Here is a 56,490-nt window from a genome sequence, read left to right as displayed (position 1 = left end):
TGGCAGCCGCTGCGCTGAACTCTGCAGGGGGCGGACCGGTCTGAGGGGAGTTAGTTTTCCTACGGCCTGCTAAACTGCGCGGGTTTATCCTTCCTCCGGAGTCATTTCCATGTCACGCGTAACCCTCAGCCGCTACCTCATCGAGCAGACTCGCAGTAACAACACGCCTGCGGATCTGCGCTTTCTCATCGAGGTCGTGGCACGAGCGTGCAAGGAAATCAGCCACGCGGTCTCCAAGGGCGCCCTTGGCGGCGTGCTGGGCAGCAACGACAGCGAAAACATTCAGGGCGAAGTGCAGAAGAAGCTCGACGTACTGTCCAACGAAATTCTGCTGGAGGCCAACGAGTGGGGTGGTCACCTGGCCGGCATGGCCTCCGAGGAAATGGACAACGCCTACCAGATTCCCGGCAAATACCCCAAGGGTGCGTACCTGCTGGTATTCGATCCGCTGGACGGCTCCAGCAATATCGACGTGAACGTTTCGGTTGGCACCATCTTCTCGGTATTGCGCTGCCCGGACGCGAGCTTCAGCCAGAACGATGCGCTCGGCGAGGAAGCCTTCCTGCAGCCGGGCTCCAAGCAGGTTGCTGCCGGTTACGCCATCTACGGCCCGCAGACCATGCTGATTCTGACCCTCGGCCACGGCGTGATGGGCTTCACCCTGGACCGCGAGTTGGGCAGCTTCGTGCTCACCCATGAAAACCTCAGCGTTCCGCAAAGCACCACCGAATTCGCCATCAACATGTCCAACCAGCGTCACTGGGAAGAGCCGGTGCAGCGCTATGTCGGCGAACTGCTGGCCGGCAAGGATGGCCCGCTGGGCAAGAACTACAACATGCGCTGGATCGCGTCGATGGTCGCCGACGTGCATCGCATCCTCACCCGTGGCGGTATGTTCATGTACCCGCGTGACAACCGCGATCCGGCAATGGCCGGCAAGCTGCGCCTGATGTACGAGGCCAATCCGATGGCCATGATCGTCGAGCAAGCCGGCGGCGCTGCCACCACCGGTACCCAGCGCATTCTGGAAATCCAGCCCGACTCCCTGCACCAGCGCGTGCCGGTATTCCTGGGCTCGAAGGAAGAAGTCGAGCGCGTCACCGGCTACCACCAGGGCTGACCCGGTGCAGGCGCCCTGGCAGCAATTGCTCCTCTGGTGGTTCGGCCAGGGCACCCGTGCAACCGATATCGCGGCTGAGAAGCAGCGGCTCTGGTTTGGCTATCGCCCAGAGCAGGACACCGAGGCTCGTGAACGCTTCGGCGCGCTGGTCGAGCAGGCGCTGGACGGTGGTTTGCAGGACTGGGCAGAGCTACCTGAAGGCTGGCTCGCGCTGGTCCTGCTGCTCGATCAGCTGCCGCGCATGATCCATCGCAACACACCAAAGGCTTTCTCCGGTGACGAGCGCGCGCAGCAGCTGGTTCGCGATGGCCTGGCCCATGGCGGCGACATGCTGCTGGCGCCGATCCAGCGCGTATTCATCTATCTGGTGCTCGAGCACGCGGAAAATCTGGCGGTGCAGGATCTTGCCGTTGCGCACTTTACTGGGCTGCGCGATATCGCCGACGAGCAGGAGCAGCCGCTGTTCGCCGACTTCCTCGATTATGCCGAACGCCACCGTGAGGTGATTTCCCGTTTCGGGCGCTTTCCCCATCGCAACGCCATTCTCGGTCGCGAAAACAGCGACACCGAGCAATCATTTCTGGAGCAGCCGGGCTCGTCGTTCTGAGCGCGGCTGCCATTCAGGTAGCGCCTGCGCAGCGCCGTTGCGCCGGGGCATTGAACCTTAGAACAGGCAAGGAGCTCGATATGTCATTGCGTACCCCACTGTTGATTGCATTCGCCGTTTTGCTGGCTGCATGCAGTCCGGTCACTCAGGAGAACTTCGCCAAACTCAAGCCCGGCATGGAGCGCGCGGAGGTCGAGAAACTGCTCGGCAAACCTGGCGAATGCGCCGGCGCGCTGGGCATGTCCAGCTGCACATGGGGCGAGAAGAATCGCTTCATCAGCGTCCAGTTTGCCGGCGACAAAGTGATGATGTTTTCAGGCAATGGCCTGAAGTAACTGCTGATCTACCTGGAGAATCCCATGCGTGCGAGCGTTGCCCTGTTTTGCCTGATGCTGCTGAGCGGATGCGTGGGTGGCGGTCGCGAGCAGCCCCCTGAAACGGTGGGCGAGGTCGATCTTCAGCGCTACCAGGGGACCTGGTACGAAGTGGCGCGCTTGCCGATGTTCTTTCAGCGTGACTGCGTGCGCTCCGAGGCGCACTACAAGCTGCAGGCCGATGGCAGCGTGGCGGTGACCAACCGCTGCGAGACCGAGGAAGGCGAATGGCAGGAGGCGAAAGGTGAGGCGGTACCGCAGGAAGCCGGCAGCACCGATCGACTGTGGGTCCGCTTCGACAACTGGTTCAGCCGACTCTTTCCTGATTTGACCAAGGGCCATTACTGGGTGCTGTACCTGGACGATGCGTACAGTACGGCGCTGGTGGGTAGCCCCGACCGCAAGTACCTGTGGCTGCTGGCGCGCGACACCGATATCGACCAGGCGACTCGCGAACGTCTGCTCGCCGAGGCCGAGCGCCGCGGGTACGACACCGACGATCTGCTCTGGCGGCAGTGAAGGTCTGGCCAGCTCAGTCCCACTCCAGACGCGCCAACTGCCATTCACCGCCTTCCTGCCACCACTCCAGTCTTACCTGGTAATGGCCAGCCTGCTGCGGCAATAGCGACTCTGCGCCGGTAAGCGCAACCTGGGCTTCGGTATGGCCGCGATCCGGATAGGTCGGGTCGACCCAGCTTCGCTCGCTCAGAGCAATTACCCGGACGTTGCGGTGACGCAGGAACATCAGCGTTGCGGTGCGTCTGGCCCATTCGTTGTCGTACTGCCGCTGGGCCTGGAAATCGGCGTGTAGCAGCTCCATCAGCTTGCCTGTCTGCTTGTTTTCCAGGCTCGTTTGCAGCGCTTCGGTTGCCTGTCGCAATGCGGCTTCCGGGTCATCCCGGCCGCAACCAACGAGGGCCAGTAGTACGGCCAGTGCAGCTATTTTCCATGGTGACATGCTCAACTCCGCGAACCTCGTTATGATGCCGCTAACGTCATGCGGGCTAGCCTGCCCGCCGCAGATCAGGAGTGTGCCATGCAGACCTTGTATCCGGAGATCAAACCTTACGCCCGGCATGAGCTGGCGGTGGAAGATCCGCATGTGCTTTATGTCGACGAGAGTGGATCGCCGGATGGTCTGCCCGTGCTGTTCGTCCATGGTGGGCCCGGCGGCGGTTGCGACGCGCTAAGTCGGCGCTTTTTCGATCCGAGCCTGTACCGCATCATCACCTTCGATCAGCGTGGTTGCGGCCGGTCGACTCCCCATGCCAGCTTGGAAAACAACACTACAGCGCACCTGATCGCCGACATGCAGCGCATCCGCGAGCATCTGGGCATCGACAAATGGGTGCTGTTCGGTGGCTCCTGGGGTTCGACGCTCTCCCTGGCCTATGCCCAGGCCTATCCCGAGCATGTGCACGCGCTGATCCTGCGCGGCATCTTCCTCTGCCGACCACAGGACCTCGCCTGGTTCTATCAAGAAGGCGCCAGCCGCCTGTTCCCGGACTACTGGCAGGACTTTCTCGCGCCGATCCCACCGGAAGAGCGTGACGATCTGATGCAGGCGTTCTACCAGCGGCTCACCGGTTCCGATCAGATCGCCCAGATGCACGCCGCCAAGGCCTGGTCGTGCTGGGAAGGGCGAACCGCTACGCTGCGGCCCAACAATCAGGTCGTCGAACGCTTCGCCGATACCCATCGGGCGCTGTCGATGGCGCGCATCGAATGCCACTACTTCGTTAATCAGGCTTTTCTCGAGCCTGATCAGCTGTTGCGCGACATGCCGAAGATCGCCCACCTGCCGGGCATCATCGTGCACGGCCGCTACGACGCCATCTGCCCGCTGGACAACGCCTGGGCGTTGCACCAGGCATGGCCAAACAGCGAGCTGCAGATTATTCGCGATGCCGGCCATTCCGCGGCAGAGCTGGGGATCGCCGATGCCTTGGTACGCGCGACCGTAGACATTGCCCATCGCCTGCTAGACCTGCCGCCTGCGGACGCTGAATGAAGGGGCTGATTCAGCGGGTTAGCCAGGCGCGAGTCGAGGTTGCGGGTGAGGTGGTCGGCGCGATTGATCAGGGCCTGCTGGTTCTGGTCGGTGTAGAGCGTGAAGATGATCAGGCTCGGGCCGACAAGTTGCTGCACAAGCTGCTCAATTACCGCATCTTCGGTGACGATGCGGGCAAGATGAATCGGTCGCTCAAAGACATTGGTGGCGGCTTGTTACTGGTCTCACAGTTCACCCTGGTGGCCGATACCCGCAGCGGGTTGCGCCCGAGTTTCTCCAGCGCGGCGCCACCGGCTCTCGGCGAGTCGCTCTACGACTATCTGCTGACGCAGGCGCGTCAGCAGTATCCGCATGTCGCCTGTGGCCGCTTCGGCGCTGAGATGCAGGTGCATATGGTCAACGATGGTCCCGTGACGTTCCTTATTGAAACCTGACTTATGCGACTTAGTGCCGAACTGGCTCCAGGTCGTTGTCGCGCAGCCAGGTAATTGCGTACTCGCGTAGCTGTATCGTCTGATAGTCCAGCCACGCCTCCCTGACCTCTGGGAAGTCCTCCAGCTTGAAATCGAAGGTGCGCAGCGGTTTGCGGCCCTGTAGTGCATTGCTTAGCACAGCGTGGGCGATGGGATCATGCTGAGGGAACAGGAAGGCTTCACGCATCGCAATGGATTGCGCCAGCTCCAGCGGTTCGATGTGCAGATAGCGGTCCTGCTGAACGTCATACTTCTCCATGACGCCGGGCGCAGGCTCGCTGGGGAATACCGCGCGGATCTCACCGTTTTCCAGATCCAGGTAATACTCGGCGCTGTCGCGTCCGTCCAGGGCGTACTCCAGACGGTACATGTCGATGGTCAATGGTCGCATGGCAAGAACGGCTCTTTATTGGTTTAAGACGTATAGGAATTCCCGCGCTGCCGCGCGGAAACATGAGCAGTCTTAATCTCTGACTCCCGCGAGCCAGGTGGGTGCGTTACGTTCATCGGTACGCGGCGCTCTGGCCGGCGAACGGATGTCGGGCGGAGCGCCGGAGCCCGCTAAGGGGGTTGCTCGGAAGGGTAGTGGGAAACGTTGAGGGTTCCTGGGAGCGAGCGGCGGCGGTTGTTCAGAACAGGCGTGCCAGCAGGGCGCTGACTGCGGTTTCCACACGAAGGATGCGCTCGCCCAGTTGTACTGGCTGCAGGCCGGCAGCGGCCAGTTTGTCCACCTCGTAGGGAATCCAGCCGCCTTCCGGGCCGATCGCCAGAGTCACTGGCGCCGTCACCGCGCGCGGGCAATGCGGGTAAGCCCCAGGATGGCCGATCAGGCCCAGCGTGCCCGCAACGAGTTGCGGCAATCGATCTTCGACGAAGGGCTTGAAGCGCTTTTCGATGATGACTTCCGGCAGCACGGTGTCGCGGGCCTGTTCCAGTCCGAGAATCAGCTGCTCATGGATGGCGGCAGGTTCGAGAAAGGGGGTTTGCCAGAAGCTCTTCTCTACCCGGTAGCTGTTGAGCAGTACCAGCCGCGGTACGCCCATGGCGGCGACCGTCTGCAGCACGCGCCGCAGCATCTTTGGTCGCGGCAGCGCCAGGAGCAGGGTCACGGGTAGCTTGACTGGCGGGGGCTGGTCGAAGGAGACCTGCAGTTCAGCTTCGCCAGTGTCCATACGCAGCAGGCGACCACTGCCCATGTGGCCGCCGAGAATGCCGACTTTCAGAGTCTCGCCGACTTCGGCGCGATGTACCTGCTGCAGGTGCGTCAGGCGCCGGTCGCGCAGCAGTACTCGGTCAGCGCCGATGAAGTCGGGCGTATCGAGCAGCAGCAAGTTCACGGGCGCGAAGCTGGAGGCTGGTCGCTGGCGTCCGGCGCGTCGTCGTCTGCATCACCACGGAAGTGCTCGTCGCGCTTCTTGATCATGCTCCCGCAAATCACGCCGGCTTCGAACAGCAGCCACATGGGTACGGCGAGTAGCGCTTGCGAGAAGACGTCCGGTGGCGTCAGTACCATGCCGACGGCGAAGCAGCCCACGATCACGTAGGGGCGGCTCTTGCGCAGCGTGGCCACATCAACGATGCCAACCCAGATCAGCAGAAAGGTTGCTACTGGAATCTCGAACGCCACGCCGAAGGCGAAGAACAGCGTGAGCACGAAATCCAGGTACTGCCCGATATCCGTCATCATCGCCACGCCCTCTGGCGTCACGCTGGCGAAGAAGCCGAACATGATCGGGAACACCACGAAATAAGCGAATGCCATGCCGGCGTAGAACAGGAAGATGCTCGACACCAGCAGCGGCACGGCGATGCGCTTTTCGTGCTTGTACAGGCCGGGCGCGATGAAGCCCCAGATCTGATGCAGGATGACCGGCATCGAGAGAAACAGCGCGACCATCAGCGTGAGCTTGAACGGCGTCAGGAAGGGTGAGGCGACGCCAGTGGCAATCATCGTCGCGCCTTCCGGCAAATAGGCGCGCAGCGGAGCAGCGACCAGCGCGTAGATCTGCTGGGAGAAGTAGAACAACCCGGCGAACAAGAGGCCGATGGCGACCACGCAGTGCAACAGGCGCTTGCGCAGCTCGGTCAGATGAGCGACCAGCGGCATTTCCTGATCGTTGATAGAAGACTTGCTCATGGTTCTGGCGATCTGTCGGGGCGGGGAGTTGGTGCGGGCTCAGCCGCTGGGGCTGGCACAGCAGGCGATGCGTCCGTGCTGGTGCTGGTCGTAGCACCAGTGCTACCGGTATCCGAGACTTCTCCAGTGTTGTCGGTTGTCGGCGGGGTGGCGGCGGTCGAAGTCGATGCGGGCGGCATGATGCTCTGCTTCATCTCCCGCTCAAGGTCGAGGATGCGCTCGTTATGCAGCTGCCGCCGAATTTCGTCGGCCCCGATTTCGCGCTCCACCTCGGCCTTGATGTTGGCGAAACTGCGTTTCAGCCGGCCGACCCACAGGCCGGTGGTGCGCACCGCGCCAGGCAAGCGTTCCGGGCCGAGCACCATCAACGCCACCAGGCCGACCAGTAGCAGTTCGGTGAAACCGATATCGAACATCAGGGCGTGCTCACATCAATAGGGAGAACGGCCGCGCAGCAGCTGTCGCCGGCACGACCGCATTGAACGTATGACTAATCTTTCTTGGTCGGTTCTTCGACCTTGCGTGCCTGTGCGTCGATGGTGTGGTTCTGCTTCTCCTCGACACTGGGCTTCTCCTCGTCGGTGCCCATGGATTTGCGGAAGCCTTTGATCGCATCACCGAGGTCGGAGCCCACGCCTTTCAGGCGTTTTGTTCCGAACAGCATGATAACGATCAGCAGGATGATCAGGAGTTGCCAGATGCTGATGCCGCCAAAACCCATGGTGATATCTCCGATGTGAATCAGGTTTGCGGACGCGCGGCTTTTTCCGCGTGTCCGGAGAGGCCGAAGCGTCGGTCCAGTTCATCCAGTACGGCCTGGGGGTGCTGACCGAGGGCGGCAAGCATGACCAGGCTGTGGAACCAGAGATCGGCCGTTTCGTAGATCAGGTCGCTGGCGTCGCCACTTGCGGCGGCGTCCTTGGCGGCGAGAATGGTTTCCACCGACTCCTCGCCAACCTTCTCGAGAATTTTGTTCAGACCCTTGTGATACAGGCTGGCTACGTAGGAGCTGTCCGGCGCCGCGCCTTTGCGCGACTCCAGTACTTCGGCCAGACGGGTGAGGGTGTCACTCATGCTTGTGCTCCGAGTAGATGGCGTGCGGGTCCTTGAGAACCGGCTCGACGACCTTCCAGCTGCCATTTTCGAAGACACGGTAGAAGCAGCTTTCCCGGCCAGTATGGCAGGCGATGCCGCCGATCTGCTCGACCATCAGGATGATCACGTCGGCGTCGCAGTCCAGGCGCAATTCGTGCAGCTGCTGCACATGCCCGGACTCCTCGCCCTTGCGCCACAGCTTGCCACGCGAACGTGACCAATAGATGGCGCGATTTTCCTGTGCGGTCAGCGCGAGTGCCTCGCGGTTCATCCAGGCCATCATCAGCACGCGACCGGTTTGGTAGTCCTGGGCTATCGCCGGGACCAAGCCGTCGGCGTTCCAGTTGATTTCGTCCAGCCAGTTCATCGGGTTCTCCGCTCAATGGGCCAAGTGTGCCAGCCTGCATCGGCGATGGCTATCGGCGCACCACGATGAGGATACCGGCCACCAGCATCACCCACGCCGGCCAGGCGGCTATCGCAGTCAGGCTGTCGGCACCGGCTGCCAGTGTGGCGCCGCTGCCCAGGAGTACCGCGCCGATCAGGCGCAGCGGCCAGCCGTGGTGACGCTCGCGCCATGGTGGCGGCGGATTGTTCGCATGGGGATGCGACATGCGCTCAAGCAGCTCGCGGGTCATATGGGCGAGGTGCGGCAGCTGCTCGATCTGCGCATGTACGTTCTTGATCAGCTGCTTGGGGCTCATGCGCTCGCGCATCCAGCGCTCGAGATAGGGCTGACCGGTGCTCCAGAGGTCGAGATCCGGGTACAGCTCGCGGCCGAGGCCTTCGATATTGAGCAGGGTTTTCTGCAGCAGAACCAGCTGCGGCTGTACTTCCATATTGAAGCGTCGTGCCACCTGGAACAGGCGAACCAGCAGCTGACCGAAGGAGATGTCCTTCAGCGGTTTTTCGAAGATTGGCTCGCAGACGGTGCGGATTGCCGCCTCGAACTCGTTGACCTTGGTTTCCGCCGGCACCCAGCCCGAATCGATGTGCAGCTGCGCGACCTTGCGGTAGTCGCGCTTGAAGAAGGCCATCAAGTTGCGCGCCAGGTAATCCTGGTCCTCGGGCGTCAGACTGCCGACGATGCCGAAGTCCACCGCGATGTACTGCGGGCTCCAGGGTTGATGGGTGCTGACGAAGATGTTGCCGGGGTGCATGTCGGCGTGGAAGAAGCTGTCGCGGAACACCTGGGTGAAGAAGATCTCCACGCCGCGTTCGGCGAGCTGGCGCATATCGGTGTTCTGTCGCTTCAGGCCGGCCATGTCGGTCACTGGCACGCCGTAGATGCGCTCCATCACCAGCACCTGCGGCCGGCAGTAGTCCCAGTACACCTGCGGCACGTAGAGCAGCGGCGAGCCTTCGAAGTTGCGCTTGAGCTGGCTGGCGTTGGCCGCTTCGCGCAGCAGGTCCAGCTCGTCGTAAATGGTCTTGGCGTAGTCGTCGACCACTTCAACCAGGTGCAGGCGACGCGCATCGACTGAAATGCGCTCGGCACTGTTGGCCAGCATGAACAGCCAGGCGAGATCCTGGCTGATGATCGGCCGGAGATTCGGACGCACCACCTTGACCACCACTTCCTCGCCGGAACGCAGCTTTGCCGCGTGCACCTGTGCCACCGAGGCGGAAGCCAGTGGCTTGCTGTCGAAGCGAGCAAATATCTCTCCTACCGGAGCGCCCAGCTGGCGCTCGATCAGCGCTGTGGCGACGGCTGAGTCGAAAGGCGGCACACGGTCCTGCAGCATCGCCAGCTCTTCGGCGATATCCGGAGGCAGCAGATCTCGGCGGGTGGAGAGAATCTGCCCGAACTTGATGAAGATCGGCCCCAGCCCCTCCAGTGCCAGACGCAGCCGTGCACCGCGCGACAACTCGCTGTTGCGCCGTGGAATCCAGCGCCAGGGCAGCAGATAGCTGGTGGCGCGCAGCCACCAGGGCATCGGCAAGTCGAGGATGATGTCATCGAGGCGGTAGCGGATCACCACCAGCAGGATGCGAAACAGGCGGCGTGCGGCGGCGAACGGCTTCATTCGGGGCGGTCTGGATTCAGGTTGAGGGCGAGACGCTCGATGCGGGCTTCGAGACGGTCGAGGGCAAGTTTCATGTCATCCAGCTCGTCGAAGCGTGCCTGGGCTTCGGCCTGGCCGACCAACATCCGCGATTCCTCGCTGAGGTAATCGGCCAGATCCTGACGCAGCGAGTCGGCGCTGTCGCGTACCCAGTCCACTGGGCTGCGCAGGCTGGAGCCGAGCAGTTGTGCGCCGACCGGTCCGAGCCAGCGGGAAATTTCGTATTCCCAGTCCAGCTCCAGATCCTGCAGCACCTCAGCGAGGTTCATCAGCAGCCCACTGTCGCCGTCGATCTCGACCTCGGGGCCATGCAGCACGGCGGTCTTGTTGCGGCTGACGGCCAGGCGCAAGAGGCTGCGCGCAGGCGCGCGCAGGCGGCAATCGGCATCCGCGCCCCAGTTGCTGGCCAGGCGCAGGCCTTCGTCGTCGGCAAGGATGAACAGCCGCCAGGCCGGCGCCGTGCAGTCGATCTCGATGATCCGGCCGCTCAGGCGTGCCAGTCGTGGCAATGCCGTGGGGTCCAGGCGCAGGACGCGATTGATGCCACGCTCGGCACCGGCCAGCAGGGCAGCGCGCAACATCAGGGTTTGATGCCGCGGTGCAGGGCGACGATGCCGCCGGTCATGTTGTGATAGCTGACGCGCTCGAAACCGGCGGTCTCCATCATGCCTTTGAGCGTTTCCTGATCCGGGTGCATGCGGATCGACTCGGCCAGGTAGCGATAGCTCTCGGAGTCGTTGGTGATCAGCTTGCCCATCATCGGCAGCAGGCTGAACGAGTAGGCGTCGTAGGCCTTGGAAAACAGCTGGTTGGTCGGCTTGGAGAATTCCAGTACCAGTAGGCGGCCGCCCGGCTTGAGCACGCGCAGCATCGACGCGATTGCGTCTTCCTTGTGGGTAACGTTGCGCAGGCCGAAGGCGATGGTGACCACGTCGAAGTGATTGTCCGGGAAGGGCAGCTTCTCGGCATCGGCCTGAACGAACCTGACGTTGCCGGCCACGCCCTTGTCCAGCAGCTTGTCGCGGCCGACCTTGAGCATCGAAGCATTGATGTCGGCCAGCACCACCTCGCCGGTGGGGCCGACGATGCGCGAAAACTGGCGGGTCAGGTCACCGGTGCCGCCGGCGATGTCCAGGATGCGATTGCCGTGGCGGGCGCCGGACAGCTCGATGGTGAAGCGCTTCCACAGGCGATGCACGCCACCGGACATCAGGTCGTTCATCAGGTCGTACTTGGCGGCCACGGAGTGGAACACCTCGGCCACCTTCTGCGCCTTCTGGCTTTCCGGCACGTTCTTGTAGCCGAAATGGGTGGTCGGTTCTGCGTCATGCGCTTTGCGAGGGTCGGTCATGTCACTTTCGCCGGAAAGAATGTGCCCGGCATTCTAAACCTAAATAGGCGGCTGATAAGCGTCGAGCTGGCGGTCGCGGGCAAAAGGGCTAGCGGCGACATGTCGCAGGATGGCGCTGGCGGCGACAGGCCTGTGGGACAGAGGGTTCACTGGCATGATCAGGCGGGGCGGCCAGGCGATCGACGGCGCCGCTTTGCTATAGTGCGCGCCTTTTCGGGCGCAGCCAGGAGTCCTCATGGCCCAGATCATCGTCGAACGTACCCACAATCTTGGCCGCGAGGCCGCACGCGAGAAGGCCGACGAGCTGGCTGCACGCCTAGCTCGCGAGTTCGGCGTGAGCTGTCAGTGGCAGGGCGATGTGCTGGCCGTCAAGCGCAGCGGCGCGGACGGACGCATCGAAGTCTACGAGGACAGCGTCAAGGTCCTGCTCAACCTCGGCCTGCTGCTCTCGGCGATGGGCAGCAGCATTCAGGGGCAGATCGAGCGGGCGCTGGACAAGGCGCTGGTCTGAACCAGCGTTGCCGTTTCGCATACATGAAGGCGACGTAGGGTGGATGTCGCTTTTTACATCCACCGCCGCTGAGCTGTGGCTCTGATCGGTGGATCGTGATCCACCCTGCGGTTTTTCTTTCAGAGCATCAGCTTGACCACGGACTCATTCGGGTCGCGTGACTTGCCGGCTGCCGCAAGTGCCGCGAGATAGTCGTCCCACAGCACCTGCTGATTCAGCGCGAGGCGCTCCAGGTAATCCCAGGTGAACAGGCCGCTGTCGTGGCCATCACTGAAGGTCAGCTTTAGCGCGTACTGGCCGGCCGGCTCGATCTTCTCAAGCCCAACGTTCAGCTTTCCCGTCTGCAGCACGGGATTGCCGTGGCCCTGCACCTCGGCGGACGGCGAATGCACGCGCAGGAACTCGGCGCTGAACACATAGCGCTGGTCGTCGCCGTATTCCAACTCCAGCGTTTTCGACGCCCGGTGTAGCTTGATTGCGGTGGGAATGCGCATGGACAGCTCCAGGCGGCAAGCCACAAGAACAAGTGGAGCGGGGCTCGCTCGCAGCTTGTACCTTGCAGCTTGCCGCCGCTTTAAAGGATATAGCGCGACAGGTCTTCGTCCTGCGCCAGCTCGCCGAGGTGCTCGTTGACGTAGGTGGCGTCGATGCGGATAGCCTCACCATCCTGCCTGGTAGCAATGTCCGCTGCGCTGAAGGAAACCTCTTCCAGCAGCCGTTCGAGCAGCGTGTGCAGACGCCGCGCGCCGATGTTCTCGGTCTTCTCGTTGACCTGCCAGGCGATCTCGGCGATGCGCTTGATGCCATCTTCGAGAAATTCGATGTGCAGGCCTTCGGTCTTCAGCAGTTCGCGGTACTGCTCGGTGAGCGCGGCGTGGGGCTCGGTCAGGATGCGTTCGAAGTCGTTCGGCGACAACGCCTTGAGCTCGACCCGGATCGGCAGACGACCCTGTAGCTCCGGCACCAGGTCACTGGGTTTGGACAGGTGGAAAGCGCCCGATGCGATGAACAGGATGTGGTCGGTCTTGACCATGCCCAACTTGGTATTGACGGTGCTGCCTTCGATCAGCGGCAGCAGGTCGCGCTGCACGCCTTCGCGGGAGACGTCAGCGCCGCTGGTGTTGCCGCGTTTGGCCACCTTGTCGATTTCGTCGATGAAGACGATACCGTTCTGCTCCACCGCTTCCAGGGCGCGTGCCTTGAGGTCTTCTTCGTTGACCAGGCGCGCGGCTTCCTCGTCGCGGATGAGCTTGAAGGCTTCCTTGATCTTCAGCTTGCGACTCTTCTTCTTGCCCTTGCCCATGTTGGCGAAGAGGCTCTGCAGCTGGTTGGTCATCTCCTCCATGCCGGGCGGGGCCATGATCTCCACGCCGGCGGGGCTTTCGGCCACTTCGATGTCGATTTCCTTGTCGTCGAGCTGGCCTTCGCGCAGGCGCTTGCGGAACAGCTGGCGGGTGTTGGAATCGCTCGCCTGCATCGGCTCCTCGGAGAAGCCCACCGGGCGTGCCGGCGGCAGCAGGGCGTCGAGGATGCGTTCTTCTGCAGCGTCCTCGGCGCGGTCGCGCATCTTGTGCACTTCCTGCTCGCGCAGCATCTTCAACGCCGCGTCGGCGAGGTCGCGGATGATCGACTCGACGTCGCGGCCGACATAGCCGACCTCGGTGAATTTGGTCGCTTCGACCTTGATGAACGGTGCGTTGGCCAGCTTTGCCAGACGACGGGCGATTTCGGTCTTGCCGACACCGGTCGGGCCGATCATCAGAATGTTCTTCGGGGTGACTTCCTGGCGCAGCTCGGCCGGCAGCTGCATGCGCCGCCAGCGGTTGCGCAGGGCGATGGCGACGGCTCGCTTGGCGTCCTCCTGGCCGATGATGTGGCGGTTGAGTTCGTGGACGATTTCGCGGGGCGTCATGGACATTGTTTCGTTACTCCGGAAGGCTGGACACAGGCGTCAGACGGCGCTGTCCAGCTCCTCTATGGTCAGATTCTGATTGGTAAAGACGCAGATGCTGCCGGCGATGTTCAGCGCCGTCTCCGCGATCTCCTGGGCTGACATGTCGTCGCCGGCCTTGAGCAGCAGCGCCTTGGCCGCGGCCTGGGCGAAACCGCCGCCGGAGCCCATGGCGATCAGGTCGTCCTCGGGCTGCACCACGTCGCCGTTGCCGGTGATGATCAGCGAGGCGTCCTTATTGGCCACCGCCAGCATTGCCTCCAGGCGACTCAGCGAACGGTCGGTGCGCCAGTCCTTGGCCAGCTCGACGGCGGCGCGGACCAGATGACCCTGATGTTTCTCCAGCTGCCCTTCGAAGCGTTCGAAGAGGGTGAAGGCGTCGGCGGTGGCACCGGCGAAGCCGGCCAGAACCTGACCGTGATAGAGGCGACGGACCTTCTTGGCGTTGCCTTTCATGACGGTGTTGCCCAGGGAAACCTGGCCGTCGCCGCCCATGACGACTTTGCCGTTGCGGCGTACTGAAACGATGGTGGTCAAAGGAAGATCTCCACACTGCGGGGCGATGAATGCCCGAATGCGGTTGATATGGGGGACTGCAGCCGGCTTTTCAACGGCTGTCGGTGAGGTTCCTCGACAGCCGTGTTACAGCGCTTTGCTTTGCAGCGCTCAGTCGCTCAGGCCGGTCCGGGCTCTTCGCTACGCTGCGGCCGACTGGGTTGGCGCGGCACGTCGCCGGCAACCGCTGCAGCGATCAGCTTGCGCAGGCGCACCGGAATCGACTTGGCCGCTGGCACCTTGCTGCGTTCGGCGTAATGCCAGACCGGCAGCAGCGCGTTGCATTCAGGGTAGTAGCCGGCGCAGCAGCCCTCGGGAATATCGTAAGGCGTGACCCGTAGCGGGCTCACTGCGCGGTGCACGCCGTCGTCGACCACGGTAATCGCCTCGATGCGATCGCCTTCGGCCAGGCCGAGGCGGACGATGTCGTTGCGGTTCATCAGGATCACCGCACGGGTGCCATGGATGCCGCGGAAACGGTCGTCGTAGCCATAGACGGTGGTATTGAACTGGTCATTGCTGCGCAGCGTCATCATCTGCAGCACGTCGTGCTGCTCGTGGCCGTCTTCTTCTGTGTCGGGGTCGGCGACCAGTGATGGCGGGTTGATAAAGTTGGCCTTGCCGGACTCGGTATCCCAGCGCCGCTCGCTGGCACCGAGCGGGCGGTGGAAACCGCCGGGCTCCATCATGCGCACGTTGAAGTCGTGGAAGATGTCCGGGTAGCTCTCGGCGATGGCGTCGCGTATCAGGCTGTAGTCCGCGACCCAGGTGTCCCAGTCCAGCATCGGGTTGGGTGTCAGCGTGGCCTTGGCCAGTCGCGCGATGATTGCCGGCTCCGACAACAGCAGTTCGCCAGCGGGCTCTGCGGCGCCCCGCCAGGCGCGGATGCAGCCGGTGCTGTCCTCGGTGGTGTGACGTTGCTCGCCGGTGGCCTGACGATCGATCTCGGTGCGCCCCAGGCAGGGCAGGATGTAGGACACCTCGCCGGTGGTCAGGTGATTGCGGTTGAGCTTGGTCGATACCTGGACCGATAGCCGCAGTTTGCGCCAGGCCGGCTCCATCTGCAGCGTGTCGGGAATGGCGCGGACGAAGTTGCCACCCAGGCCGATAAAGCCACGGATGCTGCCATCGAGAATGCCTTCACAGGCCTCCACGGTGTTCACGCCGTCATCGCTCGGCGGCTCGAAGCCGAACTGCCGGCGCAGATTGTCTGCCGGGACTTTCGCAGCTTTCTCGGTGATGCCGACGGTACGTTGGCCTTGCACGTTGGAGTGGCCGCGGACCGGCAGGATGCCGGCGCCTTCCTTGCCGATGTTGCCGCGTAGCAGCAGCAGGTTGACCAGCATCTGAATAGTCTGCACACCGTAGCGGTGCTGGGTCAGGCCCATACCGTAAGGGGTGATCACCCGCTCGCAGCGTGCGTAGACGGTCGCCGCCGCTTCCAGCGCCGAGCGGCTGAGCCCTGAGCGGCGCTCTAGCTGTGCCCAGCTATAGCTGCGGATGCGCTGCTCGAAAGCGTCGAAACCATGGGTATGCTGCTCGATGAAGTCCACGTCGAGCACGCGCTTGCGGCCCTCGGCAATGGCCTGATCGTCCATGGCGAACAGCGCCTTGCACATACCGGCGATGGCGGCCATGTCACCGCCGATGGCGAGCTGGTGATACTGGGTGCTGATCACCGTGCTGTCCGGGGTGAGCATTTCGCGCGGCGATTGCGGGTTGACGAAGCGCTCCAGCCCGCGCTCGCGCAACGGGTTGAAGGTGACGATCTGCGCGCCGCGCTCGCGGGCTTCCTGTAGCTGATGCAGCATCCGCGGGCTGGAGGTGCCAGTGTTGTGGCCGAAGAAGAACAACCCGTCGGTGTGTTCGAAATCGTTCAGGGTGACGGTGGCCACCGGCACGCCGATGCTCTCCGGCAGCGCCACCGAGGTGCTCTCGTGGCACATGTTGGAACTGTCTGGCAGGTTGTTGGTGCCGTACATCCGCGCCAGCACGCCATACATGTAGGCCGTCTCCAGCGCGGCTCGACCGGACATGTAGAACACCACCTGATCTGGATCGGCCATGGCCTTGAGTTCGGCACCGATCTCGGCGAAGGCCTCATCCCAGCTGACCGGCTGGTAATGGTCGCTGGCGCCGTCGTAGCGCAGTGGATGAGTCAGGCGACCCTGTTGCTCCAGATCGTAATCGCTCCAATTGAGCAGCTCGCTGACGCTGTGTTTGGCAAAGAACTCGGGCCCACAACGTAGCGACGTGGTCTCCCACGCAGTCGCCTTGGCGCCGTTTTCGCAGAAGGACAGCGGCCGTGACGGGTGTGGCTTGGCCCAGGCGCAGCTGACACAGGCGAAGCCGTCGATCGGTTTGTTCTGCTTGAGCAACAGGCCGATGCCCGCTGGCGAGACGCGTTCGCGCAGCAGGATGTTAGCGACGGAGTAGGCTGATCCCCAGCCGCCGGCCGGCGCGTGGTAGGGCCTGAACTTGGTCTGGGACACGTCGTTTCTCCTGCTGCCAAGGGAGCTTGTCTTTTTACGACGGGGACCGCGGCGGATCGTTCAGGACCCTTTGTCACAAGGTTGTGCCGCTTACTCCATGGCGAAGCCGTGTTGGCGCCATGCCTCGTAAACCGCGACGGCCACGGTATTGGACAGGTTCAGGCTACGGCTGTCGGGCCGCATCGGCAGGCGCAGGCGCTGCTCGTTCGGTAGGGCATCGCGAATCTCGGCTGGCAGACCGCGACTCTCGGGGCCGAACAGCAGCGCGTCGCCGCAGCGATAGGACACTTCATGGAATGGCTGCGAGCCTTTGGTGGTGAAAGCGAACAGGCGCGGACCGTTGGGATTTGCCGAATCGATGCCGATCCGTTGCAGGCAGCTTGGCAAGTCGGCGTGACGCTCCAGCGAGGCATATTCGTGATAGTCCAGGCCGGCACGGCGCAGGCGCTTGTCGTCCAGTTCATAACCCAGCGGTTCGATCAGATGCAGGTGGCTGCCGGTATTGGCGCAGAGCCTGATAATGTTGCCGGTATTGGGCGGAATCTCCGGTTGGAACAGGATCACGTGAAACATGCGCAGCACCGAGGTTGAAGACCGGCGGCATTCTACCGGGGAGAAGGATCCGATGCCTCGCATACGCAGACGGTTTTTCGGCTCGCTGGTGCTGATCGGCCTGCTGGTCGGACTGATGATCGGTCGCCTCACCGCGCCCGGGCCGGTGCAGCTCGAAGCGGTTGAAGTGTCGCCGCAGGGCTTGGCTTTGCGCTTCGACCGCGAGCCTGAAGTGTATGACGAGCATCTTGAGGGGGCGTTTGCGCTCTTGTTTCAGGCGCAGGGCGAGCCACAGTCCGGACAATTACAGCTCCAGGGAATGCCCGTTGCCTGGCGTGTGCAGCAGACCGAGAAGGGTCTGCTATTGCATCTGGTTGCTGCGCGTCAGTTGCAGGGACAATGGTTAGGCGAACGCCGCGATGGCCGTTGGCACATTGCGGTGCAGGTGGCGGCGGACAAGCAGCCTTGAGCTGCCAATAACGACAAACCCCGCCGGCTGCGGGGTTTGTCGTCAATCGGTTACCGTGTCGAGCGCGGTCAGCTGTCGTCGCCGTCGTCCTCGTCGCTGCCATCGACGCGCATGCCCAGCTCCTTGATCTTGCGTGTCAGCGTATTGCGACCCCAGCCGAGCAACAGCGCGGCATCGCGGCGGCGGCCGGCGGTGTGCTTGAGCGCAGTCTCGATCATGATGCGTTCGAAGGCCGGCACTGCTTCGTCGAGCAGGTTGCTCTGGCCTCGCGCCAATGCCTGATCCGACCAGTTGCGCAGCGCCTGCTCCCAGTTGTGCGCCGGTTGCGCCTCGGCCTGCTGGTTGAGAAGCTCCGGCGGCAGGTCGTCGACATGCACTTCGCGCCCGGAGGCCATCACCGTGATCCAGCGGCAGGTGTTTTCCAGCTGACGCACGTTGCCCGGCCACGGCAGGTTCTGCAGGTACTCCTTGGTAGCAGGCTTGAGCACCTTGGTTTCCACCGACAGCTCCTGTGCAGCGCTGGCGAGGAAGTGCTCGGCCAGCGCCGGGATGTCCTCGCGGCGGTCGGACAGGCGGGGGATGTGAATACGGATGACGTTCAGGCGGTGGAACAGGTCTTCGCGGAACTTGCCGGCCTGCACCAGGGTTTCCAGGTCCTGATGCGTTGCGGCGATGATGCGCACGTCGACCCGTACCGGCGTATGCCCGCCCACCCGATAGAACTCACCATCGGCCAGTACGCGCAGCAGACGTGTCTGGGTATCGGCCGGCATGTCGCCGATCTCGTCGAGGAACAAGGTGCCGCCGTCGGCCTGCTCGAAACGGCCGCGGCGCAGGTTGGCCGCGCCGGTGAAGGCGCCTTTCTCGTGGCCGAACAGCTCCGACTCCATCAGGTCCTTGGGAATCGCCGCCATGTTCAATGCAATGAACGGTGAAGCCGAGCGAGGGCTGTGGCGATGCAGGGCGTGGGCAACCAGCTCTTTGCCGGTGCCCGACTCGCCATTGATCAGCACGGTGATGTTCGAGTGGCTGAGGCGACCGATGGCGCGGAAGACTTCCTGCATCGCCGGCGCCTCGCCGATGATCTCTGGCGTGTGGTGTTGGCTTGCCGGCTCCTGCTGGCTCTGCTGCTCCTGAGCGTGCTGATTGGCGCGCTTGACCAGCGACACAGCGTCGTCAACGTCGAACGGCTTGGGCAGGTATTCGAAGGCGCCGCCCTGATAGGACGCCACCGCGCTGTCCAGATCCGAATGCGCAGTCATGATGATCACCGGCAGGCGCGGGTACTGCTCGCGGATCTGCGAGAGCATGTCCAGGCCGCTGATACCGGGCATGCGGATATCGGAAATGATCACATCAGGCTGCTGGCGCGAGAGCCGGGCGAGTACGCCGTCGGCACTGTCGAAGCTCTGCGTGGCCATGCCTTCCTGTTGCAGGGCCTTTTCCAGGACCCAGCGGATGGAGCGGTCGTCGTCGACGATCCAGACGTTTTCGCTTCGGCTCATGCTTATGTGGCTCCTTGTTCCAGCGGTAGGAAGATCGAGAACACGGTGTGGCCGGGGTGGCTCTCGCACTCGATCAGGCCCTGGTGCTGACTGATGATGTTCTGGGTGATGGCAAGGCCCAGCCCGGTTCCGTCCGGGCGACCACTGACCATCGGGTAGAAGAGGGTGTTCTGCAGCTCGGCGGGGATGCCCGGGCCGTTGTCGATGATCTCGATGCGTGTCACCAGGCGATGGCGGATATGGCCAATGGTGAACTGGCGTAGCGTGCGGGTGCGCAGCGTGAGGCGGCCAAGGCCCAGCTCGTTCTGGCCGGCGAGCGCCTGCATGGCGTTGCGCATGATATTGAGCACGGCCTGGATCATCTGTTCGCGGTCCATCAGGACCTCGGGAATGCTCGGGTCGTAGTCACGCACCAAAATGATGCTTCCCTGGCATTCCGCCTCGATCAGGCTGGCCACATGTTCGAGCACTTCGTGAATGTTGGTCATCGACAGCGAAGGCAGCTTGTTCGAGCCAAGCATGCGGTCGACCAGATTACGCAGGCGGTCAGCCTCTTCGATGATGACCTCGGTGTAGTCCTTCAGGTGCTCCTCCGGTAGCTCGCGAGCCAGCAGTTGTGCTGCACCGCGAATGCCGCCCAGCGGATTCTTGATCTCGTGGGCCAGGCCGCGCACCAGCATCTTGGTGGTTTCCTGCTTGGAGAGCTGTGCCTCTTCCTTAGTGATGCGCAGCAGCCGGTCGCGCGGCAACACTTCCAGCAGCAGCATGGTTTCCTGCCGGGTCAGTACCGGCGTCACGGCGTAGTCGACAGTCAGTGTCTGGCCGGTGGCGGACGTCAGCGTGGCCTCGCGCTTGGTGAAAGGATGTGCTTCTTCCACAGCCTGACGCAGAGCCGCCAGGGCTTCCGGTGATTCGGTGAACAGCTCGCTGATGAATTGACCATGACTGCGCTGGCCGCTCACGGCCAGCAGCATTTCGGCCGCCGGATTCATGTATTCCAGGCGCAAGCGCGAATTGAGCAACAACGTCGCGGTGGTGAGGTTCTCGATCAGCAGGCGTTGCAGGGCTTCGTTGATCATGGCAGGTCTGCGTCCGGAAGTTCAGGCAGGAAATGCAAGAACCAAACCAAGGTGCGCCATTGCGGCGCGGGACGGCTTGATGCTGCAGCCCTACAGGCTGTCCGATGACCCATATTGGTGACGAGGAATTCGTTCGCCCACTGGGTGCACCAAACAGGTGCGCCCTATGATCATAGAAAGGGCACGAAGGGAATGTTGCGTTTTTCTACTGGCTTGTCCTTGAGTGGGCATTCCGGGCGCACGCCGTAGTCGGCTTTCTTGCATGGGTTGACCATACGTCGTTGAGCCAGCGAGGTGCGTATCAGATGAAAGGGCTGAGCTTCGGTGCGCTGCAGCTCGCGGTCCTGATTGTCCACCACTGCAACCGCCAGCTGATGGGTGCCGCGGTCGACATTGCTCAGTTCGAAGGATGCCTGCTCTCCCGGCGCGCCGAAAGGCTGCCCGTCCAGCAATAGTTGGTAGGCGTGGCCGGGTAGCAACTCGGGCTCCGCCTGCACGGTTACGCTGACGTTGCCGGCATTGTTGCGGATCGCTTCATCGGCAACCGGGGTGAGAATGCGCAGCTGATAGCTGATAACCGCAGCCTTGGGCGTCTCGGCCTGCGTGGCGCGCAAGGCGGGTGCCGGCGGGGCAGGCATGCTGTTTGAGGGTTTCAGGCGTATCTCGTCTACTGTTTGGCCAGCCGGGCGATCGGTGAACACCCGATTGCCGTCGGCATCGGTGTAGCTGTAGACGCCGGCGAAGGCGGGCAAGGCTGCCGCCAGCAGGAAAGCGGCGGCCAACGTCTGTCGGAGCATGCTCAAGAGGCCGGCTTGGGTTTTGGTGGCGGCGGACGCAGCGCGGGGCTGGACGTATTGACCCGCTGCACGGTGAAGAGCTCCGCCTCGCTGCGCTGGATCACGCGGTCGCCGCTGAGCACCTCGACCTGCAGGCGATGGTCGCCGCGCTCGATGTTGTTCAGTTGCAAGGAGGTGGCTGGGCTGGGAGCGGCCTGTGGAATTCCGTCGAGCAGAAAGCGCAGGGTATGGCCCCGCTGCAGTTGCGGCTCCAGCAGGGCGCTGACGACGAAGGTGCCGTTGTTGGCGCGCAAGGCCTCGTCATCCGGAATGCCCGTCACCCGGAGTGTCTGATAGGGGGCCTGCTGGGTCTGCTGGCGGTCCGGCAGCGGAGGTGGCGGCTCGGCTGTACGAATGTTCACGGTGTTGGCGGGTGGAAGATCGACAGTGTCGGCCTGCACGCCTTCGGGCGGTTGATTGGTGAACACCGTATTGCCGCTGGCATCGGTGTATTTGTAGATCTCGGCGAAGGCCGGGATGCTGAGGATGAACAGCAGGCTGAACAGTGCGCTACGCATGGGACGCTCCGCGGGATTTGACATCGGAAGCCTTGCATTGCTCGGGCCTCCAGGCAAGCCTGATCGGTGGGAATTGCGAGCCGCAACAAGCTGCATGAAGTTGGGGTCGGTCGCTTAAACGAAGAAGGCCACCCGAGGGTGGCCTTCCTGTCACGCAGTCTGGATCAGACGCTGTAGTACAGGTCGTATTCCAGCGGGTGCACGAAGGTGCGCACCTTGATTTCTTCTTCCGCTTTCAACTCGATGTATGCATCGATGAAGTCGTCGGAGAACACGCCGCCCTTGGTCAGGAACGCGCGGCCCTTGTCCAGCTCTTCCAGGGCTTCCTTCAGGCTGCCGCAAACCTGCGGGATCAGCTTGCCTTCTTCCGGCGGCAGATCGTACAGGTTCTTGTCGGCCGCATCGCCAGGGTGAATCTTGTTCTGGATGCCGTCCAGGCCAGCCATCAGCAGTGCAGCGAAGCACAGGTACGGGTTGGCAGCCGGGTCCGGGAAGCGCGCTTCGATGCGGCGGGCTTTCGGGCTGGAAACGTACGGAATACGGATCGAGGCGGAACGGTTGCGGGCCGAGTAAGCCAGCATGACCGGTGCTTCGAAGCCCGGGACCAGACGTTTGTAGGAGTTGGTCGACGGGTTGGTGAAGCCGTTCAGCGCCTTGCCGTGCTTGATGATGCCGCCGATGAAGTACAGGGCAGTCTCGGACAGGCCGGCATAGCCTTCGCCAGCGAAGGTGTTCTTGCCATCCTTGGAGATGGACATGTGTACGTGCATACCCGAACCGTTGTCGCCATACAGCGGCTTCGGCATGAAGGTCGCGGTCTTGCCATAGGCGTCGGCGACGTTGTGTACGCAGTACTTGAGGGTCTGAACTTCGTCAGCCTTGTTTACCAGCGTGTTGAACTTGACGCCGATCTCGTTCTGGCCGGCAGTCGCCACTTCGTGGTGATGAACTTCGACAACCAGACCCATTTCTTCCATGGCGTTGCACATGGCAGTACGGATTTCGTGGTCGTGGTCGCACGGCGGAACCGGGAAGTAGCCACCTTTGACGGCTGGGCGATGGCCCTTGTTGCCGCCTTCGACGTCCTGGTCGGTCATCCAGGAGCCTTGCTCGGAGTAGATCTTGAACATCGAGCCGGAGATGTCCGACTTGAACTTCACTTCGTCGAAGATGAAGAACTCCGGCTCAGGGCCTACGAATACGGTGTCGCCGATGCCGGTGCCTTTGAGGAACTCTTCAGCGCGCTTGGCGATGGAGCGCGGGTCACGGTCGTAGCCCTGCATGGTGCTCGGCTCGACGATGTCGCAGACCAGGATCAGGGTCGGCTCTTCGGTAAACGGATCGAGTACGGCAGTTTCATCGACCGGCATCAGGATCATGTCGGAGGCTTCGATGCCTTTCCAGCCATGGATGGACGAGCCGTCGAACATCTTGCCGTGCTCGAAGAAGTCTTCATCCTGCGCATCACGAGCCGGAACGGTGACGTGGTGCTGCTTGCCTTTGGTATCGGTGAAGCGCAGATCAATCCACTTCACATCGTAATCTTTGATCAGTTGAAGCGACTTCGACATGGTGCTCTCCAAGTGGTGGAAGCGTTGACAGGTTGCTTCCGAAATCTAGGGGTGAAGCCGAGCGGGGATACTCCGTCACGGCGACCTGCCTCACAAGAGAGCAAATTGCATGCCAGTGCTCCTTCTTGGGACTGCAGGCCCGCGACCACGGCGCTGCGGCATTCGTGCGCGCTATAGAGTAGCCATTAGTCCCAAGTCGTGCGCCGTGTTGGTGCGAAGCAAATGAAGGTCGCATCATATTGGTGCGTTTGGGTGCGTTTAAAGAAAGCGATTAAATGTTGAGCAGTTTCCGCTATACTCCGCGCCCCTCTTTTCCTGCCACGTCGGCGCCCGCGCTGTTTCCATGAAGCTGATCGTCAAGGTTTTTCCCGAAATCACCATCAAGAGCCCGCCGGTGCGCAAGGGCTTCATTCGTCAATTGGCGAAGAACATCCGCACCGTGCTGCGCGAGCTCGATCCCGGCCTGCGGGTCGAGGGCGTGTGGGACAACATCGAGGTGGAAACCGCGCTCAGCGAGCCAAAGCTGCTGCGCGAGATGATCGAGCGCCTGCGCTGCACGCCCGGCATTGCCCATTGCCTGGAAGTGCACGAGTATCCGCTAGGCGATCTCGATGACATCGTCGCCAGGTGCAAGGCCCACTATGCCAAGCGCCTGCCGGGCAAGATCTTCGCCGTGCGCTGCAAGCGTGCCGGCAAGCATCCGTTCAGCTCCATGGACGTCGAACGCCATGTCGGCAGCCAGCTTCGCCAGCAGTGCGGCGCCGCCGGTATTTCGCTAAAGGCCCCGGAAGTCGAAGTGCGCATGGAGATCCGCGACCAGCGCCTGTTCGTCGTGCACGAGCAGCATGACGGCATCGGCGGCTACCCGTTGGGCGCGCTGGAGCAGACCCTGGTATTGATGTCCGGTGGTTTCGACTCCACCGTTGCCGCCTATCAGATGATGCGCCGCGGGCTGATGACGCATTTCTGCTTCTTCAATCTAGGCGGCCGTGCCCACGAACTGGGCGTGATGGAAGTCGCCCATTATCTGTGGAAAAAATACGGCAGCTCGCACCGCGTGCTGTTCATCAGCGTGCCGTTCGAGGAAGTGGTCGGCGAGATCCTGCAGAAAGTCGACAACAGCCAGATGGGCGTCGTCCTCAAGCGCATGATGCTGCGCGTCTCGACGCAGATCGCCGAGCGCCTGCACATCGATGCGCTGGTCACCGGCGAGGCGATCTCCCAGGTCTCCAGCCAGACGCTACCGAACCTCTCGGTAATCGATTCGGCCACCGACATGCTGGTGCTGCGCCCGCTGATCGCCAGCCACAAGCAGGACATCATCGACACAGCCTTCGAGATCGGCACCGCCGAGTTCGCCAAGAACATGCCCGAATACTGCGGCGTGATCTCGGTGAACCCGACCACCAAGGCCAAGCGCTATCGTATCGAGCACGAAGAAAAGCAGTTCGACATGGCGATCCTCGAACGCGCCCTGGCCAACGCCCGACAGGTCGCCATCGATCGCGTGATCGACGAGCTGGGCCAGGATTTGCAGGTAGAAGAGGTCGTCGAGCCGAGCACCGGTCAGGTCATCCTCGACATTCGTCACCCCGATAGCGCCGAGGACGAACCGCTCGAGCTGCCTGGGATCGAAGTACAGACGCTACCCTTCTATGCGCTGAACAACCGATTCAAGGACCTGGATGAAAATCGCCAGTACCTGCTTTATTGCGATAAAGGTGTCATGAGCCGCCTGCATGCTCACCATCTGCTGAGCGAGGGGCATGTCAATGTACGCGTCTATCGTCCGGCCTGACTCATCGGTGAAACAGCCGGGGCTGCTTGGCGGCAGCATCCGCCACCGCCCTCCCGACCGGCACTGATCGCAAGGCCAGGCCGTACAACCCTCGGACAGACTGTCTTCGTCCGGACTACTTCCAGCTTCCAGCCTCAGCTTGAAGCTATCTACAGAGAAAAGAATCAGTGATCGAGAATCTACGCAACATCGCCATCATCGCCCACGTCGACCATGGCAAGACCACCCTCGTCGACAAACTCCTGCGCCTGTCCGGCACCCTGGACCGCAAGGAGCTGGAAAACGAGCGCGTGATGGACTCCAACGATCAGGAAAAGGAACGCGGCATCACCATCCTGGCCAAGAACACTGCGCTGAAGTGGAAGGACTACAGCATCAACATCGTCGACACCCCCGGCCACGCCGACTTCGGCGGTGAAGTCGAGCGCGTGATGTCGATGGTCGACTCCGTGCTGCTGGTGGTCGACGCTCAGGACGGCCCCATGCCGCAGACCCGCTTCGTGACCCAGAAGGCGTTCAAGGCCGGCCTGCGTCCGATCGTCGTGGTCAACAAGATCGACCGTCCGGGCGCGCGTCCGGACTGGGTAATCGACCAGATCTTCGACCTGTTCGACAACCTCGGTGCCACCGACGAGCAGCTGGACTTCCCAATCGTCTACGCCAGTGCCCTGAATGGCATTGCCGGTATGGACCACGAGAAGATGGACGACGACATGGATGCCCTGTTCCAGGCCATCGTCGACCACGTGCCGGCGCCAGTCGTCGACGCCAGCGGCCCGTTCCAAATGCAGATTTCCCAGCTGGACTACAACAGCTTCCTCGGCGTGATCGGCATCGGCCGCATTGCCCGCGGCACCATTAAGGCCAACACGCCGGTCACCGCCATCGGCGCCGACGGCAAGAAGCGCAACGGTCGTATCCTCAAGATCATGGGGCACTCCGGTCTGCAGCGCGTTGAAGTGCAGGAAGCCGAAGCGGGCGACATCGTCTGCGTATCCGGTATGGACGAGCTCTACATCTCCGACACCCTGTGCGACCAGAACAATGTCGAAGCGCTGCCGCCGCTGACCGTCGACCAGCCGACCGTGAGCATGACCTTCCAGGTCAACGACTCGCCGTTCGCCGGCAAGGAAGGCAAGTTCGTCACCAGCCGCAACATCAAGGATCGCCTGGAGAAGGAGCTGCTGCACAACGTTGCCCTGCGCGTCGAGCCAGGCGACAGCCCTGAGAAGTTCAAGGTTTCCGGTCGTGGCGAGCTGCACCTTTCGGTACTGATCGAAACCATGCGTCGTGAAGGCTTCGAGCTGGCCGTAGGCCGTCCGGAAGTGGTGATCATCGAGAACGAGGCCGGCGACAAGCAGGAGCCGTACGAGAACGTCACCATCGATATCGAAGAGCAGCACCAGGGTCCGGTGATGGAGCAGATGGGCCTGCGTAAGGGCGACCTGAGCAACATGGTCCCGGATGGCAAGGGTCGTGTGCGTCTGGAGTACACCATCCCGGCGCGTGGTCTGATCGGCTTCCGTAACAACTTCCTGACCATGACCTCGGGTAGCGGCATCCTGACCTCGACCTTCAGCCACTACGGCCCGATCAAGGCCGGCGAAGTGACCAACCGCCAGAACGGCGTGCTGGTCTCGATGGCCACCGGTACCGCGCTGACCTACTCGCTGGAAACCCTGCAGGCACGCGGCAAGCTGTTCCTGGCGCCGGGCGACGAGATCTACGAAGGCCAGCTGTGCGGCATCAACAGCCGTGACAACGACCTGGTGCTTAACCCCACCAAAGGCAAGAAGCTCGACAACATGCGCGCTTCCGGCAAGGACGAAGTCATCGCCCTGGTTCCGCCGATCAAGTTCACCCTCGAGCAGGCGCTGGAATTCATCGCCGACGACGAACTGGTCGAAGTGACGCCGAAGTCCATTCGTCTGCGCAAGAAGTACCTCAACGAGAACGACCGCAAGCGCTTTGAGCGCAGCAAGGTCTAAATCCCGTTGCGAGACAAACAGAAAGGCGCCTTCGGGCGCCTTTTTGCTTTCTGCACATTGTCATCGTTGTTGATCCAGCGGCTTGGCCTTCGCTTTCATTTACGCCGAGCCTGGTCCTGATCTCATGAGCCCCTCGCGCAGCCGCTTTTTTGCATGGTGAAAACTTATACAAGACCTCTGCGCGATGCGCCGTTGAGCCTTCTCATCAGAAGTCTGGCGTCCGGTGTCCTGATTTCACGCGGCCTTAACCCCACAGCACAGCAAGAAAAACTTGTACAAATAATGTCACTATGACATTGCGTTGTACAAGTTTTGGCCCGGCTTCGCTAAGCGTCGGGTAACTCACGGCTGACCGCAATGGCTAGCCTCGCAGCCTGGCTAGGGGAGATGCTCCATGAACAAGCAGATGTCGGTATCCATGCGCCTAGGGCTGGGATTCTTCGTGATTCTGGCGCTGATGGTGGCCGTTGCGGTGGTCAGTGCGTTGAATGTCAGCGTGATCGATCGGACCATGAGTCAGATCAGCGCTCAAGCCGGACTGAAGCAACGTTACGCGATCAACTTCAGAGGCAGCGTGCATGACCGTGCGATAGCCGTCCGCGATGCCGTCAGCGCTGCCGATCCGGCGTTCGCCCGTGACCAGGTGGCGGAAATCGAGCGACTGGCGCAGCTCTACGCCGACTCGGCGGTGCCGATGAAGGCGATGCTCATGCAGCCCTCCGCCGATGCTGTCGAAAAGCAGCTGATGATGCAGATCGAAGCGATTGAGACGAAAACCAACGCCCTGACCCGTCAAGTCGTCGAACTGCGCTTCAATGAAGGGTCGGACCGGGGCTATGAATTCCTGCTGGAGAACGTCGCCGGGGCATATAGCGAGTGGCTGCGCCTGATCAACGCGTTCATTGACCACCAGGAGTTGAGCATCACCGAAGACGTGGCAATCGTGCGTGACACCGCCAGCGGTTTTCTCATGCTGATCGTCGCGGTAACGGGGGTGGCTGTACTGCTCGGTGCGGCAATCGCTGTTCTGATCATCCGCAAGCTGCGCTCGACGCTAGGGGCCGAGCCTGACGAGGTGGTGCGGGTGATTGGCAACTTGGCTGATGGCGACCTGAAACAGGTGATCGTCACGCCTTATCCGGATAGCGTCATGGGTGCCACGGCGAAGATGGCCAGCCGCTTGACCGCAATCATCGCCGAGGTGCGCGCCGCCGCCGATGGGGTTGGTGTGGCATCGGGCGAGCTACGCGTCTCTTCGGCGAACAGCAACCAGCAGATCCAGCGTCAATCGGCAGAGGCCGAGCAGGTGGCCACGGCAATCAACCAGATGGCAGCGACCGTAAGCGAGGTGGCCAACTTCGCCGCCCGCGCCGCCACTGCAGCGAAGAGCGCCGACGAGCAGGTCGAGACCGGAACTCGCATCGTGGGTGAAACAGCCGCTTCCATTCAGAACCTGGCCAAGGTTCTGGAGAGCGCTACCGAGACGGTCAATCAGGTATCGGCCGAGAGCGGCGATATCGAAAAGATCCTGCAGGTGATCACCGCCATCGCCGAGCAGACCAACCTGCTGGCCCTGAACGCAGCTATCGAGGCGGCTCGGGCCGGCGAGCACGGTCGCGGCTTCGCGGTAGTGGCCGACGAGGTGCGCTCCCTGGCTAATCGTACGCAGCAGTCTTCCAGCGAAATCAGCGTGATGATCGCCTCCTTGCAGGCCGGTGCGGGCAAAGCGGTGGACGTCATGCAGTCGAGCAAGCGATTGGCCCAGCAGACCGTCGAGCAGACGCTGCAGGCGGAAGGTGCGCTGGCCAACATTCGCCAGGAAGTGGGCTCGATCAACGAGATGAACGCACAGATCGCGACGGCCTCCGAGGAACAAAGTGCGGTGGCCGAGGAGGTCAACCAGAGCGTGACGCGCATTCACGACTCGACAGTCGCCAGCTCGGCTGCGTCGAATCAGGTCGCCTCTTCCAGCCAGGACCTGACGACGCTAGCGCAGGAGCTGAATCGCAAGGTTGGCTACTTTCGCGGCTGATGGCTTCGGCGTTTGAACGAAAAAGCCCCGACCGCAAGGCCGGGGCTTTTGTCGTTCCTGATTCCGATCAGGTAAAGAACAGCGGTACCACCACGCTGGAGATCAGCAGAATCAGCGCACCGCCCAGGCGCGAGGAGATCTGCGCGAAGGGCATCAGTGACATGCGGCGCGCGGCTGACAGCACCGCGACGTCACCGGTGCCGCCCATGTTGGCCATGCACAGTCCCGCGGTGATCGCCGACTCGATGGGGTAGAAACCCACCAGCTTGCCCACCAGGCCCGCGCCAAAGGCTGCGCCAGCGACCACGGCGAATACGATCAGCACATAGGTCAGCGAGATGGCGTCGATCACCTGGCCAAGGTCGGTGAAGGCCACGCCAATGCCGAACAGCAGGGCGAAAGTCCAGTTGCGGGCAACGAAGCGGAACCACTGCGAGGCGGCGTCGTTGATCGACTCGGGCACCAGGTTGCATACCTTGAGCAGCGCCACCAGCACGATCATCAGCGCATACGGGTGCAGCGGGACGAATTTGCCGAGAATCTGGCCGGCGACGAAGAAACTCAGTGCTGCAATCAGGCCGATGCCAAGGGCCGGCAGGGTGATGGGGCTCTCCTTCTCGGTGACATCCACGCCCGGCATCATCTGGCCGTTACCGGTCAGGGACGGATAGCGATTGCCCAGGCCGTTGAGCAGGCCGGCGATGATGATCGCGAAGACGTTACCGAGCGCCAGTGCCGGAACCAGGATCGAAATGTAATAGCTTGCCGGCTGGCCCAGCAGCTGCTCGTAGATCTGGCTCATCGGTACCGCGCCAGCCCCCATGCCGCCACCCATGATCGGCATGGCGATGACCACGACTGCGTCCTGAGGCGAGAAGCCGAGCAGGGCGCCGACGGCCATCGCGAACAGAGCGGCGAACAGCACCGAGCAGAGCAGCGGCAACGCGTAGCGCGAACCGACTTTGACCAGCACCTTGGCGTCCATACCCAGGATGCTGCCGGTGATCAATGCTGCGATGTAGAAGTCGAGAAAGCCGCCGCCCTTCATGAAGCTGGCGACGTCATTGGCGACTGCGGCGGGCAGCCAGCCGAAATAGACCATGGATGCTGCACCGAACAGCGCCATGATGGCGCCGCCGCCGAGATAGGTCTTGATGATCGGCAACCGGTCGCCGGCGAAACCGAGCAACTCGCCGAGGAGCATCATCACCAGCAACGCACCGATCATGCCGGTGGGCAGCGTGTCCGTGGCGATGGCCGCGGCCATGACGAGCAAGGCGATGGCAAACAGCGGCAGCGGCAGATTGAAGATGCGTTGGGAGAGCAGGGATGAGGTCTGGCTACCGTCAGGCACGGCAGCGCTCAGCGTGGTCCGATTCATTGTTGTACTCCTTCGAACGTGGCGGCCAGGTGGCGCACGTACGGGTGATTGGTTGCGAAAGCGCGGTCGGACAACCGTGCGCGGCTACCTTAAGCAGAGATGCTTCGCGGCCAATGTTTGGCGAAGTTAAAAAACCATTACGAAACTAAAAAAAGCAGAGCCGGGCTTGACCCAAGATGGCCGGGCTGGCTCGATCCGGCCCTTTACCGCGGCGTTTCCAGCGCCGATCACGATTGGAGAATGACTTTGCGCTTGCGCCTGAACACGTTGATTTCGCTTCTGGTCGCCGTCATGGTGGTGCTGGCGTTGGCGCTCGCCCTTTGGCTGTTCAACGTGCAGCTGCAAGACACCCTGGAAGAGGGGCAGGCGTCACGGGTGACCAATCTGGCCCAAAGCATTGCAGCGCGTGCCGATGTGCAGGGTGCGCTGGGCAATCCAAGTCCGGATTTATCCGTCGATAACCCGCTGCAGCGCGAGATTGACGGTTTGCGTCAGCGGCTGGGCGTCGACTTCGTGGTGGTAATGGATCACCGCGCGCTGCGCCTGACGCACCCGGAGCCGACCGGCATCGGGCAGGCCTTTCGCGGCGATGACGAGGGTCGCGCATTGGCCGGTGAGACCTACGCTTCGCGCGCGGATGGCAGCCTGGGTAGCAGCATTCGAGGGTTTGCTCCGGTGCTGGACGACGAAGGCGGGGTGATCGGTGCCGTCTCGGTTGGCGTCACCCTGGCTTCGCTCGGCGAGCTGCTGAGAGCCCATCAACGTGGCGTGGTACTCGGTGTGCTGGCGCTGATGCTGGTGACCGCCCTGGGCGCGCACCTGCTGGCGCGCTACATCAAGCGTGTGCTGCTGGGGTTGGAGCCCTACGAGATCACCTGGCTGGTGGAAGAGCGCCAGGCCATGCTGGCTTCGGTGCGAGAGGGTGTACTGGCGGTGGACGAGCAGGCGCGCATCACGCTGGTCAATCCCGCTGCAGAGCGCTTGCTGGCCAGCACCGGGCTGGGCAAGCCGCCACTGGGTCGGCCGATTTCCGAGTATTTGCCCACCAGCGGCTTGCCCGAGGTGCTGGCCAGCGCGACCGAGCAGCTGGATCGCGAGTTCAGCCTCAACGGTCTGGCCATCCTCGCCAACCGTGCGCCGATCCGCCATCAGGGTCGGGTGATCGGCGCCATTGCAACCTTCCGCGACAAGAGCGAGGTCAATGCACTGGCCGAGCAACTGACCGGCGTCAGCCGCTACGCCGAGGCGCTGCGGGCGGCGACCCACGAATTCAAGAACAAGCTGCACGTGCTGCTCGGCCTCGCGCAGATGGGTGATCTGGATGCCCTGCGCGCCTACCTGCGCGATCTGGCCGATCATCAGCTGGCACCGGCGACGGTGCTGGTCGAGGGTATTGGCGAACCGGTGCTGGCCGGCTTTCTGCTCGGCAAGCAGAGCGAGGCCCGTGAGCGTGGCATCCTGTTTCAGGTGGATGTCGAGCATCCAGTGCCTGCCGCGGCGCCGGAGCAGATTCATGGGCTGGTGACCATCCTCGGCAACCTGCTGGAGAATGCTTTCGAAGCCGTGGCTGAAAGGGACGAGCGACGGGTCAACCTGACGCTGGATTACGATGAAGCGCTGCTCTCGCTGCACGTGCAGGACAGCGGCGCGGGCATCGAAGCCGCCGTGCGCGAGCGTCTGTTCGAGCGGGGCGTATCGACCAAGGGTGAGCGGCGCGGCATCGGTCTGGCCGCCGTGCAGGAACAGGTCGAAGCCTGGGGCGGCACCTTGGCGGTCTATTCCGAGGCGGGCCGCGGTAGCCTGTTCGAGGTTGAACTGCCTTATCGGACCGCCTTGGGAGACGTGGAATCATGAAAGCAGCCATGCGCGTGTTGATCGTCGAAGACGATCCGATGGTCATGCGTCTGAACGTCGATTATCTGGCCCGCCTCGATGGCGTGCAGCTGGTCGGTCAATGCGAAAGCGTGCCGGCCGCACTGCAAGTGCTTGAGCGCGAGGCGGTGGACCTGCTTCTGCTCGACGTCTACCTGCGCAATCGCTCCGGGCTGGAGGTGCTGCGCCATCTGCGCGCGCAGGACCGCAACACCGATGCCGTGCTGATCACCGCCGCCTCGGAGATCGAAACCGTGCGTGCGGCCCAGCGCCTCGGCGCACGGGATTACCTGGTCAAACCGTTCAGCTTCGAGCGTTTTCGCGATGCGGTCGATGCCTGCCGCCGCGCGCGTGAAGCCTTGTCCCATCTGCCGGATCAGCTTGGCCAGGGCGATATCGACCGGCTGTTCAGCCAGCCGCCTGTGGCAGATGCGCGACGCTCCGGCGACCTGCCCAAGGGGCTGACACCGGCGTCCCTGGCGCAGGTTGCGCAGGCCATCCTGGCGCTGGATGAGGACGGTTTCACCAGCGAAACGCTGCTGTCTGCCACCGGCATGTCACGGGTATCGGTACGCAAGTACCTCAAGCACCTGAGCGACGCGCAGTTACTGGAAGAGTCCTTTCACTACGGCCAGATCGGCCGTCCCTCGTTTCGCTACCGCTGCCTTGACCGCGCTGAGCTGCAACGGCTGGCCCAGGGCTGATAAGAGCAGCTGCACGTTTATCAGGTACGGAAGCGTCCGACCAGACCGCGCAACTCGCCGGACAAGTCGGACAGGCGTTGCGAATCGGTCTGTGCTGCCCCGGCCAGCTGCTCGACCAGCAGGGCATCTTCATGGATCTGCGTGATATGCCGATTGATGTCTTCAGCGACGTGGTGCTGTTCTTCCGCTGCGGTTGCAATCTGCGCGTTCTGGTCGCGGATGTGGTCCACCGAGCCACGGATGTGTTCGAAGCTATCGCGCGCTTTCTGGATGCGCTCCACGCTCGCCTTCGACATTTCCAGGCTGCTTTGCATTTGCTTGGTGACATCCTGAGTGCGCCTGGCAAGACCACCGAGCAGGCCATCGATTTCGCCGGTTGAGTCCGCTGTGCGCTTGGCCAGCGCGCGGACTTCGTCAGCCACCACGGCGAACCCTCGTCCTTGCTCGCCAGCACGCGCGGCTTCGATGGCCGCGTTCAGCGCGAGCAAGTTGGTCTGTTCGGCAATGGAGCGAATGGTGTCCAGGATAGTGTTGATGTTGCGGCTGTTCTGCTCGAGTTCCTGCATCGAATGAGTCGAGCGCAGGAGGTTCTCGCTCAGCTGAGAGACGCTACCGGTCGCCTCGTCGATCTGAAATTGCCCGTCGTGAACCTGACGCCGGCCCGCGTCAGCCGAGGTGGCCGCTTCGCTGCATGAGCGTGCGACCTCGTTGGCCGTCGCTACCATCTCGTTGAACGCTGTAGAAACAAGCTCGACTGCGCCGCGTTGGCGTTCTGCAGCGTCATTCATGTCGGTGGCCACGCGCGTGGCACTGTCGGAGGCGTCGCTCAATGCCGTGGAGGCGCTGCCGATGCGCTGTACCAGGTCGCGAATTGCGCTAAGGAACTGATTGAACCAGCGCGCGAGCATCGCCGTTTCGTCCTTGCCTCGTACCTCAAGGCTGCGAGTGAGATCGCCTTCGCCCTGGGCGATGCCTTCCAGGCCACCGGCCACGCTGCGGATTGGGCGAACGATCAGGCCAGCGAAGGCAGCGCCGATCATGGCAAATGCGATGGCCAATACGGCTGCAACGATGGCGATCTGCAGGGTCAGGCTGTTGGCGCCGGACATGACTTCATCGCGCTCGATCAGGCCGATGAACTGCCAGCCGAGCTTCTCTGACGACCATACGTTGGCCATGTAGGTGGTGCCGTTGATCTCCACCTCAAGCAGGCCTTTGGCATTGGCCAGCTCGGCGTAGGCGCCGCCCAATTCTGAGAGTGATTTGAAGTTGTGCTTGGGATTGCTGGGGTCGGCCAGCACGTTGCCGCCTTTCTCGACCAGCATGAGATAGCCGCTCTCGCCCAGCTTGATCTGCTTGACCAGATCGGTCAGCTGATTGAGCGATACGTCCAGACCAAACACACCGACAATCTGGCCTTGAGCGTTGGTGACGGTATGGCCGCTATTGATCAGGACCACATCGTCCTGCGCCCAGTATTAGACGCTGCTCTGCACGATCTTTCCAGGCTGCGCCATTGCCTCCTTGTACCAGGGGCGCACCCGCGGGTCGTAATTGCTCATCCGCGGGTCTTCCGGCCAGCCCGCGTAGGAGCCATCGGTGTGCCCAAGGGAGAGGTAGGCTGTCGATGGATGGGTCTTGGCGAAGTGGTCGAACAATTTGAGTAGGGTTCGATTGCTCTCAGGCAAAGGCGTAGAGGCTGCATCCGCCGAACTGAAGTTCTTCAGGTCGCGGGCTTCGGTAATCTCCGGCAGGGCCGCAAGGTAGGCAACGTTCTGTTCGATACCTTCGAAAAACAGGTTCATGGCATTCTCGACCTGCCGGATTTCGCGGCTGCTGCTGTCGATGAATTGTTTTTGTGCATCGCTCCGTACGTTGAGGATGACGACGATGGCAACGGCGATGACTGGCACCGACGCAATGGCCAGAAACGCCCATGTCAGTTTCTGCTTGATATTCATTGAGAGAACCTGCTTCAAGGGCCACCGTGAGCCAGTATCGAAACACTGACGGATCCATAGCGGCATGTATGGATTTCTCAGTTATCGGCTCAGTCGGAAGGCAACTTGAGCAGTAAGGCTTGCGCCGGCGCACCGTCCGTCGGTAGCGCGATGTCGGCGCCACGACTTTTCGGTGCGGTTAATACCAGCGTGCCTCGTTGGGAAGGCGTGCGCATGTCCGAGGCTTTGGGCGGTGGATCATCCGGCTGAAGGTCGCTCTGCGCCACGAACCGCGCCGATGATCTCGCCGAGCAGGCGATGCAGGGCATTGCGGTGGCCCATGGCGCCGCTGGAGGGCTGCAGCGTGTTGGAGGTCATCACCACGGTCATGTCCAGGCCAGGCACCACGTAAACCATCTGCCCGCCGTAGCCCCAGCCGTAACGCACCGCTTCGCCCTGCACCTGGGTGACGAACCAGCCATAGCCATAACCGTGGCCGGTGTAGCGCGAGCGTGTGCGTGGCGTCCAGGACGCTTCGATCCACTCCTCCGAGAGCAGTCGTTCGCCCGATGCAGTGAGGCCGCCACGGCGGTAAAGCTCGCCAAAGGAGAGCAGTGAGCGGGGTGTCATCGCCATCTCGTTGCCGCCCAGGTAGATGCCTTGCGGGTCGCGTGTCCAGGCGCTGATCGTGAAGCCTTCGAGTGGCGCCAGCCATTGCCGCGCCAATTGCAGAGTGGACTGGCCGGAGTGGCGGGTGAGTATTGCCGACAGCAGGTGGCTGGAGCCGGTGGAGTAGATCATCGCTGTGCCCGGATCAGCCTCGAACGGCCGTGCCAGCGCTGCTCTTACCCAATTCCGGCTGGCTACCCATGTGCCGTAGTTGCGCCCCGAAGTCGAACCGAGACCGGCCTGCATGGTGAGCAGGTTGCCTACGGTCACCTGTTGCAGGCGTGGGTCGGAATCGTTTGGCAGGTCGGCTTTGAGCAGCTCGGCAACGTGCTGGTCGGTGCCCTCGATCACGCCCTTCTCGATGGCGATACCCACCAACGCGGAGATGACTGCCTTGGAAGCGGATTTGATGTTGGCCGGTGAGGTGGTGCGATGGCCGCGGTAACCGCGCTCGGCGATTACTTCACCATGTTGAGCGACGATAAGGGTTTCGAGTTGATCTAGGCGTTCGGCCTCGTCGGTGATTGCCGTCAGCCCATTGGCAGCAGAGGCGGCCGGGCTGATGGCGAGCAGCAACGCCGCGCACAGCGCAGCTACAAATCCGGCCCGCGCCTTAGCGCCATGGAGAAATGAGTACATGAGAGGTTTGACCGTAAGCCAGTCGCAGCGTGCACTCATTTCCGCGAGCTCGACGAGCCGGGTCGACGCTGCGCCGGCCCGGCTTACAGACAGTCGGACCGTTTACTGGCGGACCCACGTCTGGGTGCGGCCCAGCGCTTCGATGCCGAGATAGCCGCGAACCTCCAGCTTGTCTCCCCCGTCAAGCAGCTTTGCCTTGGCGCGGTAGGTCTTACCCTTGGCCGGATCGAGAATGGTGCCATTGCTCCAGACCTGCTCACCGTCCGGTTTGAGATCCCAGAGGATGGTCATGCCGGTGATGGGTTGATCCTTGCGCTCACCCTCGCATTCGCTGCATACCGGATTGGGGCCATGATCCGACTTGAGGATCTCGGCCACCTTGCCGCTCAGCGTGCCGTCAGCGGTTTCTTCGATTTCGACGATGGACTTGGGCTTGCCGGTTTCGTCGTCGATGGTCTGCCAGCGTCCGGCAGGCGATTCGGCGGCGACGGCCAGTGACGAGAGCGAAAGTGGCAGGGCCAGCAGCAGGGCGTTGAACAATGGGCGCATGGTTTCTCCGGTAGTCGAAAAGGCAACGCCGACTCTAGCACCGGGCATTTGGCTGCGCTGGCCTTGGCCGGCTGACCGGTCGGTTCTCGTCGCTTACGCCACCTTCAGTCGTCCTGATCGCGGGATGGATTTCTTCCGATGGCTGCTGCCAACGCCAGTGCCGCGACCGAACTGTGGGTTGCATTGGCGCCATGGTTGGCACCAGGAAAGAGTTGAAATTCGCTGCGCAGTCCTGCCTTGGTCAGCCCCTTGAGTTGGCTGATCAGATCCCGGGCATTGCCCACCATGCGTCGCTCGGCCATGCGCCGCTGGCGCGCGTCGCTCAGGGAGGCATCCGCTGCGGGCTGCTCGGCACTGCCGGCAGTGACCAGCAGCCGGGCATCGATGGGCTGGTTATTGGTCTGGCGTTCGAATGCGTCGAGTGTGCGGTCGATAGAGTCCTTGTACCACCAGATTGACGGGCTGGCGGCAACATAGCCCTGAAACGCTCGCGGCCGGGTGAGCAAGGTGTAAAGCGTGAACAGACCCCCATAGGAGTGGCCGAACAGCGTCTGGCGTTGCGAGTTGACCGAATAGCGCAGCGCGATCATCGGCTTGAGTTCGTCCTCGATGAAAGCCAGGAAGTCATCGGCACCGCCCGAAGGTGCTGATTCGCGGTTCGGCAGGCGCTGGCGGTCTTCAGCTTTGGGCGTGTAGTCATCGGAGCGCGCCTCGAAATCGTACAGTTCATTGCCGGGATAACCGATACCAACCACCAGCATCGAATTGCGCAACGTTGGACCGGGACGATTCTCCAGAGCCTGCGCCTGGATCGCCAGGCTCGGAAACAGCGCGTTGCCATCGAGCACATAGAGCACTGGGTAACCGCCCGGCGGCGGTTCATGGCGTGGTTCGGAAACGAAGATGCGGTAAACCTTGCCAGTACGCTCGGATTGGATGTCGCGCTGACTGGCCTGGGGCAGCTCAACCGGTCGCCAGCCAGGGTCGTCCACTGCGTTGGCTGGTGTGGCGAAAAGACCAAGGGTTGCCAGCAAGACCATCAGTGCAGTTTTCATGTTTCGACCTGCGCTTGACGTCCATCTAGGCGAGCTTTGTGGCATGAAGTGATGACGTAGCGCGCTCTGTTGAGCGAAGCGTCTGGCGTACGCGTGAAACAGGGACATCTTGATCTCCGGGAGCGGTCGTCCGCACTGGAAGGCAATGGCCGGCGGGCGTGTCGGTGAAGTGTGCAGGGCTCGCTCCAGAGCAGCTCTTGGTGAAAAGTTGCGGTGCGCGATATCCGCCGTGTCTTTCTTGCTAATGATAATGATTTTTAATAAATGATGTCGAAGGGAGCGCTTTCACATACGTAAGCTGGTGACCGGCCGAGCGCCTGCTGTCACTGAGAGTGGAGCTTCGGAAAGACGCGGCCTCAGACTGCCCTCTGGTGATCATTACCATCGGTTCACCCGCATGTGTGGCAAGCATTGCCGCCCGTCGGGGCGGCGAGATAAGAGGCCTGGCGCCTTCAAGTCTGCGCATGGCGCGCCGAAAAAAGAGTGATTGATCAAAACTCAATGGCGGCACGATGGTGGCTGGTATGTCGGTTGTATGCCTGGGTTCCCAACCCGCTGAGGTCACCCTATGAGCTCACGCTCCCTCCGAAGTCTGAGCGCCATCCTTTCCGTGATCGTGTCCCTGAGTTACAGCTCCATGGCTGGAGCCACGGCAATCACAGTCGTCACCGAAGAATTGCCCCCCTACAACATGACTGTTGACGGCAAGCTGACCGGGATGGGCACCGAAGTGGTCCAGGCGGTTATCGAGGAAGCGGGTGCGCAGGCGCGCATTCAGTCGATGCCTTGGGCTCGCGCGTACGACATCGCCCTCAACTCCGAAAATGTGCTGATCTATTCCATCGCTCGAACCCCGCAGCGCGAGGCGTTGTTCAAGTGGGTCGGTGTGATCGCGCCGACGCGCTGGTATCTGTTCTCGCTGCCCGGCAAGCAGTTCAATCTGACGAGCCTGGACGACGCACGGAAGTTCCAGATCGCTACCGTGAAGGAGGATGTCGGCGAGCAGTATCTGATCGACAAGGGTTTTGCCATCGGACGCAATCTGCAGTCGAGCAACCGGTATGAACACAACTACGAAAAGCTCAAGGCAGGGCGCGTGGACTTGTGGATCTCCAATGAACTCAACGCCCATTACTTGGTGCGCCACGCCAGCGGCAATTCTGCCGAAACCGCAGTAGCCCAGCTGAATCTGGACGACCTCGGCGGTGCCAATGGTCTGTGCATGGCTTTCAGTCGCAATACGTCGGATGAAGTGGTCGAGCGCTTTCGTCAGGCGCTTGAGCGCCTACGGGCTGATGGACGCTACGACAGCATCGCCGCCAAATGGCTGAAATGAACGCCAACTTGCCCGACCCTGAAGGCGCTGCGTCCCTGCAGCGACAGACCGGCTCGCTTGGTCGTCGTTTGGTGATCGCCACCCTGGGCTTTTGCCTGCTCTTCACCCTGGTGACCGTAGGGCTGCGGACGTGGTCGGCCTGGCAAAGCAATCTGGCGGAAATGAATGCCGAGCTGGTGCTGATCGACCAGGTGTTTCGCAGCAATCTGGCCAAGGCAATCTGGGAAATGGACAGCGCCGCCTTGCACACGCAGCTCGACAGCGTCGTGGAAGCAGCACCTATCGGTCGTGTTGAACTCGAGATTATCCGCGCCGGGCGCGAGTCGGAAATCGTCCAGCGCGAGCGGGCGCAGCAGCCGCTCGAGCACCGGGCGCCGAGGCTGCAGCAGCGCCTGACCTACGAGCCCTATGCTGGCGCCAGTGAAACGGTGGGCGAGCTGTTCCTGGAGGGCAATGAGGGCCTGCTCTGGGAACGCATGCTTGTCGAGGTTTACGACATCGTCCTCACTCAGGTGATTCAGTCACTGTTGTTGGCCGGGCTGATCATGTGGATGTTCAACCGCACGGTTACCCTTCATGTGCGGCGCATTGCCCGTCACCTGACCCGGCTGACCCCGGACAACCTCGATCGCAGTCTGCACCTGCATCGCTCGCCCAAACAGCTCGATGAGTTGAGCTTGTTGGAGTCCGGTGTCAACAGTCTGCAAGCCAAACTTTCGGCGTATCTCCAGCGCCAGCATCAGGACGAGCTTGCCTTGGCTGCGCACCGCGACCGCCTGGCGGAGCTCGTGGAGGAACGCACTGCCGAATTGCGCGCCGCCAACGTCCTGCTCGAAGAGCTCTCACGCAGCGACCCGCTTACCGGCCTGGCCAACCGCCGCCACTTCGACGAGGTCAAGGAAACCGAATTTCGCCGCGCGCTACGGCAAGGGCAGCCGCTGGCAGTACTGATGTGCGATGTGGATTTCTTCAAACGCTATAACGACCTCTATGGCCACGCCCAGGGCGACCAATGCCTGCGACTGGTCGCCGACACGCTCAAGTCCGTATTCGCCCGTGCGGGAGAAGTGGTGGCGCGGCTTGGTGGTGAAGAGTTCGTGGTGCTACTGCCAGGCGTAGATGCGGCAGCCGCAAGGCGTGCGGCTGCGCGCTTGCAGCAGCGCCTGAGCGAGCGGGAATTGCTTCACGAGGACTCCGATGTCTCGCCCTACGTGACGCTGAGTATTGGCCTGGCCACGCTAGAGCCCGACAGCATGGACCAATTTGATCAACTGCTGCGTCGTGCGGACGAGGCCCTCTATCGGGGCAAGACCCACGGACGCAACTGTATCTCCGACTGACTGTCTGCGAGGACTGCACGATGCACCCGTTTGCCTGGATCGCTTTTTTCCTGGGACTGTTCGGCATGACGGCACAGGCTGGCCCACTGCGTGTGGTCACCGAAGACACCGCCTACAGCTACCTGCAAGACGGCAAGGTTGCCGGTACGGCCAGCCGGGTGGTCGAGGCTACGCTGCAGCGGGCGGGGTTGAATGACTACCAGATCAGCCTTTACCCCTGGGCACGCGCCTATGACATGGCCCTGAGCGAACCTGGCGTGCTGATCTACCTGATCGCGCGTACAAGCGAGCGTGAGGCATTGTTTCGCTGGGTGGGCGAGATCATGCGCATCGAATACCACTTCTACAAACTGCGCGAACGAGACGACATCCTGGTGCCGGATCTGGAGTCGGCAAAGGCGTATCGCGTCGGGGTGATGCGTGAGGATGTTCGTCACCAGTACTTGCAGGCCAATGGTTTTACCAAGGTCGTCGTCGCCGCTCACAACAGCGACAACTTCAAGCGCCTGCTCAACGGTCAGGTCGACCTGGTGCCAATGCCCGAACAGGACATGCTCGCCCTGTGCGAAGAAGCCGGCGTGGACCCAGCCACTGTCGAAAAAGTCTTCAGCCCCAACACCTCGACGCAGCTCTACATGGCCTATAGCCCGCAAACCGATGACGACACCGTGCTGCGCACTCAGGCTGCCTTCGAGCATCTGCAGGCCGAGGGTGAGGTCGAGAGGATCATGGCTGGCCAGCCTTAAGCGGGGCGGATGGCAGGTTGCTTCTGGAGTAGCTCCGAGCTCGCAGCCAGCGGGTGACTATGTCGTACCCGGTTGCGAAGCGGCAGACGACATAACCGCCGCTCCATGTGGGGGGAATGACTCAATTGGTGTGGCTCAGCATCGCATCCGCAGGTGCTCCCCCCTTCGTGGAGCACTCAGCAGCGCGAGTGACTCCAAGCGATCAGCCGGTTTTTTACAGATATGCGAAACCGTTTGCGCTTTGTGCCGCAATGGAAGACCGGAGGCAGTTGCCCGGTAATGGCACTACGCCCATCATCGCCGGCCTCCGCTTTACCTAACCAAGGATGGTTGCAATGCGCCGGCTGTTGTCTGCCTCGTCTTTCTCCGTCATGTGCCTGTTTGCCGCTCCGATCCTGGCGCAGGTTCCTCCATCCGGCGCACCGCTACCCGGCGACCGTGACCTGATCCGTGACCGCCAGGAACGCCTGCTCGAAGAGCAACGCCGCCGTCTCGAGGAGCTGCAACAGCTACCAGGACGCGAAACGCAGGCGCAACCTGTACCGCCAACCGATGACGAGCGCTGCTTCGAAATTCAGACCATTCGGCTGCAGGGCGCCAGCCAGCTATCTCCCGAGCAGCAGAACGCAGTGCTGGCGCCATTCATCGACCGATGCCTCGGCGCCAACCAGCTCAACGCGCTGCTCAAGGCCGTCACCCAGGCCTACATCGACCGTGGGCACGTCACCTCGCGTGCGTACCTGCCGCAGCAGGACATGGCCGATGGCGAGCTGGAGGTGCTCGTAGTCGAGGGGCAGCTTGAAGGACTCGACCAATCGGCCATCGCCAGTGAGCGTGAATTGGCCATGGCGTTTCCAGGGCGTACAGGCCAGATCGTCGACCTGCGCGAACTGGAACAACTGGTCGACCAGCTCAACCGTCTGCCCTCTCGTCCTGCTCAGCTCGAGCTGATGCCGGGGCAGGAAGTGGGCGGCAGCCGCGTGAGGTTGCAAGGTGAGCCGCTCAAGCCTTGGCGCGTCAGTCTCAACCGACACAACAACGGCGAGAAGAGCACCGGCGAGCAGCAATGGGGATTAGGTCTGGACTGGGACAGTCCATTGGGCCTGGCCGACCAGCTCAGCCTGCGTGCCGGCGGCGATGCCGTCAGCGACCACTATCGACACTCGTCGAATCAGGGCCTGTTCTACACCCTGCCGTATGGCTGGTGGACGTTCAGCTACGGCTACAACCAAAGCTACTACCGTACGCAAAACGACGCCGCCGGCTTCGCCTTCGAACTCGACGGTGAAAGCAAAAGCCATCAGCTCAGCGCCGAGCGTGTGCTGCACCGAGATGCGGTGAGCAAGACGGCCGTCAACTTCGGCCTGTCTCACCTGCGCACCCGCAACTACATCGAGAACAGCCTGCTGGATGTGTCCAGCCAGCGCCTTTCCGAAATGCAGCTGGGCCTCAATCATGGCCGGCGGATTGGCACTGCGTTCGTCAACGTCGACGCCGGTTGGCAGCACGGCATCGGTGCCTTCGATGCCCAGCGTCGAGGCGATCCGCTGCCAGGCGAGCCCGAGGCGCGCTACCACAAGTACACCCTGACCCTGAGCGCACTCCAGCCCTTCCAGCTGTGGGGTGAGTCGTTTAGTTTCGACAGCCTGCTCAATGGCCAGAAGAGTGAAGACGTGCTCTACAGCCCGCAGCGCATCAGCGTTGGCGGTCTGGCCTCGGTGCGCGGTTTCAAGGAGCAATCCCTGTCCGGCGACACCGGCGGCTATTGGCGCAACCAGTTGCGCTGGCGGCGGCCGGTCGGTTGGGAGCCTCTGCGCCCCTTCCTGCACGAATACGGCCTGGCCTACGCCTATGACGTCGGTGTGATCCACGGCGGGCGTTACAACCCGGACCGGCACGGACGCATGTCGGGCCACGCCTTGGAGCTGACCGCCCGCGGCGCGCATCTGGCCACCTCGCTGACGTTCGCCCACTCGCTGGAGCGGCCCGACGCGATTACCGAGCGTGAGCGCCCGGTGTATTTCCGCATCGATCTGTTTTTCTGAAATGCCGTCCCGCCATACAGGCGGGCTTGAAGAGTCGATCTCTTCCCGAATTCTGTTGATTTGAGCAAGCCGGAGTCATCACATGGACGTGCGCAGCCCCTTCTTCCAGAACATTGCCGCAGTACTCGCTGGCGTGATGTTTCTCAACCCCATCGTCAGCGCTGCGGCCGAGCTAGCGGCAGCGGCGGGCAGTGGCGTGACTGTCGGTCAGGCCGGCAATGGCGTACCGGTCGTGAACATTGCCGCACCCAATGGCAACGGGTTGTCGCACAACAAGTTCAAGGACTACAACGTCGGCCAGCAGGGGCTGATCCTCAACAACGCCACCACCGCCACCCAGAGCACCCAGCTCGGCGGCATCATCCTGGGTAACAGCAACCTCAACGGCAAAGCGGCCGGGATGATCCTCAATGAGGTCACTGGCAGCAACGCCAGCCGGCTGCAGGGCTACACGGAAGTGGCCGGAAAGTCGGCCCACGTGATCGTCGCCAACCCGCACGGTATCGCCTGCGATGGTTGCGGCTTCATCAACACCCCGCGCGTGACCCTCAGCACCGGCACCGCGGTGATCGAGAATGGCCGCCTCGATCGTTTCGACGTCAATGGCGGGCAGATCACCATCGAAGGGCAGGGTCTGAACGCCAGCAACGTCGATCAATTCGACCTCATCACCCGCAGCGCCAAGATCAATGCCGAGCTGCACGCCAAGAAGCTGAACGTCATCGCTGGTCGCAATGTGGTCAAGGCCGACGATCTCAGCGTCACTGCCAAGTCGGCGGACGACAGCGACAAGCCGCTGCTCGCCATCGACAGCTCTGCGCTCGGCGGCATGTATGCCGGGGCGATTCGTCTGGTCGGCACCGAAGCGGGCGTTGGCGTGAAGCTGGCCGGCGACATGGCGGCCAGTGCCGGGGATATCCAGATCGATGCTAATGGCCGGCTGAGCATGGGGCGCAGCGCTGCCGCGAAGGATCTGCACATTGCCGCGCAGCAGGTCGAACTGAACGGCGATGCCTACGCCGCTGGCACTGCTCGTATCAGTGCACAGGACAGCCTTATCAACAGGCAAAGCCTGGCAACAGGCGGGAGCGCCGTGCTCCGGGCCGGCGAGCTGGCCAATGAGGGTATCGTCGAAGCGGGCGTCAAAGCGGACAACAGCCGCAACGCCAGTGCCGACATGACTCTCGCCGCCGAGCACATCCGCAACAGTGGCACGCTGATAGCCGGACGCACCCTTGAGGCAACGGCGAGCCAGACGCTAAACAACCAGGGCGGCACGCTCAGCGCCGGCACGACTCGCATCGATACCTCCGCTCTGAACAACCAACAGGGCCGCGTGCTGGGCAGTCAGCAGATCACGGTCAATGCCGCGCAACTGGACAACCGCGATGGTCTGCTGCAAAGCCGCGGCAACGCCGACCTACGCGTTGACAGCCTGGATAACCGGGGTGGCGATATCGTCGCTATCGGCGATCTGCTGGTTGTTGCCGGTACGCTCGACAATAGCGAGCAGGGCCGCGTAATCGCCCAGGGACAGGCGCAACTAGAAGCCGAAGCGCTGAACAACCGCGGCGGTCTGGTCAGTGGTGAGCAGGTTTCGGTTCGTGCTGCAGACCTGATCGACAACCGCGACGGTGGCCTGATCGTCAGTGATAGCGCGCTCGTCCTCAACGCCGGCCGCCTGGACTCCAGCAATGGCGGCGAGGTCTCGGCCCGCGGCGATCTGACAGCCGATCTCGGCTCGCTGACCCAGGCGGGCGGACGCATGATCGGCGAGGCGGCAGTATCTCTGCAGCTCAACAATGGCGAGTTGGACAACCGCAGCGGGCTGATCCACGGCAAGGGGCCGGTGAGTCTGGCCGGCGCCGGTGCGCTGGATAATCGCGGCGGCGAAGTATCTTCCTCGTCTTCATTGAAGGTCGGCGCCGAGCGGCTCGACAACAGTCAGGGTGGCCGCCTGATCGCGGCGCAAACACTTGATGCTCAAGCCGGGCAGCTGAACAACCAGAGCGGTCTCGTTTCCGGCTGGGGAGGTGTGACAGTCAGCGGCGGTAGCCTCGACAACAGCCAGGGCGGAACCCTGTCCAGCCGTAATGGCGGGTTGAAGCTGGAGCTCAGCGGGCATCTGAACAACAGTGGTGAGGGCGCACTGGTCAGCCGGGGCGACCAGCAGCTGCGTGCGGCCAGCCTGGATAACCGGGGCAACGGCATCATTTCCAGCGAAGGTGCGATCGCCGCCGAGCTGGACGCTGTCCTGGACAACGGAAGCGGCGGCCTGATCAGCGCCACCAGTGAGCTCGACCTCCAGGCAGGCACCGTGCGCAACGTCGGCGGTCAGCTGGGCGGTGCGTCCGATGTGCGTGTGCGCGCCGAATCACTGGAGAACAGCGGTGGGCAGTTGACCGCCACCGGCACCCTCGATTTGCTGCTCGGCGCAGCGCTGCTCAACAGCGGCGGGCGTCTGGCCAGCGGCCGCGATCTGCTGCTGCGCGCCGGAGATATCGACAACCGCGGTGGCCGCATGGCCAGCCAAGGGCTGCTCGACCTTTTCGCCGTGAGCCTTACCAATGCCGGCGGTACCGTCGGTGCGCAGGCCGGCCTGTCCATCCAGGCGACCGGCACGCTGGACAACAGCGCGGACGGCCTCGTCTTCAGCCAGACCGACTCCGTAACGGTAGCGGCCCAAGACATCGACAACCGCCAGGGCGCCCTGCAGGGCCAAGCAAACGTTCTGATCAAAACTGCCGGTGCCGTGGATAACCGCGGCGGCAGCATCCTCAGTCAGCAGGGCAATATCGACATCGAAGCCGCGAGCCTGAACAACGGTAATGGAGGCATTCTCAACAGCCTGGTCGGCCAGCTGAAGCTGGACACGTCCGGCCTGTTCGGCAACGTGGGTGGCACCACCCAGGCCCAAACGCTCAGGGTCCAGGCCGGTCGCCTGGACAATTCCCAAGGCCATCTTTCCGCCATCGGCGGCGACACCCGCATCACCTCGGGCGACCTGCTCAATGTCGGCGGTGGTCTGTACGCCCGCGACACCGTGCGGATCGAGGCGGACGCACTGGACAACAGCGCCGGCAAGGTCGGCGCCCAGCACATTGACTTCAGTCTACGCGGCACCCTGAACAACACCGCCGGCCTTGTCGAAAGCGCCAGCGGCCTAACCGTACACAGCGCCGGCCTGACCAACGACAGTGGCGCGCTACGCGCGCTCGGCCAGCTGGAAAGCACAGTGATCACCACCAGTGGCGTGCTGGACAACCGCCGCGGCCTGATCGAATCAGCCAGCCGTGATTTGAATCTGAACGTTGGCAGCTTCCTGAACGACGGCGGCACCGTTCGCCACGTGGGCAGCGGCATCTTCGGACTCGCCAGCAGTCTGGCCACAGCGGCCGGCGGCACGCTGATCACCAATGGTGCGCTGAAGCTCGATGCCGCCAACTGGACCCACAGCGGCGTTATCCAGGCTCAGCGCCTGGAGCTGAATGTCGGCAACTTCACCCAGACAGCCAGCGGCCAGTTGTTGGCGGGCGAAAGCCTCGTCGCAACCGGCGGGCGCTGGAACAACAACGGCCTGATTGCCAGTGATGGCAATCTGAGCCTGAACCTCACGGCTGGTTACAGCGGCAGCGGCCAGCTCACCAGCCTCGGTGGCCTAACGTTCAACGCCGCTTCCCTGGATCTCGCTACAAGCGGCCGCATCGCTGGCGGCGCGGTCACCTCGCTGGATATCGCAGGGCTGGCCGTAAACCGCGGCCGAGTGACGTCTGCCGGCGATTTCACCCTGCGCAGCGCGACGCTGAATAACTACGGGACGCTTGGTGGGGCTGAGCAGGTGCGCATCCAAGCGGGCTCCTTGATTAATGAGCAAGGGCTGATCTTTAGCGGTGAGGACATGCAACTGCGGGTCAACACATTCACCAATCGTTATGGGGATGTGTTCAGTCTTGGTGGGCTCGACCTCGCAAAGGACGATCACGCCGGCTTGGCCGACCGCGTCGACAACCTCTCTGGCACGCTAGAAAGCGCTGGTGACTTCAGTCTGAGAGCCTCGGTAATCAACAACGCGCGTGCCGTGTTGACCGTTAACAATGCCGGTAAGTACACGGCAAAAATCACCGAACTGCCCTGCAGCGGCTACTACGGAGCGGGTGACTGTAGCGGCAAGCGTAACGGCGTTTGGGAGATTATCGAGCGTGACAAGTTGGAGGTCACTGAGGCCAGTGCCGCTTCCAGCATTCAGGCTGGCGGCCACCTGTTGCTGGCCGGCAACACGCTGATCAATAGAAGTAGTCTGATCAGCGCCGGCAAGAACGTTACTGCCAACCTGACCCGACTGGAAAACACCGGTATCGAAACGGGTGAGATCGAAACCCGCCGGGTCTTTGTCTCACAACGAACCCGCGATATCGAATCGTGGCAATACGAAGCCAATCAGTTCACCGCCAAATACTGGTATCTGAGCCCAGGTTACAACGCCAACAACCTTAGCGGGCTGGAAGGCGCGTTAGCTCATTTCATCGGTCGTTTGGAAAGTGAGCAGACGCGGTTCCGTACCAGCACCAACATTGCGTCGGGCGACCAATCCTACGCGGCCATCATCCAGGCTGGAGGCGATGTCAGCATCAACGCGAGCCAGCGAATCGACAGTGGCGTGATCCGCCCCAACTATGCGTTCGTGTCGGGTGCCAGCCGTACGCAAAGCACAGCGGTGGGCCAATCGCCCTATGCCACGCAGGTCAGCCTCAACGCGCAACTGCCACCTGATCTGCAGCAGCGAGCGGTCAATCCGCTCACCCTGCCAGGCTTTACCATCCCGCAAGGCGAGAATGGGCTGTTTCGTTTAAGCAGGCAGACTGGCGAGAACGCCAACAGCAGCGCTGTGGCCAACCCGCAACCTGGCGTGCTGCCGGTGGCGCACGTGCAAGGCGTGCCCGGAGCTTCCCGCCCGGCCACCGCCCACAAATACCTTATCGAAACCAACCCGGCACTCACCGACCTCAAGCAGTTCATGAGCTCGGACTACCTACTTGGCAACCTCGGTTACGACACCGATGCCGCGCAGAAGCGCCTTGGTGACGGTCTGTATGAGCAGCGCCTGATCCGCGAGGCCATCGTTGCCCGCACTGGCCAACGCTACCTGGCCGGGCTGACCAGTGACGAGGCAATGTTCCGCCATCTGATGGATAACGCCCTGGCCAGCAAGGACGCCCTGGGCCTGGCCCTCGGTGTTTCGCTCACCGCCGAGCAGGTTGCCGCGCTGACCCACGATATCGTCTGGATGGAAGAGCACGAAGTGCTGGGCGAGAAGGTCCTGGTGCCGGTGCTTTATCTGGCCCAGGCCGAAGGCCGCCTGGCGCCCAATGGCGCGCTGATCCAGGGCCGCGACGTCGCGCTTATCTCCGGCGGCGACCTGACCAATCAGGGCACCCTACGTGCCAGTCGTAATCTCGATATCACCGCCGGCAACATCACCAACAGCGGCCTGATGCAGGCCAACGATCGCCTGCAACTGCTGGCTACCGACAGCATCCGCAACACTGCAGGCGGCATCATCGCCGGGCGCGACGTATCGGCCATTGCCCTAACGGGCGACATCATCAACGAGCGCAGCGTCACCACCCACCAGGCCGCCAACGGCACGCGCTACCAGAACCGCGAAGATTTCGTGGATAGCGCAGCGCGAATCGAGGCGGTCAACGATCTCCAATTGATGGCTGGTCGCGACCTGCTCAACGTCGGCGGCGCGCTTAGCGCCGGAGGCAATGCCAGCCTCAGCGCCGGTCGCGACCTGGTCATTGCTAGCCAGCAAGAGGAAGACAGCTACGCGCGCAAGGCCCGTAAATCGCGGACCAACCAACAGGTCATCACCCAGTATGGTGCCGAGGTGGATATCGGCGGCGATCTGGTCATGCACGCTGACCGCGACCTGGCTGTGATTGGCAGCCGGGTAGAGGCCGGTGGCGACATGGCGCTGCAAGCGGGTGAGAACCTGACCATTGCCGCTGCTGCCAACGAATCGCACTACGAGCACCATCGTAAGGGCGGCAGCAAGAAGGTCGATATCGTCCGTGACAGCGTTTCGCAGCAGTCGGCAGAACTGGTCACTGGCGGAAACTTCACCGCCGTTTCTGGTGCCGACACCAACATCGTTGCCAGCACCATCAGCGCCGGTGACGAGGCCTATCTGTATGCCGGCGGTGAGCTGAATCTGCTCGCTGCACAGGACAGCGACTACTCGCTGTACGACATGAAGAAGAAGGGCTCCTGGGGCAGCAAGAAAACCCAGCGTGACGAAGTGACTGACGTGCGCAATGTCGGCACCACCATCACCACCGGCGGCGACCTGACGCTGGTCAGCGAAGGTGACCAGCTCTATCAGAAGGCCCGCCTGGAAAGCGGCAATGACCTCGTGCTCGACGCAGGCGGCGCCATCGTCTTCGAAGGCGTGAAGGACCTGCATCAGGAGAGCCACGAAAAGAGCAGCAACAGCCTCGCCTGGACCTCCGCGAAAGGCAAAGGCAACACCGACGAGACGCTGCAGCAGAGCGTACTGATCGCCAAGGGCGAGACGGTCATCAAGGCTGTGGACGGCCTGCGCATCGACATCAAGGACGTCAACAAGCAGACCGTCAGCCAGACCATCGACGCCATGGTCAAGGCCGATCCTGAGCTGGCGTGGATCAAGGAGATGGAGCAGCGCGGGGATGTCGATTGGCAGCGAGTAAAGGAGATTCATGACTCCTTCAAGTACAGCCATTCGGGGTTGGGCGGTGGTGCGGCAATCGTGATTGCCATCATCGTGGCCTACTTCACGGCGGGGGCGGCGAGTGCTGCCATAGGGAACTTAGCGAGCGCGGCAGCCGGTTCAGGAAGCGCAATGGCTGCTGCTGGCTCATCGGCCATGGTAACTGCAGGAACCGCGGCTGGTACTGCGGCGGCCGGCTGGGGCAATGCGGCGCTAACCGCAGTGGCCGTCTCATCTGCCAGTGGCGCTGCGGTTAGCACAATCAATAACCGCGGAAACTTGGGCGCCGTCCTGAAAGATGTCACGTCGGAAGAAGCGTTGAAGGGCTACGCTGTTGGCGCGGTGACTGCCGGGCTAACGGCAGGTGTCTTCGACAAATGGACCAGCACGGAAACCGGAGCCAATACCGCAGGCGCTGCTACGGGGAACAGTGGCGTGTTAGCTAACAGTGGGGCTGTTGCATCTGCGGGTGGCTTGTCTTCTTGGTCGGGAATCGGTCAGTTCGCAGCGAACCAGGCGCTGCAGAATGGCACGTCAACCTTGCTTAACAAGGCGCTTGGCCAAGGTGGAAGTCTGGGAGACGCCCTGCAGACGACGTTGGCCAATACATTTGCAGCGGCCGGCTTCAACTTCATTGGCGATATCAGCATGTCTGACCAGATGGCCCTAAAAGACGGCAGCCTGGCGAAGATTGGCCTGCATGCCGTAATGGGCGGTTTGGCCGCCGAGGCGGCTGGCGGCGACTTCAAGACTGGCGCGCTCGCGGCTGGCATCAATGAGGCGTTGGTCTCCAGCTTGGCCAAGCAGTACGAGGGCATGGACCCCGACAAGAAAAAAGGGCTGCTGGTTATGAACTCGCAGCTGATTGGGGTGTTGGCAGCGGCTGCGCAGGGTGGAGACGAGAAGGATCTGCAAACTGGGGCTTGGGTGGCTCAACAGGGCACGATCTACAACCACGATCTGCATCAGAAGAACGCAGAAAGCTACGCGGAGGGCATCCTAGCTGCTTGCGCTCAGAAACCTGATCTTTGTGGCCCCGGCTACAGTGAGGTTTCAAAGCAGGATTTAGTTGATGCGTTGAAGATCACAGCAGCTCATGGAGAGGGTATCGAGACGGTTGATCCGGAGACGTTGAACCTACTTAATCAGTTTCTCACAATGTTTCCTAGCGCATCGGATACGTTGTTCACTCCGACGGAATCAGAGCAAAAGCGAATTGATGTCCTAGAGTCTGCGGAGCTGGTTGGTGCCGGCATTTCATTGGCAGGTGCCGCGAAAAGTGTAATAAAGAACGGCGGAACAATTAGCTCCTGGTTGAGTGGTCTGTTTGGGAGGGGTCCAAAAGGGGCTGGTGGGGCGGTAGATGATCTTGCTTCAAGTAAGGTCAAGTGGGTTGATGAGAATGCAGGCATGAGTTCGCGTGCTCGTGATTACAATGATTCGGCAACTGGTGCGCGCTCCAATCCTGCCACCCAGTCTGGTCAAGCCCCTGCGCTAGAAAGAACGATGCCCGATGGATCAACGAGGTTGGTCAAGTTCGATGGTGTGGATGGCAACGTCTTAGTTGATCGCAAGATTTCGGTTGTGACGACAAGCAAGTCGAAAGATCAGGCGCTTAGGCAATCTGAGGTTTTAAGTCAGAATGGGCTAACTGCACGCTGGGAAGTACCTACTCAAGCTCAGGCAAACAGAGCTCAGAAAATGTTTGATGAGCTGGGAATTAAAAACATTTCAGTGAAGGTGATTCGTGAGCCAGGAAATTAATAAGCACGTTGCGCAAGCTATTGCTGAGGTTGCTGTATTCCTTGAGTTTTCGGGGGAGGAGGCAATAAATCCGGATGCTGCGGTGCAAGCACTTGAACAATTGGCTTCGACATTGCAAATGGCGGACTCAGAAACTAAATCATCTTTGTGTTCGCAGTTTGAAAATATTGCAATGGAATATTCAGATGAGCAGGCAGAGTTCGTGGAAAGTTTGGGTGAGGCGCTGGGCTTGATTGAGGAATAGCCCTGTCGGAATGCAATATTGAGTTTTCTTGAATAACAATAGCCCCGGCACTGCCGGGGCTATTTATTTCACTCCGCCGTAATCACCAAACAGCCCTGCATCACCCGGATGCGTATCTGTTCGTTGACCTCGAATCCGGCCTGTTGCAGCCAGGATCAATGGGGTCAGAGTCATTGATTTGTGCGCACCAAAGGGTTAGCTTTCTCCCTGATCCAAGGAGACCCACATGGCTCGCTTACCTCGCCTCTATTTTCCTGGTTGCGCTCAGCACGTGATTCAGCGTGGCAATAATCGGGAGGCCTGCTTTTATGACGAGGCGGACTACAAGGCCTACCTGTCCTTTCTCGAGGAGGCGGCGATCAAGTATCAGGTCGCCATCCATGCCTTTGTCCTAATGACCAACCATGTGCACTTGCTGGCTACGCCCCGCGATGAGCAGGGCATAAGTCGGTTGATGCAGGCTCAGGGCCGTAAATATGTCCAGTACTTCAATTTCACCCACGGTCGTACGGGCACCTTGTGGGAGGGGCGATATAAATCGACGCTGGTCGATTCCGACAGTTACCTGCTGACGGTTTATCGTTATATAGAGTTGAACCCGGTGCGCGCGGGCATGGTATCCCATGCCTCGGAGTACCCCTGGTCCAGTTACCAATTGAATGCCTTGGGCAAGCCGATCCAGCTTCTTACGCCACATGCTCTGTATCTCCAGCTCGGTAAAACGGAGGAGGAACGGCAGGACGCCTACCGGTCACTGTTCCGAGGCCGAATGCCGGAGCGGAAACTGACGGCGATCCGTGAGGCCACGAACAAGGCGTGGGTTTTGGGCGATGATCGGTTCAAGACCAAAATCGAAGCCAAGACGGGGCGGCGTGCTGTTCCCCTTGGGCGAGGTGGGGACAGAAAGTCTGTGGAATATCGAGAAGCCAAGAATCAATGACACTGACCCCATTGATTCTCAAGGTGCAAGGTGTGGGAGTCATTACTGGAAAAGAACTCAAGCAATGCGCGCGTATACTCTCATGACGAATTTTTGAAGGAGTTTGGGAGATGACTCAGTGGCAGTTGTTGGTCGAAGATTTGTGGAGTGGCGAAAAAAGTATCTGCTTCTTTGTTCATTCAGGTGAGTGCTTCTGGGTTGTGGACGATAAATTTAACTTCAGCTTGGATGCGGAGAAGGATTATCGGGCATACCTTGATAAGGGGCATATAACTCAGGAGCAATATACGTCGGCATGCATGTCGTTCAGAGGTGGTGTTCTCAGACTTACTGCTGAGAGTTTTTTGAAATACTTAAGGGCCGAGGGGCGGCAGGTATTGTCGCCGCAAGATCTCAAGAACATGTTCGTATACGGTTCTGATTTGAACGAATGCTTGCATGGAAAAATTGAGGACTACTATCTTTCCGGTGCAGCCCTGAGTTCGGCAGATTTTGGTGAGGCCAATGCCCTTGCCTCTAGGCTTCCAGTCTTCTATGTAAACTTTGATCGAAAAATCTACATGCATATGGATTATGGTCGTGCGCATGAAGACTTGGTCTACTCAGACTGGTTCGCTAAGTGTTCGGACTTTTGTCATTTAGTGCCAGATGGGCAGAGGTATTGGATCCTAAGGGGGATGGACTGCTGGAAATATAGGTTTTTGCAAACGGTATAAGGTCCAAAAGCGACTGCGACGGTGATCGATACCGCTCCGATGGCCCAACGGGTCATGGATGTTCGAGCTGGATTGCCGTCTGGTTTAAGGCGCAGTGGTAACGTAGCTGTTGCGGAAATAGATATTCCCGGAATACCTAAGCAGATGGCTGCACACAGCCAAGTCTCTGATGCCGGCAAAGGGCTTATTGGCTCTGGAAGTGGAAATTTTGTGGCTCAATCTGTACCCAACAAGGCCGGAGATATGGTTTATCGGGGATACGGAATACAAAATTCTAGACAATATTGCTGATCAGTTGGGAAATAATACCTCCGCAAGAGGGACTGTAAACATACTTACGGAGAAAGCAGCTTGCGCAAGCTGTCTAAACGTGGCGGAGCAATTTAAGGCGAAATATCCCAATATCACAGTTAATATTCTTGATAATCAGGGCGTTATGCTCCGCCCGCCGAGGAAGACGCCGTAATGGAAGATCGAGTGACTTATGGTGAAATCCGGGCTTGGTTTCTGGGCAGCTATTACAGCTATTGCAGAGCCAAACTCAGCCACCAAAGCCCATGGGCTGAGGGAGAAAGCGAAGTAGGCTATGCCTACAGTGAGCTTGAGAATTCCTTTGACTTGCCTGTTGAAAAATTAATGTTGGAGATTTTAGCGCTTATTCTTTCGGCAGGTAGGTCTTCAGAGAAAGTCAAGAAATATCATCTTGACATGGTCCGCGGATTGCTAAAGGAGATCGAGCTATCTTCTGTTTTGAATGATTTGCCCTCTGACGAGGCCGCAGAGCTAAAAAAAGATCTCAGGGTGTTGGGTCTTTATTAATTAGCACTGGGCGGGTTGTTTATTTGGTCCAAAAGCAACTGGTGCAGTCGACGAAACGGCTGGTTCGATCAGAGGCGTCAATCCCGGCTTTCCAGAGGCCGGGCGGACTCATAACTGCGTAAACTGTTCAATTGCAACTGATGCAACCTTCAGGAAAAGGGGACAGATTTATTTTTCCGGCTAGTTTGTGTGGAGCAGTCCAGATCGTCTCGTCCTCCTTGGCTAAACTAGGGTTTTTCACGGAACGGAGAACACCACTATGCCCAGGATGGGCCGTCTTGTTTTAGCGAACTACCCGCACCATGTCGTCCAGCGAGGCCACAACCGCCAGGTTGTGTTCGCCGCTGACGAAGATTACCAGCGATACCTGACTGATCTGCGTGAGCTGAAGGATGCCTTTGGCGTCAAGGTCTACGCGTACTGCTTGATGACGAACCATGTGCACTTGCTGCTGGCTCCGGGTGAGGCGATAGCAGGGCTTGGTCAGTTGATGAAAGCGCTCGCCGCACGAGCCACTCGGTATCGAAATCGACTGGAAGGCCGGTCTGGGACGCTTTGGGAAAACCGCTATAAATCGAGCGTCGTCCAAACCTATGCCTATCTATTGGCTTGTTCTCGCTATATCGAACTGAACCCCGTTCGCGCACGAATGGCGGCCGAACCAAGCGACTATCGCTGGTCTAGCTACAACAGTCGCATAGATGCTGGTGGTTCGACGGGATGGCTGGATAGCGATCCTTGCTTCCTGGCGTTAGGGGACACAGCGCAGCAGCGAAGCGAGCGATACGGGACGTTCGTTCGTGGCGCTGTATCGCAAGCGGAGCTATCTCTAATCCGTGAAGGGCTGCAGCGCGGCCAGTTGACGGGCAATTGTCGCTTCATAGACGAAGTAGAGCGGATTGCCGGGCTGCGAATCGAGCGGAGAGGGCAAGGCAGGCCGCGGGCCTGCACGGAAAAATAAATCTGTCCCCTTTCTGTCCCGAGACTAGTTACCCCTCAAGATCCATTTCATGGCTATTGGGGGCCAGTGTAGGAAAAAACGGCTGTTGAGTCGGTGCAAAAGCAACTGGGGCTGTTGTAGATGACACAATCAAGGCATTACCAGCCCCAAGACAAATAGACGCATCGTGGAGCGCGAGCACTTATAACAAAGGCGGTTTGATGACAGGTATTGAGCATGTATTCTATCGCCATGGACCTGACTCAGGATTTGCGAATGTTAGTAAGTTCTCGCAAGGAACATCTGTTAAAGATGTCTCTAGTTATGTTGATAACGCACTGAGGTATGGGAAGGTAACTCCTAATGGGCCAGGTGGGCACGTTATTGAGTACAACGCAGGTAAGGTGATTGGACCCTAGGGAAAAGGGGACAGATTTATTTTTTGACTGGTGATGCGCAAATAAATAAATCTGTCCCCTTTTTCCTTGCTGTCGAAAATAGTTTGGGCGGCGGGCTTCCTGTCCTTATTGAAGGTATGCAAAAGGAGCAGAAATGAGACGTAGAAACTCACTACCTAAAGATATGCGACCTGGAGGTTTTTTTGATGTCTCAAGTGTTTGGGGAAATGTGAAATCTGTTATTTTGATTTTGCTCGGTTCTTTCGCTATTTGGAATTTTCATTATTTTTCTTTCTGGCTGGATTCTGTGCTGGGGCTTGAGCATATCCCAGCAACCGAGGGAATGATTCGTGTTAGACGATTTTGGGCAGGCATTTTGGGTTTCGGTGGGTTGTTCGTGGGGATTGCCAAAATACTATGGCTCTATTGGTATCGTAAGCAGGCGGTAAAGAGTGCTGGGGGGCAGTGGTATGACCAATGTCATCAACCTAAGCTGCAGCCCTGCCCAAGGCAAGCCCCCCGAAGCAGCCAGCCGCCATGGCCGTCGGGCG

At 61.2% G+C, this 56,490-nt stretch carries 53 protein-coding genes and 1 pseudogene; 26 read left to right on the top strand and 28 right to left on the bottom strand.

The genetic code is table 11. The annotated features are described in order from the left end of the window. Positions 1-109 precede the first annotated feature (109 nt). From AAEZ08_RS18280 to AAEZ08_RS18265, 4 genes are all read left to right on the top strand, one after another. Positions 110-1,120 carry a class 1 fructose-bisphosphatase gene (locus AAEZ08_RS18280; RefSeq protein WP_003280995.1) on the top strand — a complete coding sequence of 337 codons (1,011 nt, stop codon included), beginning with the start codon at positions 110-112 and terminating at the stop codon, positions 1,118-1,120. A 4-nt stretch (positions 1,121-1,124) separates the two neighbouring features. Further along, positions 1,125-1,727, top strand: a complete 603-nt coding sequence (locus tag AAEZ08_RS18275) for a DUF924 family protein (RefSeq protein ID WP_181066359.1) — start codon at positions 1,125-1,127, stop codon at positions 1,725-1,727. An 80-nt stretch (positions 1,728-1,807) separates the two neighbouring features. After that, the gene (bamE, locus tag AAEZ08_RS18270) at positions 1,808-2,062 is read left to right on the top strand and encodes an outer membrane protein assembly factor BamE domain-containing protein (protein ID WP_102820986.1); all 255 of its coding nucleotides are present in this window, start codon (positions 1,808-1,810) and stop codon (positions 2,060-2,062) included. A 24-nt stretch (positions 2,063-2,086) separates the two neighbouring features. Continuing rightward, entirely contained in the window at positions 2,087-2,620 is a 534-nt protein-coding gene (locus AAEZ08_RS18265) for a lipocalin family protein (protein WP_102820987.1), read from the top strand. Positions 2,621-2,633: 13 nt separating this feature from the next. Here AAEZ08_RS18265 and AAEZ08_RS18260 read toward each other — a convergent pair whose 3' ends face one another. Next, positions 2,634-3,059: a hypothetical protein gene (locus AAEZ08_RS18260; RefSeq protein WP_003280988.1), complete on the bottom strand. Its 426-nt coding sequence runs from the start codon at positions 3,057-3,059 to the stop codon at positions 2,634-2,636. 78 nt (positions 3,060-3,137) lie between these two features. On the opposite strand from AAEZ08_RS18260, the gene pip reads away from it, so the two are divergent. Next, entirely contained in the window at positions 3,138-4,112 is a 975-nt protein-coding gene (gene pip / locus AAEZ08_RS18255; protein WP_003280987.1) for a prolyl aminopeptidase, read from the top strand. Further along, on the top strand, positions 4,109-4,546 hold the full coding sequence (dtd, locus tag AAEZ08_RS18250) for a D-aminoacyl-tRNA deacylase (protein WP_102820989.1): 438 nt from the start codon (positions 4,109-4,111) through the stop codon (positions 4,544-4,546). Before pip ends, dtd begins: the two co-directional genes overlap by 4 nt. 10 nt (positions 4,547-4,556) lie before the next feature. Here dtd and AAEZ08_RS18245 read toward each other — a convergent pair whose 3' ends face one another. The 10 genes from AAEZ08_RS18245 to ubiE all read right to left on the bottom strand — a co-directional run bounded on the left by AAEZ08_RS18245 (position 4,557) and on the right by ubiE (position 11,234). Beyond that, complete coding sequence (locus tag AAEZ08_RS18245; RefSeq protein ID WP_500124845.1) at positions 4,557-4,976, bottom strand: UPF0158 family protein; 420 nt, start codon at positions 4,974-4,976, stop codon at positions 4,557-4,559. A 238-nt stretch (positions 4,977-5,214) separates the two neighbouring features. Then, positions 5,215-5,922: a 16S rRNA (uracil(1498)-N(3))-methyltransferase gene (locus tag AAEZ08_RS18240; RefSeq protein ID WP_500124844.1), complete on the bottom strand. Its 708-nt coding sequence runs from the start codon at positions 5,920-5,922 to the stop codon at positions 5,215-5,217. Continuing rightward, positions 5,919-6,722, bottom strand: coding sequence for a twin-arginine translocase subunit TatC (gene tatC / locus AAEZ08_RS18235; protein WP_003280980.1), 804 nt, complete (start codon positions 6,720-6,722; stop codon positions 5,919-5,921). The genes AAEZ08_RS18240 and tatC overlap by 4 nt, the downstream gene beginning before the upstream one ends. Next, positions 6,719-7,138 (bottom strand): Sec-independent protein translocase protein TatB, encoded by a 420-nt coding sequence (gene tatB, locus AAEZ08_RS18230; protein ID WP_102820991.1) that lies wholly within the window; start codon positions 7,136-7,138, stop codon positions 6,719-6,721. Before tatB ends, tatC begins: the two co-directional genes overlap by 4 nt. Before the next feature lie 74 nt (positions 7,139-7,212). Further along, positions 7,213-7,443: a twin-arginine translocase TatA/TatE family subunit gene (gene tatA, locus AAEZ08_RS18225; protein ID WP_003280978.1), complete on the bottom strand. Its 231-nt coding sequence runs from the start codon at positions 7,441-7,443 to the stop codon at positions 7,213-7,215. 20 nt (positions 7,444-7,463) lie between these two features. Next, positions 7,464-7,796: a phosphoribosyl-ATP diphosphatase gene (locus AAEZ08_RS18220; RefSeq protein ID WP_003280976.1), complete on the bottom strand. Its 333-nt coding sequence runs from the start codon at positions 7,794-7,796 to the stop codon at positions 7,464-7,466. Beyond that, positions 7,789-8,184, bottom strand: coding sequence for a phosphoribosyl-AMP cyclohydrolase (gene hisI, locus AAEZ08_RS18215; RefSeq protein WP_003280975.1), 396 nt, complete (start codon positions 8,182-8,184; stop codon positions 7,789-7,791). The genes AAEZ08_RS18220 and hisI overlap by 8 nt, the downstream gene beginning before the upstream one ends. A gap of 49 nt (positions 8,185-8,233) precedes the next feature. After that, a complete protein-coding gene (gene ubiB / locus AAEZ08_RS18210; protein ID WP_500124843.1) occupies positions 8,234-9,844 on the bottom strand; it encodes a ubiquinone biosynthesis regulatory protein kinase UbiB in 1,611 nt (536 codons plus the stop codon). Then, on the bottom strand, positions 9,841-10,464 hold the full coding sequence (locus AAEZ08_RS18205) for a ubiquinone biosynthesis accessory factor UbiJ (RefSeq protein ID WP_500124842.1): 624 nt from the start codon (positions 10,462-10,464) through the stop codon (positions 9,841-9,843). The genes ubiB and AAEZ08_RS18205 overlap by 4 nt, the downstream gene beginning before the upstream one ends. Next, positions 10,464-11,234, bottom strand: a complete 771-nt coding sequence (ubiE, locus tag AAEZ08_RS18200) for a bifunctional demethylmenaquinone methyltransferase/2-methoxy-6-polyprenyl-1,4-benzoquinol methylase UbiE (protein WP_023447084.1) — start codon at positions 11,232-11,234, stop codon at positions 10,464-10,466. Before ubiE ends, AAEZ08_RS18205 begins: the two co-directional genes overlap by 1 nt. A gap of 235 nt (positions 11,235-11,469) precedes the next feature. Between ubiE and AAEZ08_RS18195 the strand changes: the two genes are divergently transcribed. Continuing rightward, a complete protein-coding gene (locus AAEZ08_RS18195) occupies positions 11,470-11,745 on the top strand; it encodes a polyhydroxyalkanoic acid system family protein (protein WP_003280968.1) in 276 nt (91 codons plus the stop codon). A gap of 119 nt (positions 11,746-11,864) precedes the next feature. Here AAEZ08_RS18195 and AAEZ08_RS18190 read toward each other — a convergent pair whose 3' ends face one another. From AAEZ08_RS18190 to trmL, 5 genes are all read right to left on the bottom strand, one after another. Continuing rightward, positions 11,865-12,239 carry a gamma-butyrobetaine hydroxylase family protein gene (locus AAEZ08_RS18190; RefSeq protein WP_058063539.1) on the bottom strand — a complete coding sequence of 125 codons (375 nt, stop codon included), beginning with the start codon at positions 12,237-12,239 and terminating at the stop codon, positions 11,865-11,867. An 80-nt stretch (positions 12,240-12,319) separates the two neighbouring features. Beyond that, the gene (gene hslU, locus AAEZ08_RS18185; protein ID WP_003280965.1) at positions 12,320-13,663 is read right to left on the bottom strand and encodes an ATP-dependent protease ATPase subunit HslU; all 1,344 of its coding nucleotides are present in this window, start codon (positions 13,661-13,663) and stop codon (positions 12,320-12,322) included. A gap of 33 nt (positions 13,664-13,696) precedes the next feature. After that, a complete protein-coding gene (hslV, locus tag AAEZ08_RS18180) occupies positions 13,697-14,233 on the bottom strand; it encodes an ATP-dependent protease subunit HslV (protein WP_003280963.1) in 537 nt (178 codons plus the stop codon). A 137-nt stretch (positions 14,234-14,370) separates the two neighbouring features. Further along, the gene (locus AAEZ08_RS18175) at positions 14,371-16,743 is read right to left on the bottom strand and encodes an FdhF/YdeP family oxidoreductase (protein WP_102820994.1); all 2,373 of its coding nucleotides are present in this window, start codon (positions 16,741-16,743) and stop codon (positions 14,371-14,373) included. 90 nt (positions 16,744-16,833) lie between these two features. Continuing rightward, positions 16,834-17,316 carry a tRNA (uridine(34)/cytosine(34)/5-carboxymethylaminomethyluridine(34)-2'-O)-methyltransferase TrmL gene (gene trmL, locus AAEZ08_RS18170; protein WP_500124841.1) on the bottom strand — a complete coding sequence of 161 codons (483 nt, stop codon included), beginning with the start codon at positions 17,314-17,316 and terminating at the stop codon, positions 16,834-16,836. On the opposite strand from trmL, the gene AAEZ08_RS18165 reads away from it, so the two are divergent. After that, the gene (locus AAEZ08_RS18165; RefSeq protein WP_483031136.1) at positions 17,315-17,764 is read left to right on the top strand and encodes a hypothetical protein; all 450 of its coding nucleotides are present in this window, start codon (positions 17,315-17,317) and stop codon (positions 17,762-17,764) included. The genes trmL and AAEZ08_RS18165 overlap by 2 nt on opposite strands. Before the next feature lie 68 nt (positions 17,765-17,832). Here AAEZ08_RS18165 and ntrC read toward each other — a convergent pair whose 3' ends face one another. From ntrC to glnA, 5 genes are all read right to left on the bottom strand, one after another. Beyond that, on the bottom strand, positions 17,833-19,269 hold the full coding sequence (ntrC, locus tag AAEZ08_RS18160) for a nitrogen regulation protein NR(I) (RefSeq protein WP_102820998.1): 1,437 nt from the start codon (positions 19,267-19,269) through the stop codon (positions 17,833-17,835). Between the two features lie 2 nt (positions 19,270-19,271). Continuing rightward, the gene (gene glnL / locus AAEZ08_RS18155) at positions 19,272-20,348 is read right to left on the bottom strand and encodes a nitrogen regulation protein NR(II) (protein ID WP_003280956.1); all 1,077 of its coding nucleotides are present in this window, start codon (positions 20,346-20,348) and stop codon (positions 19,272-19,274) included. Positions 20,349-20,518: 170 nt separating this feature from the next. After that, complete coding sequence (locus AAEZ08_RS18150) at positions 20,519-21,145, bottom strand: DUF4124 domain-containing protein (RefSeq protein ID WP_500124840.1); 627 nt, start codon at positions 21,143-21,145, stop codon at positions 20,519-20,521. Between the two features lie 2 nt (positions 21,146-21,147). Further along, complete coding sequence (locus AAEZ08_RS18145) at positions 21,148-21,702, bottom strand: DUF4124 domain-containing protein (RefSeq protein WP_003280953.1); 555 nt, start codon at positions 21,700-21,702, stop codon at positions 21,148-21,150. A gap of 164 nt (positions 21,703-21,866) precedes the next feature. Next, the gene (gene glnA, locus AAEZ08_RS18140; protein ID WP_003280952.1) at positions 21,867-23,273 is read right to left on the bottom strand and encodes a glutamate--ammonia ligase; all 1,407 of its coding nucleotides are present in this window, start codon (positions 23,271-23,273) and stop codon (positions 21,867-21,869) included. 343 nt (positions 23,274-23,616) lie between these two features. On the opposite strand from glnA, the gene thiI reads away from it, so the two are divergent. The 4 genes and pseudogenes from thiI (at position 23,617) to AAEZ08_RS18120 (ending at position 29,091) form a co-directional block, all read left to right on the top strand. Continuing rightward, on the top strand, positions 23,617-25,071 hold the full coding sequence (gene thiI, locus AAEZ08_RS18135) for a tRNA uracil 4-sulfurtransferase ThiI (RefSeq protein WP_058063546.1): 1,455 nt from the start codon (positions 23,617-23,619) through the stop codon (positions 25,069-25,071). Positions 25,072-25,238: 167 nt separating this feature from the next. Further along, on the top strand, positions 25,239-27,059 hold the full coding sequence (typA, locus tag AAEZ08_RS18130; protein WP_023447093.1) for a translational GTPase TypA: 1,821 nt from the start codon (positions 25,239-25,241) through the stop codon (positions 27,057-27,059). 394 nt (positions 27,060-27,453) lie between these two features. Continuing rightward, positions 27,454-27,963, top strand: a pseudogene (locus tag AAEZ08_RS18125) (MCP four helix bundle domain-containing protein); the annotation flags it as partial. A gap of 66 nt (positions 27,964-28,029) precedes the next feature. After that, positions 28,030-29,091 carry a methyl-accepting chemotaxis protein gene (locus tag AAEZ08_RS18120; protein ID WP_500124875.1) on the top strand — a complete coding sequence of 354 codons (1,062 nt, stop codon included), beginning with the start codon at positions 28,030-28,032 and terminating at the stop codon, positions 29,089-29,091. 67 nt (positions 29,092-29,158) lie between these two features. Here AAEZ08_RS18120 and AAEZ08_RS18115 read toward each other — a convergent pair whose 3' ends face one another. Continuing rightward, the gene (locus AAEZ08_RS18115) at positions 29,159-30,472 is read right to left on the bottom strand and encodes a 2-hydroxycarboxylate transporter family protein (RefSeq protein WP_058063548.1); all 1,314 of its coding nucleotides are present in this window, start codon (positions 30,470-30,472) and stop codon (positions 29,159-29,161) included. Positions 30,473-30,718: 246 nt separating this feature from the next. On the opposite strand from AAEZ08_RS18115, the gene dcuS reads away from it, so the two are divergent. After that, the gene (gene dcuS, locus AAEZ08_RS18110) at positions 30,719-32,326 is read left to right on the top strand and encodes a DcuS/MalK family sensor histidine kinase (protein WP_500124874.1); all 1,608 of its coding nucleotides are present in this window, start codon (positions 30,719-30,721) and stop codon (positions 32,324-32,326) included. Beyond that, entirely contained in the window at positions 32,323-33,048 is a 726-nt protein-coding gene (locus AAEZ08_RS18105) for a response regulator (protein ID WP_500124839.1), read from the top strand. Before dcuS ends, AAEZ08_RS18105 begins: the two co-directional genes overlap by 4 nt. Positions 33,049-33,068: 20 nt before the next feature. Here AAEZ08_RS18105 and AAEZ08_RS18100 read toward each other — a convergent pair whose 3' ends face one another. The 5 genes from AAEZ08_RS18100 to AAEZ08_RS18080 form a co-directional block, all read right to left on the bottom strand. After that, positions 33,069-34,508: a methyl-accepting chemotaxis protein gene (locus AAEZ08_RS18100; RefSeq protein WP_500124838.1), complete on the bottom strand. Its 1,440-nt coding sequence runs from the start codon at positions 34,506-34,508 to the stop codon at positions 33,069-33,071. An 18-nt stretch (positions 34,509-34,526) separates the two neighbouring features. Next, complete coding sequence (locus AAEZ08_RS18095) at positions 34,527-35,009, bottom strand: cache domain-containing protein (RefSeq protein WP_500124837.1); 483 nt, start codon at positions 35,007-35,009, stop codon at positions 34,527-34,529. Between the two features lie 237 nt (positions 35,010-35,246). Beyond that, positions 35,247-36,296, bottom strand: coding sequence for a serine hydrolase domain-containing protein (locus tag AAEZ08_RS18090; protein ID WP_500124836.1), 1,050 nt, complete (start codon positions 36,294-36,296; stop codon positions 35,247-35,249). 102 nt (positions 36,297-36,398) lie between these two features. After that, the gene (locus tag AAEZ08_RS18085) at positions 36,399-36,845 is read right to left on the bottom strand and encodes a DUF2147 domain-containing protein (RefSeq protein WP_058063552.1); all 447 of its coding nucleotides are present in this window, start codon (positions 36,843-36,845) and stop codon (positions 36,399-36,401) included. 104 nt (positions 36,846-36,949) lie between these two features. Continuing rightward, entirely contained in the window at positions 36,950-37,900 is a 951-nt protein-coding gene (locus tag AAEZ08_RS18080) for an alpha/beta hydrolase (protein ID WP_058063553.1), read from the bottom strand. Between the two features lie 568 nt (positions 37,901-38,468). Between AAEZ08_RS18080 and AAEZ08_RS18075 the strand changes: the two genes are divergently transcribed. The 6 genes from AAEZ08_RS18075 (at position 38,469) to AAEZ08_RS18050 (ending at position 52,126) form a co-directional block, all read left to right on the top strand. Further along, complete coding sequence (locus AAEZ08_RS18075; protein ID WP_427702525.1) at positions 38,469-39,236, top strand: substrate-binding periplasmic protein; 768 nt, start codon at positions 38,469-38,471, stop codon at positions 39,234-39,236. Beyond that, positions 39,233-40,576, top strand: a complete 1,344-nt coding sequence (locus AAEZ08_RS18070) for a GGDEF domain-containing protein (protein WP_500124873.1) — start codon at positions 39,233-39,235, stop codon at positions 40,574-40,576. Before AAEZ08_RS18075 ends, AAEZ08_RS18070 begins: the two co-directional genes overlap by 4 nt. A gap of 20 nt (positions 40,577-40,596) precedes the next feature. After that, on the top strand, positions 40,597-41,322 hold the full coding sequence (locus AAEZ08_RS18065) for a substrate-binding periplasmic protein (protein ID WP_058063556.1): 726 nt from the start codon (positions 40,597-40,599) through the stop codon (positions 41,320-41,322). 371 nt (positions 41,323-41,693) lie between these two features. After that, positions 41,694-43,367, top strand: coding sequence for a ShlB/FhaC/HecB family hemolysin secretion/activation protein (locus tag AAEZ08_RS18060; RefSeq protein ID WP_500124872.1), 1,674 nt, complete (start codon positions 41,694-41,696; stop codon positions 43,365-43,367). An 82-nt stretch (positions 43,368-43,449) separates the two neighbouring features. Further along, positions 43,450-51,882: a two-partner secretion domain-containing protein gene (locus AAEZ08_RS18055; RefSeq protein ID WP_500124835.1), complete on the top strand. Its 8,433-nt coding sequence runs from the start codon at positions 43,450-43,452 to the stop codon at positions 51,880-51,882. After that, positions 51,866-52,126 (top strand): hypothetical protein, encoded by a 261-nt coding sequence (locus AAEZ08_RS18050; protein WP_439748134.1) that lies wholly within the window; start codon positions 51,866-51,868, stop codon positions 52,124-52,126. The genes AAEZ08_RS18055 and AAEZ08_RS18050 overlap by 17 nt, the downstream gene beginning before the upstream one ends. Before the next feature lie 68 nt (positions 52,127-52,194). Here the strand turns inward: AAEZ08_RS18050 and AAEZ08_RS18045 are convergent, their stop codons facing one another. After that, complete coding sequence (locus tag AAEZ08_RS18045; RefSeq protein WP_500124871.1) at positions 52,195-52,275, bottom strand: SymE family type I addiction module toxin; 81 nt, start codon at positions 52,273-52,275, stop codon at positions 52,195-52,197. Between the two features lie 77 nt (positions 52,276-52,352). On the opposite strand from AAEZ08_RS18045, the gene AAEZ08_RS18040 reads away from it, so the two are divergent. The 6 genes from AAEZ08_RS18040 to AAEZ08_RS18015 form a co-directional block, all read left to right on the top strand. Next, positions 52,353-53,066 (top strand): transposase, encoded by a 714-nt coding sequence (locus AAEZ08_RS18040; RefSeq protein WP_483031129.1) that lies wholly within the window; start codon positions 52,353-52,355, stop codon positions 53,064-53,066. A 110-nt stretch (positions 53,067-53,176) separates the two neighbouring features. Continuing rightward, positions 53,177-53,782 (top strand): hypothetical protein, encoded by a 606-nt coding sequence (locus tag AAEZ08_RS18035; protein WP_500124834.1) that lies wholly within the window; start codon positions 53,177-53,179, stop codon positions 53,780-53,782. A gap of 169 nt (positions 53,783-53,951) precedes the next feature. Further along, a complete protein-coding gene (locus tag AAEZ08_RS18030) occupies positions 53,952-54,248 on the top strand; it encodes a deaminase domain-containing protein (RefSeq protein ID WP_500124833.1) in 297 nt (98 codons plus the stop codon). Continuing rightward, positions 54,248-54,601: an Imm2 family immunity protein gene (gene imm2 / locus AAEZ08_RS18025; protein ID WP_500124832.1), complete on the top strand. Its 354-nt coding sequence runs from the start codon at positions 54,248-54,250 to the stop codon at positions 54,599-54,601. Before AAEZ08_RS18030 ends, imm2 begins: the two co-directional genes overlap by 1 nt. A gap of 259 nt (positions 54,602-54,860) precedes the next feature. Further along, on the top strand, positions 54,861-55,562 hold the full coding sequence (locus AAEZ08_RS18020) for a transposase (protein WP_500124831.1): 702 nt from the start codon (positions 54,861-54,863) through the stop codon (positions 55,560-55,562). Between the two features lie 531 nt (positions 55,563-56,093). Continuing rightward, a partial coding sequence (locus AAEZ08_RS18015) for a hypothetical protein (RefSeq protein ID WP_500124830.1) occupies positions 56,094-56,490 on the top strand: 397 nt, incomplete at its 3' end.

Origin of the sequence: Pseudomonas sp. E45-MNA-CIBAN-0222 (assembly GCF_040310405.1) — a bacterium.
In the GTDB taxonomy this organism is placed as follows: Bacteria; Pseudomonadota; Gammaproteobacteria; order Pseudomonadales; family Pseudomonadaceae; genus Stutzerimonas; species Stutzerimonas stutzeri_AC.
The sequence above is the reverse complement of the archived record's forward strand: the minus strand, read 5'-3'. Positions and strand labels throughout refer to the sequence as shown.

What these genes read in the sequence shown, in the direction of transcription:
- AAEZ08_RS18280 (WP_003280995.1), top strand. Translation starts at nt 110, where the DNA reads ATGTCACGCGTAACCCTCAGCCGCTACCTCATCGAGCAGACTCGCAGT.
- bamE (WP_102820986.1), top strand. Translation starts at nt 1,808, where the DNA reads ATGTCATTGCGTACCCCACTGTTGATTGCATTCGCCGTTTTGCTGGCT.
- AAEZ08_RS18265 (WP_102820987.1), top strand. Translation starts at nt 2,087, where the DNA reads ATGCGTGCGAGCGTTGCCCTGTTTTGCCTGATGCTGCTGAGCGGATGC.
- AAEZ08_RS18260 (WP_003280988.1), bottom strand. Translation starts at nt 3,059, where the DNA reads ATGTCACCATGGAAAATAGCTGCACTGGCCGTACTACTGGCCCTCGTT.
- pip (WP_003280987.1), top strand. Translation starts at nt 3,138, where the DNA reads ATGCAGACCTTGTATCCGGAGATCAAACCTTACGCCCGGCATGAGCTG.
- dtd (WP_102820989.1), top strand. Translation starts at nt 4,109, where the DNA reads ATGAAGGGGCTGATTCAGCGGGTTAGCCAGGCGCGAGTCGAGGTTGCG.
- AAEZ08_RS18245 (WP_500124845.1), bottom strand. Translation starts at nt 4,976, where the DNA reads ATGCGACCATTGACCATCGACATGTACCGTCTGGAGTACGCCCTGGAC.
- tatC (WP_003280980.1), bottom strand. Translation starts at nt 6,722, where the DNA reads ATGAGCAAGTCTTCTATCAACGATCAGGAAATGCCGCTGGTCGCTCAT.
- tatB (WP_102820991.1), bottom strand. Translation starts at nt 7,138, where the DNA reads ATGTTCGATATCGGTTTCACCGAACTGCTACTGGTCGGCCTGGTGGCG.
- tatA (WP_003280978.1), bottom strand. Translation starts at nt 7,443, where the DNA reads ATGGGTTTTGGCGGCATCAGCATCTGGCAACTCCTGATCATCCTGCTG.
- AAEZ08_RS18220 (WP_003280976.1), bottom strand. Translation starts at nt 7,796, where the DNA reads ATGAGTGACACCCTCACCCGTCTGGCCGAAGTACTGGAGTCGCGCAAA.
- hisI (WP_003280975.1), bottom strand. Translation starts at nt 8,184, where the DNA reads ATGAACTGGCTGGACGAAATCAACTGGAACGCCGACGGCTTGGTCCCG.
- ubiB (WP_500124843.1), bottom strand. Translation starts at nt 9,844, where the DNA reads ATGAAGCCGTTCGCCGCCGCACGCCGCCTGTTTCGCATCCTGCTGGTG.
- AAEZ08_RS18205 (WP_500124842.1), bottom strand. Translation starts at nt 10,464, where the DNA reads ATGTTGCGCGCTGCCCTGCTGGCCGGTGCCGAGCGTGGCATCAATCGC.
- ubiE (WP_023447084.1), bottom strand. Translation starts at nt 11,234, where the DNA reads ATGACCGACCCTCGCAAAGCGCATGACGCAGAACCGACCACCCATTTC.
- AAEZ08_RS18195 (WP_003280968.1), top strand. Translation starts at nt 11,470, where the DNA reads ATGGCCCAGATCATCGTCGAACGTACCCACAATCTTGGCCGCGAGGCC.
- AAEZ08_RS18190 (WP_058063539.1), bottom strand. Translation starts at nt 12,239, where the DNA reads ATGCGCATTCCCACCGCAATCAAGCTACACCGGGCGTCGAAAACGCTG.
- hslU (WP_003280965.1), bottom strand. Translation starts at nt 13,663, where the DNA reads ATGTCCATGACGCCCCGCGAAATCGTCCACGAACTCAACCGCCACATC.
- AAEZ08_RS18165 (WP_483031136.1), top strand. Translation starts at nt 17,315, where the DNA reads ATGCGCAGCACCGAGGTTGAAGACCGGCGGCATTCTACCGGGGAGAAG.
- trmL (WP_500124841.1), bottom strand. Translation starts at nt 17,316, where the DNA reads ATGTTTCACGTGATCCTGTTCCAACCGGAGATTCCGCCCAATACCGGC.
- ntrC (WP_102820998.1), bottom strand. Translation starts at nt 19,269, where the DNA reads ATGAGCCGAAGCGAAAACGTCTGGATCGTCGACGACGACCGCTCCATC.
- glnL (WP_003280956.1), bottom strand. Translation starts at nt 20,348, where the DNA reads ATGATCAACGAAGCCCTGCAACGCCTGCTGATCGAGAACCTCACCACC.
- AAEZ08_RS18150 (WP_500124840.1), bottom strand. Translation starts at nt 21,145, where the DNA reads ATGCTCCGACAGACGTTGGCCGCCGCTTTCCTGCTGGCGGCAGCCTTG.
- AAEZ08_RS18145 (WP_003280953.1), bottom strand. Translation starts at nt 21,702, where the DNA reads ATGCGTAGCGCACTGTTCAGCCTGCTGTTCATCCTCAGCATCCCGGCC.
- glnA (WP_003280952.1), bottom strand. Translation starts at nt 23,273, where the DNA reads ATGTCGAAGTCGCTTCAACTGATCAAAGATTACGATGTGAAGTGGATT.
- thiI (WP_058063546.1), top strand. Translation starts at nt 23,617, where the DNA reads ATGAAGCTGATCGTCAAGGTTTTTCCCGAAATCACCATCAAGAGCCCG.
- AAEZ08_RS18120 (WP_500124875.1), top strand. Translation starts at nt 28,030, where the DNA reads ATGCTGATCGTCGCGGTAACGGGGGTGGCTGTACTGCTCGGTGCGGCA.
- AAEZ08_RS18115 (WP_058063548.1), bottom strand. Translation starts at nt 30,472, where the DNA reads ATGAATCGGACCACGCTGAGCGCTGCCGTGCCTGACGGTAGCCAGACC.
- AAEZ08_RS18105 (WP_500124839.1), top strand. Translation starts at nt 32,323, where the DNA reads ATGAAAGCAGCCATGCGCGTGTTGATCGTCGAAGACGATCCGATGGTC.
- AAEZ08_RS18095 (WP_500124837.1), bottom strand. Translation starts at nt 35,009, where the DNA reads ATGAATATCAAGCAGAAACTGACATGGGCGTTTCTGGCCATTGCGTCG.
- AAEZ08_RS18090 (WP_500124836.1), bottom strand. Translation starts at nt 36,296, where the DNA reads ATGTACTCATTTCTCCATGGCGCTAAGGCGCGGGCCGGATTTGTAGCT.
- AAEZ08_RS18085 (WP_058063552.1), bottom strand. Translation starts at nt 36,845, where the DNA reads ATGCGCCCATTGTTCAACGCCCTGCTGCTGGCCCTGCCACTTTCGCTC.
- AAEZ08_RS18080 (WP_058063553.1), bottom strand. Translation starts at nt 37,900, where the DNA reads ATGAAAACTGCACTGATGGTCTTGCTGGCAACCCTTGGTCTTTTCGCC.
- AAEZ08_RS18075 (WP_427702525.1), top strand. Translation starts at nt 38,469, where the DNA reads ATGAGCTCACGCTCCCTCCGAAGTCTGAGCGCCATCCTTTCCGTGATC.
- AAEZ08_RS18070 (WP_500124873.1), top strand. Translation starts at nt 39,233, where the DNA reads ATGAACGCCAACTTGCCCGACCCTGAAGGCGCTGCGTCCCTGCAGCGA.
- AAEZ08_RS18065 (WP_058063556.1), top strand. Translation starts at nt 40,597, where the DNA reads ATGCACCCGTTTGCCTGGATCGCTTTTTTCCTGGGACTGTTCGGCATG.
- AAEZ08_RS18060 (WP_500124872.1), top strand. Translation starts at nt 41,694, where the DNA reads ATGTGCCTGTTTGCCGCTCCGATCCTGGCGCAGGTTCCTCCATCCGGC.
- AAEZ08_RS18055 (WP_500124835.1), top strand. Translation starts at nt 43,450, where the DNA reads ATGGACGTGCGCAGCCCCTTCTTCCAGAACATTGCCGCAGTACTCGCT.
- AAEZ08_RS18040 (WP_483031129.1), top strand. Translation starts at nt 52,353, where the DNA reads ATGGCTCGCTTACCTCGCCTCTATTTTCCTGGTTGCGCTCAGCACGTG.
- AAEZ08_RS18035 (WP_500124834.1), top strand. Translation starts at nt 53,177, where the DNA reads ATGACTCAGTGGCAGTTGTTGGTCGAAGATTTGTGGAGTGGCGAAAAA.
- AAEZ08_RS18030 (WP_500124833.1), top strand. Translation starts at nt 53,952, where the DNA reads ATGCCGGCAAAGGGCTTATTGGCTCTGGAAGTGGAAATTTTGTGGCTC.
- imm2 (WP_500124832.1), top strand. Translation starts at nt 54,248, where the DNA reads ATGGAAGATCGAGTGACTTATGGTGAAATCCGGGCTTGGTTTCTGGGC.
- AAEZ08_RS18020 (WP_500124831.1), top strand. Translation starts at nt 54,861, where the DNA reads ATGCCCAGGATGGGCCGTCTTGTTTTAGCGAACTACCCGCACCATGTC.